Source organism: Roseibium sp. TrichSKD4, from assembly GCF_000148725.1.
GTDB lineage: Bacteria > Pseudomonadota > Alphaproteobacteria > Rhizobiales > Stappiaceae > Roseibium.
Window position 1 is genome coordinate 565,528 of sequence record NZ_GL476319.1, and the last position, 57,671, is coordinate 623,198.

The 57,671-nt window shown below is 53.7% G+C and carries 51 protein-coding genes and 1 riboswitch (2 of these 52 only partly in view); of the genes, 26 read left to right on the forward strand and 25 right to left on the reverse strand.

The window, feature by feature from the left end; genetic code table 11:
• Window positions 1-1,792: the 3' portion of a M10 family metallopeptidase C-terminal domain-containing protein gene (locus TRICHSKD4_RS29570; protein ID WP_009468545.1), read on the forward strand. 1,064 nt of this gene lie to the left of the window's left edge; 1,792 of the gene's 2,856 nt are visible here — the last part of the coding sequence; its start codon lies off the left edge, out of view; it ends in the stop codon at window positions 1,790-1,792.
• Here the strand turns inward: TRICHSKD4_RS29570 and TRICHSKD4_RS19005 are convergent.
• The 4 genes from TRICHSKD4_RS19005 to TRICHSKD4_RS19020 all read right to left on the reverse strand — a co-directional run bounded on the left by TRICHSKD4_RS19005 (window position 1,764) and on the right by TRICHSKD4_RS19020 (window position 4,781).
• The gene (locus tag TRICHSKD4_RS19005; protein WP_009468546.1) at window positions 1,764-2,195 is read right to left on the reverse strand and encodes a hypothetical protein; all 432 of its coding nucleotides are present in this window, start codon (window positions 2,193-2,195) and stop codon (window positions 1,764-1,766) included. The genes TRICHSKD4_RS29570 and TRICHSKD4_RS19005 overlap by 29 nt on opposite strands.
• Before the next feature lie 107 nt (window positions 2,196-2,302).
• A complete protein-coding gene (gene rpsD, locus TRICHSKD4_RS19010) occupies window positions 2,303-2,920 on the reverse strand; it encodes a 30S ribosomal protein S4 (protein WP_009468547.1) in 618 nt (205 codons plus the stop codon).
• Window positions 2,921-3,163: 243 nt separating this feature from the next.
• The gene (gene murI, locus TRICHSKD4_RS19015) at window positions 3,164-3,967 is read right to left on the reverse strand and encodes a glutamate racemase (RefSeq protein ID WP_009468548.1); all 804 of its coding nucleotides are present in this window, start codon (window positions 3,965-3,967) and stop codon (window positions 3,164-3,166) included.
• 4 nt (window positions 3,968-3,971) lie between these two features.
• Window positions 3,972-4,781, reverse strand: a complete 810-nt coding sequence (locus tag TRICHSKD4_RS19020; RefSeq protein WP_040617110.1) for an RNA methyltransferase — start codon at window positions 4,779-4,781, stop codon at window positions 3,972-3,974.
• A 171-nt stretch (window positions 4,782-4,952) separates the two neighbouring features.
• On the opposite strand from TRICHSKD4_RS19020, the gene TRICHSKD4_RS19025 reads away from it, so the two are divergent.
• The 5 genes from TRICHSKD4_RS19025 to TRICHSKD4_RS19045 all read left to right on the forward strand — a co-directional run bounded on the left by TRICHSKD4_RS19025 (window position 4,953) and on the right by TRICHSKD4_RS19045 (window position 9,239).
• The gene (locus TRICHSKD4_RS19025; protein ID WP_009468550.1) at window positions 4,953-5,519 is read left to right on the forward strand and encodes an HdeD family acid-resistance protein; all 567 of its coding nucleotides are present in this window, start codon (window positions 4,953-4,955) and stop codon (window positions 5,517-5,519) included.
• Window positions 5,520-5,767: 248 nt separating this feature from the next.
• Complete coding sequence (locus tag TRICHSKD4_RS19030; RefSeq protein WP_009468552.1) at window positions 5,768-6,901, forward strand: TauD/TfdA family dioxygenase; 1,134 nt, start codon at window positions 5,768-5,770, stop codon at window positions 6,899-6,901.
• Between the two features lie 165 nt (window positions 6,902-7,066).
• A complete protein-coding gene (locus TRICHSKD4_RS19035; RefSeq protein ID WP_009468553.1) occupies window positions 7,067-7,588 on the forward strand; it encodes an SRPBCC family protein in 522 nt (173 codons plus the stop codon).
• A 26-nt stretch (window positions 7,589-7,614) separates the two neighbouring features.
• The gene (locus TRICHSKD4_RS19040; RefSeq protein WP_009468554.1) at window positions 7,615-7,986 is read left to right on the forward strand and encodes a YciI family protein; all 372 of its coding nucleotides are present in this window, start codon (window positions 7,615-7,617) and stop codon (window positions 7,984-7,986) included.
• Window positions 7,983-9,239 (forward strand): RNA polymerase sigma factor, encoded by a 1,257-nt coding sequence (locus tag TRICHSKD4_RS19045; RefSeq protein ID WP_009468555.1) that lies wholly within the window; start codon window positions 7,983-7,985, stop codon window positions 9,237-9,239. Before TRICHSKD4_RS19040 ends, TRICHSKD4_RS19045 begins: the two co-directional genes overlap by 4 nt.
• A gap of 169 nt (window positions 9,240-9,408) precedes the next feature.
• On the opposite strand, the gene TRICHSKD4_RS19050 is transcribed toward TRICHSKD4_RS19045, so the two are convergent.
• Window positions 9,409-10,743, reverse strand: a complete 1,335-nt coding sequence (locus TRICHSKD4_RS19050; protein ID WP_009468556.1) for an ImmA/IrrE family metallo-endopeptidase — start codon at window positions 10,741-10,743, stop codon at window positions 9,409-9,411.
• Window positions 10,744-10,999: 256 nt separating this feature from the next.
• Here TRICHSKD4_RS19050 and TRICHSKD4_RS19055 point away from each other — a divergent pair, with 256 nt between their 5' ends.
• Window positions 11,000-13,231 (forward strand): NADP-dependent isocitrate dehydrogenase, encoded by a 2,232-nt coding sequence (locus TRICHSKD4_RS19055; RefSeq protein ID WP_009468557.1) that lies wholly within the window; start codon window positions 11,000-11,002, stop codon window positions 13,229-13,231.
• Window positions 13,232-13,318: 87 nt separating this feature from the next.
• Here the strand turns inward: TRICHSKD4_RS19055 and TRICHSKD4_RS19060 are convergent, their stop codons facing one another.
• Window positions 13,319-14,188: a LysR family transcriptional regulator gene (locus tag TRICHSKD4_RS19060; protein WP_009468558.1), complete on the reverse strand. Its 870-nt coding sequence runs from the start codon at window positions 14,186-14,188 to the stop codon at window positions 13,319-13,321.
• Between TRICHSKD4_RS19060 and TRICHSKD4_RS19065 the strand changes: the two genes are divergently transcribed.
• Window positions 14,176-14,895 (forward strand): LysE family translocator, encoded by a 720-nt coding sequence (locus tag TRICHSKD4_RS19065; protein WP_247642834.1) that lies wholly within the window; start codon window positions 14,176-14,178, stop codon window positions 14,893-14,895. The genes TRICHSKD4_RS19060 and TRICHSKD4_RS19065 overlap by 13 nt on opposite strands.
• A gap of 148 nt (window positions 14,896-15,043) precedes the next feature.
• A complete protein-coding gene (locus TRICHSKD4_RS28410; RefSeq protein WP_139052203.1) occupies window positions 15,044-15,814 on the forward strand; it encodes an N-acetyltransferase in 771 nt (256 codons plus the stop codon).
• A 69-nt stretch (window positions 15,815-15,883) separates the two neighbouring features.
• On the opposite strand, the gene TRICHSKD4_RS19075 is transcribed toward TRICHSKD4_RS28410, so the two are convergent.
• Both TRICHSKD4_RS19075 and TRICHSKD4_RS19080 read right to left on the reverse strand, forming a co-directional pair.
• The gene (locus TRICHSKD4_RS19075; RefSeq protein WP_009468562.1) at window positions 15,884-16,567 is read right to left on the reverse strand and encodes an energy-coupling factor ABC transporter permease; all 684 of its coding nucleotides are present in this window, start codon (window positions 16,565-16,567) and stop codon (window positions 15,884-15,886) included.
• 55 nt (window positions 16,568-16,622) lie between these two features.
• Window positions 16,623-16,835, reverse strand: a riboswitch (cobalamin riboswitch).
• Between the two features lie 84 nt (window positions 16,836-16,919).
• Window positions 16,920-17,747 carry a class I SAM-dependent methyltransferase gene (locus TRICHSKD4_RS19080; protein ID WP_009468564.1) on the reverse strand — a complete coding sequence of 276 codons (828 nt, stop codon included), beginning with the start codon at window positions 17,745-17,747 and terminating at the stop codon, window positions 16,920-16,922.
• Window positions 17,748-18,040: 293 nt separating this feature from the next.
• On the opposite strand from TRICHSKD4_RS19080, the gene gltS reads away from it, so the two are divergent.
• Complete coding sequence (gltS, locus tag TRICHSKD4_RS19085) at window positions 18,041-19,243, forward strand: sodium/glutamate symporter (RefSeq protein ID WP_009468565.1); 1,203 nt, start codon at window positions 18,041-18,043, stop codon at window positions 19,241-19,243.
• 16 nt (window positions 19,244-19,259) lie between these two features.
• On the opposite strand, the gene cutA is transcribed toward gltS, so the two are convergent.
• Complete coding sequence (gene cutA / locus TRICHSKD4_RS19090; RefSeq protein ID WP_009468566.1) at window positions 19,260-19,577, reverse strand: divalent-cation tolerance protein CutA; 318 nt, start codon at window positions 19,575-19,577, stop codon at window positions 19,260-19,262.
• Between the two features lie 131 nt (window positions 19,578-19,708).
• Complete coding sequence (gene katG, locus TRICHSKD4_RS19095; RefSeq protein WP_009468567.1) at window positions 19,709-21,943, reverse strand: catalase/peroxidase HPI; 2,235 nt, start codon at window positions 21,941-21,943, stop codon at window positions 19,709-19,711.
• A 174-nt stretch (window positions 21,944-22,117) separates the two neighbouring features.
• Here katG and TRICHSKD4_RS19100 point away from each other — a divergent pair, with 174 nt between their 5' ends.
• A complete protein-coding gene (locus TRICHSKD4_RS19100) occupies window positions 22,118-23,035 on the forward strand; it encodes a hydrogen peroxide-inducible genes activator (RefSeq protein WP_009468568.1) in 918 nt (305 codons plus the stop codon).
• A 51-nt stretch (window positions 23,036-23,086) separates the two neighbouring features.
• Here the strand turns inward: TRICHSKD4_RS19100 and TRICHSKD4_RS19105 are convergent, their stop codons facing one another.
• Both TRICHSKD4_RS19105 and TRICHSKD4_RS19110 read right to left on the reverse strand, forming a co-directional pair.
• Window positions 23,087-25,192: a bifunctional diguanylate cyclase/phosphodiesterase gene (locus TRICHSKD4_RS19105; protein WP_009468569.1), complete on the reverse strand. Its 2,106-nt coding sequence runs from the start codon at window positions 25,190-25,192 to the stop codon at window positions 23,087-23,089.
• Between the two features lie 206 nt (window positions 25,193-25,398).
• Window positions 25,399-27,375, reverse strand: a complete 1,977-nt coding sequence (locus TRICHSKD4_RS19110) for a methyl-accepting chemotaxis protein (RefSeq protein ID WP_009468570.1) — start codon at window positions 27,373-27,375, stop codon at window positions 25,399-25,401.
• A 440-nt stretch (window positions 27,376-27,815) separates the two neighbouring features.
• Here TRICHSKD4_RS19110 and TRICHSKD4_RS19115 point away from each other — a divergent pair, with 440 nt between their 5' ends.
• The gene (locus tag TRICHSKD4_RS19115; RefSeq protein ID WP_009468571.1) at window positions 27,816-29,027 is read left to right on the forward strand and encodes an NADP-dependent isocitrate dehydrogenase; all 1,212 of its coding nucleotides are present in this window, start codon (window positions 27,816-27,818) and stop codon (window positions 29,025-29,027) included.
• 84 nt (window positions 29,028-29,111) lie between these two features.
• On the opposite strand, the gene TRICHSKD4_RS19120 is transcribed toward TRICHSKD4_RS19115, so the two are convergent.
• On the reverse strand, window positions 29,112-30,113 hold the full coding sequence (locus TRICHSKD4_RS19120) for a LacI family DNA-binding transcriptional regulator (protein WP_009468572.1): 1,002 nt from the start codon (window positions 30,111-30,113) through the stop codon (window positions 29,112-29,114).
• A 255-nt stretch (window positions 30,114-30,368) separates the two neighbouring features.
• Between TRICHSKD4_RS19120 and TRICHSKD4_RS19125 the strand changes: the two genes are divergently transcribed.
• The 3 genes from TRICHSKD4_RS19125 to TRICHSKD4_RS19135 all read left to right on the forward strand — a co-directional run bounded on the left by TRICHSKD4_RS19125 (window position 30,369) and on the right by TRICHSKD4_RS19135 (window position 32,355).
• On the forward strand, window positions 30,369-31,139 hold the full coding sequence (locus tag TRICHSKD4_RS19125) for a phytanoyl-CoA dioxygenase family protein (RefSeq protein ID WP_208993134.1): 771 nt from the start codon (window positions 30,369-30,371) through the stop codon (window positions 31,137-31,139).
• Between the two features lie 100 nt (window positions 31,140-31,239).
• Complete coding sequence (locus TRICHSKD4_RS19130; protein WP_009468574.1) at window positions 31,240-31,638, forward strand: DUF2306 domain-containing protein; 399 nt, start codon at window positions 31,240-31,242, stop codon at window positions 31,636-31,638.
• Between the two features lie 102 nt (window positions 31,639-31,740).
• Complete coding sequence (locus TRICHSKD4_RS19135; RefSeq protein WP_009468575.1) at window positions 31,741-32,355, forward strand: glutathione S-transferase family protein; 615 nt, start codon at window positions 31,741-31,743, stop codon at window positions 32,353-32,355.
• A 7-nt stretch (window positions 32,356-32,362) separates the two neighbouring features.
• Here TRICHSKD4_RS19135 and TRICHSKD4_RS32115 read toward each other — a convergent pair whose 3' ends face one another.
• From TRICHSKD4_RS32115 to recA, 3 genes are all read right to left on the reverse strand, one after another.
• Window positions 32,363-33,637, reverse strand: a complete 1,275-nt coding sequence (locus tag TRICHSKD4_RS32115) for a cyclic nucleotide-gated ion channel (RefSeq protein ID WP_208993135.1) — start codon at window positions 33,635-33,637, stop codon at window positions 32,363-32,365.
• Between the two features lie 389 nt (window positions 33,638-34,026).
• A complete protein-coding gene (gene alaS, locus TRICHSKD4_RS19145; RefSeq protein ID WP_009468578.1) occupies window positions 34,027-36,693 on the reverse strand; it encodes an alanine--tRNA ligase in 2,667 nt (888 codons plus the stop codon).
• 219 nt (window positions 36,694-36,912) lie between these two features.
• A complete protein-coding gene (gene recA, locus TRICHSKD4_RS19150; protein ID WP_009468579.1) occupies window positions 36,913-37,980 on the reverse strand; it encodes a recombinase RecA in 1,068 nt (355 codons plus the stop codon).
• A gap of 279 nt (window positions 37,981-38,259) precedes the next feature.
• Here recA and TRICHSKD4_RS19155 point away from each other — a divergent pair, with 279 nt between their 5' ends.
• The 10 genes from TRICHSKD4_RS19155 to TRICHSKD4_RS19200 all read left to right on the forward strand — a co-directional run bounded on the left by TRICHSKD4_RS19155 (window position 38,260) and on the right by TRICHSKD4_RS19200 (window position 47,671).
• On the forward strand, window positions 38,260-39,195 hold the full coding sequence (locus tag TRICHSKD4_RS19155) for a PfkB family carbohydrate kinase (protein ID WP_009468580.1): 936 nt from the start codon (window positions 38,260-38,262) through the stop codon (window positions 39,193-39,195).
• A gap of 70 nt (window positions 39,196-39,265) precedes the next feature.
• A complete protein-coding gene (locus TRICHSKD4_RS19160; RefSeq protein WP_009468581.1) occupies window positions 39,266-40,219 on the forward strand; it encodes a pseudouridine-5'-phosphate glycosidase in 954 nt (317 codons plus the stop codon).
• Window positions 40,220-40,371: 152 nt separating this feature from the next.
• Window positions 40,372-41,583, forward strand: a complete 1,212-nt coding sequence (locus tag TRICHSKD4_RS19165) for a hypothetical protein (protein ID WP_009468582.1) — start codon at window positions 40,372-40,374, stop codon at window positions 41,581-41,583.
• A 172-nt stretch (window positions 41,584-41,755) separates the two neighbouring features.
• Entirely contained in the window at window positions 41,756-42,685 is a 930-nt protein-coding gene (locus tag TRICHSKD4_RS19170) for a DUF6384 family protein (RefSeq protein ID WP_009468584.1), read from the forward strand.
• A gap of 37 nt (window positions 42,686-42,722) precedes the next feature.
• Window positions 42,723-44,156: a hypothetical protein gene (locus TRICHSKD4_RS19175; protein WP_009468585.1), complete on the forward strand. Its 1,434-nt coding sequence runs from the start codon at window positions 42,723-42,725 to the stop codon at window positions 44,154-44,156.
• A gap of 98 nt (window positions 44,157-44,254) precedes the next feature.
• Window positions 44,255-44,746, forward strand: a complete 492-nt coding sequence (locus TRICHSKD4_RS19180; protein ID WP_040617112.1) for a hypothetical protein — start codon at window positions 44,255-44,257, stop codon at window positions 44,744-44,746.
• Window positions 44,747-45,046: 300 nt separating this feature from the next.
• Complete coding sequence (locus TRICHSKD4_RS31290) at window positions 45,047-45,337, forward strand: hypothetical protein (RefSeq protein ID WP_009468587.1); 291 nt, start codon at window positions 45,047-45,049, stop codon at window positions 45,335-45,337.
• Window positions 45,338-45,495: 158 nt separating this feature from the next.
• A complete protein-coding gene (locus TRICHSKD4_RS19190; RefSeq protein ID WP_009468588.1) occupies window positions 45,496-46,113 on the forward strand; it encodes a CDP-alcohol phosphatidyltransferase family protein in 618 nt (205 codons plus the stop codon).
• The gene (locus TRICHSKD4_RS19195) at window positions 46,110-47,030 is read left to right on the forward strand and encodes a phosphatidate cytidylyltransferase (protein ID WP_009468589.1); all 921 of its coding nucleotides are present in this window, start codon (window positions 46,110-46,112) and stop codon (window positions 47,028-47,030) included. The genes TRICHSKD4_RS19190 and TRICHSKD4_RS19195 overlap by 4 nt, the downstream gene beginning before the upstream one ends.
• Before the next feature lie 11 nt (window positions 47,031-47,041).
• Window positions 47,042-47,671 carry a lysophospholipid acyltransferase family protein gene (locus TRICHSKD4_RS19200; protein WP_009468590.1) on the forward strand — a complete coding sequence of 210 codons (630 nt, stop codon included), beginning with the start codon at window positions 47,042-47,044 and terminating at the stop codon, window positions 47,669-47,671.
• Window positions 47,672-47,692: 21 nt separating this feature from the next.
• On the opposite strand, the gene chrA is transcribed toward TRICHSKD4_RS19200, so the two are convergent.
• The 9 genes from chrA to flgB all read right to left on the reverse strand — a co-directional run bounded on the left by chrA (window position 47,693) and on the right by flgB (window position 56,046).
• Window positions 47,693-49,012, reverse strand: a complete 1,320-nt coding sequence (gene chrA, locus TRICHSKD4_RS19205) for a chromate efflux transporter (RefSeq protein ID WP_009468591.1) — start codon at window positions 49,010-49,012, stop codon at window positions 47,693-47,695.
• On the reverse strand, window positions 49,013-49,831 hold the full coding sequence (locus tag TRICHSKD4_RS19210) for a sulfurtransferase/chromate resistance protein (RefSeq protein ID WP_009468592.1): 819 nt from the start codon (window positions 49,829-49,831) through the stop codon (window positions 49,013-49,015).
• A 143-nt stretch (window positions 49,832-49,974) separates the two neighbouring features.
• Window positions 49,975-52,527: a cell cycle histidine kinase CckA gene (gene cckA / locus TRICHSKD4_RS19215; RefSeq protein ID WP_009468593.1), complete on the reverse strand. Its 2,553-nt coding sequence runs from the start codon at window positions 52,525-52,527 to the stop codon at window positions 49,975-49,977.
• Window positions 52,528-52,644: 117 nt separating this feature from the next.
• Window positions 52,645-53,724, reverse strand: a complete 1,080-nt coding sequence (gene flhB / locus TRICHSKD4_RS19220; RefSeq protein ID WP_009468594.1) for a flagellar biosynthesis protein FlhB — start codon at window positions 53,722-53,724, stop codon at window positions 52,645-52,647.
• 9 nt (window positions 53,725-53,733) lie between these two features.
• Window positions 53,734-54,507, reverse strand: coding sequence for a flagellar biosynthetic protein FliR (gene fliR, locus TRICHSKD4_RS19225; protein ID WP_009468595.1), 774 nt, complete (start codon window positions 54,505-54,507; stop codon window positions 53,734-53,736).
• A gap of 9 nt (window positions 54,508-54,516) precedes the next feature.
• Complete coding sequence (fliQ, locus tag TRICHSKD4_RS19230) at window positions 54,517-54,783, reverse strand: flagellar biosynthesis protein FliQ (protein WP_009468596.1); 267 nt, start codon at window positions 54,781-54,783, stop codon at window positions 54,517-54,519.
• Between the two features lie 37 nt (window positions 54,784-54,820).
• Window positions 54,821-55,153: a flagellar hook-basal body complex protein FliE gene (locus TRICHSKD4_RS19235; RefSeq protein ID WP_009468597.1), complete on the reverse strand. Its 333-nt coding sequence runs from the start codon at window positions 55,151-55,153 to the stop codon at window positions 54,821-54,823.
• 39 nt (window positions 55,154-55,192) lie between these two features.
• Complete coding sequence (gene flgC, locus TRICHSKD4_RS19240) at window positions 55,193-55,603, reverse strand: flagellar basal body rod protein FlgC (protein WP_009468598.1); 411 nt, start codon at window positions 55,601-55,603, stop codon at window positions 55,193-55,195.
• A gap of 38 nt (window positions 55,604-55,641) precedes the next feature.
• Window positions 55,642-56,046, reverse strand: a complete 405-nt coding sequence (gene flgB / locus TRICHSKD4_RS19245; protein WP_040617249.1) for a flagellar basal body rod protein FlgB — start codon at window positions 56,044-56,046, stop codon at window positions 55,642-55,644.
• A gap of 296 nt (window positions 56,047-56,342) precedes the next feature.
• Between flgB and TRICHSKD4_RS28415 the strand changes: the two genes are divergently transcribed.
• Window positions 56,343-57,671 carry the 5' portion of a flagellar biosynthetic protein FliO gene (locus TRICHSKD4_RS28415; protein ID WP_009468601.1) on the forward strand. It continues 465 nt past the right edge of the window, so 1,329 of the gene's 1,794 nt are visible here — the first part of the coding sequence; its start codon is at window positions 56,343-56,345; the stop codon falls past the right edge of the window.

Sequence of the window (57,671 nt, forward strand, 5' to 3'; positions counted from 1 at the left end):
CGGCAATCTGGTAGCGAGTGATGACGATGGCGGAGCGGGACGAAACTCGCTCCTTAGCCTGGCGGTCGAAAGCGGTGGGACCTATTACATCAGCGCGGGCTCCTATCGTGACCGTGGCACCGGCGGATACGAAGTAAATGTCACCAGTCAGCCTTTGCCATCCGGTCTAGTTGAAACGCTGGATGCAGCTGCGGATACCAGCACTTATTATTCCATGTCTGAAGGCGAAGTCTTCTCCGGATCGCTTGATGGACGCCGCGACAATGACTGGATCTCAATTGATCTGGATGCTGGCGAACTCTATGACATTGGCTTGTCAGGAGCCGGTGGCAATGCGGTTCGAGACACATATTTGCGGATATACGATGCCGATGGCAACTTGATCGCCAGCAATGACGATGGCGGCGAAGGCCTCTACTCCCTGCTCGCCGGTTTCTCAGTCGACAGCGACGGGACTTACTATATTAGCGCTGGCTCTTATCGTGATCGTGGGCGCGGTGATTATGAGGTCTCGGTTTCGAACGTGGCACCTCAGCCAGAGCCAGAGCCAGAGCCGGAACCTGAGCCCACTCCGGATCCCGACCCTGATCCAACTCCAGAGCCAGAACCAACTCCTGACCCAGGCCCGGCACCTGATCCGGTTACAAACCCGGAAAACGACACCCTCGCCTATCAGCTGACCAATGGATATTGGGAAAGCAACGGACGCACTGAACGGTCATTCAATGTGGCACCGGGCGCAGTCATTACTTACAATCACGATGGCCTCGCAAGCGGTGTTCGCCATCTGGCAACAACGGCGCTGGAGCTTTGGGGCGATGTCACCGGCCTGCAGTTCCAATATACGTCCGGATCTGCCCAGATCACATTTGACGATAATTACAGCGGAGCCTACGCCTATTCGTATTTGTCCGGCACCACAATCACCAGCTCGTACATCAATGTCTCGACGGCGTGGACGGATTATTACGGCACAGCGCTGAACAGCTATTCGTTCCAAACCTATATTCACGAAGTCGGGCATGCGCTGGGTCTCGGCCACGCTGGCAACTACAACGGCTCTGCCAGCTTTGATCCGAATGTTCATTTAGCAAATGACAGTTGGCAGGCATCACTGATGTCCTATTTCAGTCAGACGGAAAATACCAATGTCGATGCAAGCTGGGCGTTGGCGGTCACACCGCAGATGGCAGACGTTCTGGCAGTTCGAAATCTCTATGGTACGACCGGCACAACCCGAACTGACGACACGACCTATGGCGACAATGCGAGTTCCGGCGATACGTTTGCCTCGCTAACAGCCATGAACAGCTCCATCACCTACACAATCGTGGATGATGGCGGCATTGATACGCTGAACTTCAGCAACACATCCGCAAACCAACTGATTGACCTGAATGCAGAGGCGACCTCAAACGTTCGCGGATTGACCGGCAATGTCATCATCGCGCGCGGAACAGTCATAGAAAATGCCATTTCCGGAAACGGCAATGACACATTGATTGGCAACAGCGCCAACAACCATCTGGATGGTGGGCTCGGCGCTGACACCCTGACCGGGAATTACGGCTATGACACTTTCGTCTTCGCCGCAGGATCAGGCAATGACACAGTGACTGATTTCGAGAACGGAATCGACATGATCGAGTTCGGCCTCGGCATTAGCTCTCTCTCGGATCTGACCATCGGCATGAATGGCAGCGACACTGTCATTCAATTCACCAATGGATCCGTGACACTGGCGGGGATTGACCAATCCCTGATCACAAACGACGACTTCCAGTTCGTTTAAGTCGTATTTGTTCGTCAAAGACAATGAAGCCGCGGGCATTTGCCCGCGGTAATCTCATTTGTGATCGGTCAAATTTTTGAGCGATAGAAACAACCTCAGACATCTTTATGAACAAGACAGCAGATGTTTGCTTGCTAGTGTTGTCTTTCTTGAAGTTATACTGAGGACGCTGGGGTAGTTTCCCGTTGTTTATGTAATCGAAAAACTCCTGTCGAAACCGAGCGGCATCGCTGTTATTCCAACCGCCCTTAAACTCGATAGTTTCTCCGCTTGAAAGAAAAATCTGCCATGTTCTCTCGCCCGCACCACGGACATCGGTTGCAGGATCAGTATCATCATCTGCAAGGGCTAAGTTGCTGAAGCCTAGAAACAAAAGAACCAACATCGCATTAAAAAATCGCATCGAAACACCTCCAAACTATCTATTTCCAAACCACGCATATAACAAAACACAAAAAACCCCGCTGTTGCCAGCGGGGTTCTTCGAAATTTGTGTTCGGCGCTAAGGGATTAGCGCGAGTAGAACTCGACCACGAGATTCGGTTCCATCTGTACCGGATAAGGTACATCAGCGAAGCTTGGAACGCGGGAGTAAGTTGCGGTCATTTTTGCATGATCGGCGTCAACATAGTCCGGAACGTCACGCTCTGCAGACTGAACGGCCTCGAGAACCAGACCCATCTGCTTGGACTTTTCACGAACTTCAATCACATCGCCCGGGCGCACACGGTAGGACGGGATGTTAACCCGCTTGCCGTTGACCTTGATGTGGCCGTGGTTGATGAACTGACGAGCAGCAAAAACGGTTGGAACGAACTTGGCTCGGTAGATGATCGCGTCCAGACGACGCTCCAGCAGACCGATCAGGTTTTCAGACGTATCGCCCTTCATGCGGGACGCTTCGACATAAACCTTGTGGAACTGCTTTTCGGAAATGTTGCCGTAGTAGCCTTTCAGCTTCTGCTTTGCGCGGAGCTGGACACCGAAGTCAGACAGTTTGCCTTTGCGGCGCTGACCGTGCTGGCCTGGGCCATATTCACGCTTGTTGGCCGGGCTCTTCGGACGACCCCAGATGTTTTCGCCCATCCGGCGGTCGATTTTGTACTTAACGCTATGGCGCTTTGACATCGCGGTTTCCTTTGGTTAACGCGTTGTTTTTCTTCAAGGAAACGCGCCCTCCTTCTCCTTCAAAGACATTTGCATGCCTCGTCCGGTCGACAGAGCTTCAGCTGAACGGCGCCGGCTGAAAGGCTCACGGGTGCGTGCTCCGTTCAGGCCAAGACCCGAACAGATTGGCGGGTGATATTGAATGCGCTGCAAAATGTCAACCGAAGGAGCGGAAATTCGTCGGTTTTCCGGGAAAAATCAGATCTAATTTTTTGGGGCTGCAAGTGATAGCCCAAAACCCGCCAAAAGCCGTTTAAGAGATGCCGTGGACTGGCCAGAGGTAAAATGCGCTGTGTCCGGGACACTGACCGGCTCAAGATAAAGGTCATCCCCCAAAACCCGCACAACTTGGCGGGCAATTGCCCCGGCCGGATCGAGCCAATCGACCGGCCAGGGCGCAAGCTTTCGAAACCGGTTGGCCAGGAAGGGATAGTGCGTGCAGGCCAGCACGACAATATCCGTCCTCCGCCCGTCCTTTTCCAGAAAACAGGCGTCAATTTCCGCCTTCAAGGCTTCGTCGGATACCGGCTCACCTCTCAGCTCTTGCTCTGCATGGGCTGCCAGCGCATCAGAGCCAACAAGTCGTACGTGGCATTGAGTGGCGAAACTGTCGATCAGATTTTTGGTATAAGCGCGGCGTACGGTACCGGGCGTTGCCAAAACGGATACAAGACCGGACGCCGTGCGCTCTGCCGCCGGTTTGATCGCCGGAACCGTGCCAACAAAGGCATGGTCTGGTTGTGCAGCCCGCAGAGCTTCACCAGCAAGGGTGAAGGCTGTGTTGCACGCAATAACCGACGCCTTCGGCTGAAAACGCACCAACAACCCGTCAAACAATTGTAACAGGCGCTCTTTCAGCGGCGGCTCTTCCCAGTCGCCCAGCGGAAAACCGGCATCATCGGCCACATAGAGAATTGTCTCATAGGGGAGCAAGAGGCGCAGCTCGCGCAGAACCGTCAGGCCGCCAATTCCGGAATCAAAAATCAGAATTGGCTGCCGGTCTTGCATGGGTCTACGCCTCGTTGTCGTCTTTGTCTGACCTGCGCGGACGGGTTTCGCGCCGTTCCAGCGCCGCGATGACACCCCGCAGGGCCCGCACTTCCTGTTCGGTCAATTCTGCCTTTTGGAAAATATTGCGCAAGGTTCTGACCATATGAGGGCGGCGTTCTGGTGGGCGGAAAAAGGTTACCTCGTCCAGCGCGCTTTCCAGATGCTCAAACAAACGCACCACGTCTTCTTTGACGGCAGGAGGATGCAACTCTTCATCCAGGCGGAAGGGAAGAGCGCCAGCCGTTGCCGTTTTGCGCCATTCATAGGCACACACAAGAACAGCCTGAGCAATGTTCAGCGAGGCAAAGTCCGGATCGACCGGCAGGGTGACGATTTCATCGGCCAGCGCGACTTCCTCGTTGTTCAGCCCCCAGCGCTCTCGCCCAAAGATATAGCCTGTTGGAAGACCGGACACACCGCTTTGAACCACCTTTTGCGCCGCTTCATCCGGACTGCACACCGGCTTTGGCACTTCGCGAGAACGAGCTGTGGTGGCGAAAACAAAGGTCAAATCGGCGATCGCCGCTTCCAGGCTGTCGAATACCTGCACCTTGTCGATCACATGATCGGCCCGGCTGGCGGCGGCTCGCGCCTTTTCACTCGGCCATCCGTCGCGCGGATTGACAATCCGAAGGTCCACCCAGCCAAAATTAGCCATGGCCCGTGCCGCGGTACCGATGTTTTCGCCAAGCTGCGGCTCACACAAGATGACCGCGGGTGGCACGATGTCGGATAGACGGGCGGCGTCGTTGATTTTTGCATTCTTGCTCATGGGCCGGGATTTAGCGGATGCATCGACCGCTGAAAAGAGGTTTCCGGCCCCCTGACATCGCAATTCACGCAAACGAAACAGCTTTCCCTTGCACTCCCGACAAAAAAGGAGTTGTAAAAAGGCACAATACCTCACGCATTCCAATTTCAGCCATTTCACTGGAGGTCCGTTATGTCCGAAGCAGCACCCAGTCTCGAAGATTTCAAAGCCAAGGTTCAGGAAAACTGGATGTGGTTTCTACTCCTCGGCCTCGCACTTGTTCTGGGCGGTGTCATTCTGATCGCCGCGCCGCTGGCCTCGTCCATCGCCGTAACACTGCTGATCGCAGCGGTCTTTTTTGTTGGAGGCCTGTTCCAAGTCTATCACGCGTTCAAAACCAAGGCCTGGTCCGGCTTCCTGTGGAACCTAATCACGGGCATTGTCGCGCTGATCGGCGGCATCGTGATCTATGTGAACCCGCTGGCCGGCACCTTCGCCCTTACCGTCGTGATTGCCGCGATATTTGTTGCCCAAGGCGTCACCCAGCTGTTTCTGGCCTTCAAAATCAAGCCGCATGAGGGCTGGCATTGGGTGGCGATTGCTGGAGCTGTGTCGCTGATCGCAGGCGCCCTGATCTGGTTTGACCTTCCCGGCTCCGCTGTATGGGCATTGGGCCTGATCGCCGGTATTTCTGTTCTCACCAATGGCTGGAGCTATATCGTCCTTGCTCTGGCAGCTCGGGCCAGCAAAACGGCCTGAACCAGCTCTAAAACCGACATCCATGTCGTAATTTGGCCCTGCTGGATGCTTTCGGCAGGGCCTTTCTTGTTGTAAGCTTTTTCAAGACACGTTGCAGGAACGCCTTGCAAACTCAATGGGCCACGCATGACCGCAGTTGTTGGAAGAAATCAGGGATTGCCCCATGCGAAGGCCCACTGGTGGTGGCCACCGCCCCGTTTTGTGTGACGTTAGAACTCTGCTCTAATACACAAAACGGATCATATCTCATGACAAACCTTACCCTGCGCGATGATGCGCGGGCGCTTCACATCACCTTTGATACAGGTGAAAGCGCCACCTTCCCTGCCCTTTTTCTGCGCGACAACTGCCCGTCCGGGTTTCATCCACAAACGCTGGAACGCGAGTTCGATCTCACCAGCGTTGAGCCTGACATTGCAATCACCGAGGCAAGATTGGACGGCGCAGATGTGCTCCTCAGCTGGTCCAGTGGCGATGCGACAAGCTGTTTTTCGCTAACTTGGCTCAGCGCCAATGCCCCGGGTCGAGCTTTCGCCGATGCGGCCGCTGTTGCGCCAACGCTCTGGCATGGCGACATGACCAAGGAACAGCTCCCCACGGCCGCTGCCAGCAATCTGTTGTCCAGCGACGCGGCTTTACAGTCCTTTTTGACGGAAACAAAACGCACTGGTCTTGCCATCGTCAACGGCATGGCAGACGACGCGGACGCTGGAATGACGGTGGCCCGGCGCATCGGGTTTTTGAGAGAAACAAACTTCGGCATCACCTTTGAGGTCATGTCGAAGCCGGACCCGAACAACCTCGCCTACACGTCGCACGCCCTGCCCCTGCACACGGACCTTCCCAATCAGGAGCTTGCGCCGGGGTTTCAGTTTCTGCACTGCCTTGCCAATGAGGCCGAGGGCGGCGGCTCCACCTTTGCCGACGGCTTTGCCATTGCCGCCGGGTTGAAGGAACACGATCCGGAAGCCTTCGATCTCTTGGCGAGCGAACCCATCCCGTTCCGCTTTCAAGATGGCGACTATGACATTCGCAAACACCACACGGTGATCCAACTGGACCACACGGGCACTGTCTCGGAACTGCGGTTTAATGCACACATTGCGTCTGTATTCGACATGGATGCGAGCAAGATGGACGCCTATTACCGCGCTTATCGCAACTTGATGCAGATGACCCGTGATCCGAAATACGTCATGACCATGAAACTAAATGGCGGCGAAATGGTGATCTTCGACAATCGCCGTGCGCTGCATGGGCGGGCCGCTTTCGACCCCTCCACCGGCTTCCGCCACTTACGCGGCTGCTATGTGGACCGCGGCGAATTCGACAGCCGCATCCGCGTCCTCTCCCGCGGCCAAACTGCGGCCCAAGCGGCTTGATAATACAAGGTGTGAAGAACATCGTCGGCCCCGAAATGCCGGGGCCGAATTTATTTTCGCAAAAATTTTTAAAAAAAATCGCAGCACTGTCGATTGGGCCAGATGCCGATCGTCATGAACGTGAAAGGCACCTCTTTCACACACAACTCATGACGGAGAAAAGCAATGAATATTTATCTGACAGCCGCCAGCGTTCTGGTCGCCGGACTGGTGATAATCCCTTATCTGCTACCCTCGTCCAAGACAGTAACGCGCCAGGCCGTAATCGATGCGCCCTCGGACACCGTCTATGCCCTTGTATCCTCCAACGAAGGCTATCAGACCTTCAATCCCTACAAGGCGAAAGACCCGGACCTGAAGATCACATTGTCCGGCCCGGAGCACGGTGTTGGCTCCAGCTTTGCGTTTGATGGTAAGGAAGGCAAAGGCTCGCAGACCATTACCAGCCTGACTGAAAACAAGTCCGTTACCATGCAGATTGACCTAGGAGCCATGGGGCAGCCGATCTGCACGTTTGATCTAGAAGCAATTGGCGCTAATCAAACCCGTGTCACCTGGAGCACGCGCTCAGATTTTGGAATGACCCCAATTGGCCGCGTCTTTGGTCTCTTTCTGGATGGCATGCTTGGACCAGACTATGAACTGGGCTTGAAATTGCTGGGTAAAGCCGCAACAACAAACAGCTGAATATAAAGAATTTTTGGAGAAAAATCATGCGTTACACACTTTTCCTTTACAGCGACGAAACCGCCTTTGCAGACGCAACACCGGAAGACATGGATCAGGCCCTGCGTGTCTTTGGGGACTACATCAACCAGTTGAAAGAGGCGGGCGTCTTTGTCGACACGGAATGGCTTCAGCCATCTGCAACGGCCACTACAATCACCAAGGTTGGCGGGGAGCGGAAAATTCAGGACGGCCCTTATGCCGACACCAAGGAACAGCTCGGCGGCACATTCGTGATTGATGTTCCGGATTTGGATGCAGCCATGGCCTGGGCCGAAAAATGTCCAAACGTCCACTACGGGATTGTCGAAGTGCGCGCTACGGCCATGCCGGAAGGTGGCAACCCTTACGCAGGATGACACCCGTCAATCAACCAGAAGATCCGCGGGCAAAGGCGGCGCTTATTGCCCGCGAATCCTATGGACGACTGGTCGCCATTTTGGCCAGTCGCACCAGCGATATTGCGGCCGCTGAAGATGTTCTGGCCGATGCCTTTGCAAAGGCCATGGAAAAATGGCCGGTGGAAGGAATTCCCCAAAATCCCGAAGGCTGGTTAATCACGGTTGCCACAAACCGAGTGAAGGATATCGCCAAAAGCAGCCACTCTCGAACCTATGCCGGTTCACTGGAGGATGTGGATATGCCCCCTTCCGACAGCTCCGGACTGAACAATCTCAACCCGGACGAAATACCCGACGAACGCTTGCGCCTGATGTTCGCCTGTGCCCACCCGGCGCTGACTTCTTCCATCCACACGCCTTTAATGATGCAAACCGTACTTGGCTTTGAAGCAGCAGACATCGCGTCCGCTTATTTGATGCCGTCCGCCACGCTGGCCCAGCGCCTCGTCCGTGCCAAACGCAAGATCAAGGACGCAGGCATTCCCTTCACCCTGCCTGAGCGGGCAGACATGACACCCCGCCTCACCGCGGTTCTGGAGGCCGTCTACGGAGCCTATGCGCTGAACTGGGATCAGCAGGAACTCGACCGGACCAAAGACATAGCAAGCGAAGCCACCTATCTGGCCTCCGTTATTGCTGATCTTTTGCCGGAGGAACCCGAAGCCCTTGGTCTTGCCGCCCTTCTCGCTTTTTCGCTTGCCCGACGAATTGCTCGGCAAGACCAAAACAGTGACTTTGTCCCTTTGGAAGAACAAGACACAGCAAGATGGGATCGGATGTTGATCCGGCGCGGCAATGTATTGTTGGAACGCGCTGTCAAACTGGGAAGCCCTGCTCGCTTTCAGCTGGAAGCGCTGATCCAGTCTCTCCATATGAGCCGCGCAACCACCGGACAAACAGACTGGGCGCAAATCGTTCAAGTCTATGATGCTCTGATACAAATCGCCCCAACCACCGGCGCAGCCATTGCCCGAGCAGCTGCGTTGGGAAAAGCTCACGGCCCCGAAGCCGGTCTAAGGGCGCTCGACATCGTTCATCAATTGGCAAACGACGCCGATCTCAACCGCATGCAACCCTATTGGGCCACGAAATCGCATCTTTTGAGACAGGCCGGCAAAGCCTCAGACGCGCGGGAGGCGTATGAAAAGGCCATTTCACTGACCACGGATAGCGCTGTGCGCAGCTGGCTGGAAAAGGAAATGGGGCGCTAAGATCATGACAGAATGCAGAATCCAATACGACCCGCCCATTATTAACCCTACTCCACTCGTCATGCCCGACTTGATCGGGCATCCATTGAATTCCAGAACCGGTGAACTGGGCGCAATACCGCCGCTGGAACGCTAGAAAGCACACAGTTTAGTGCAAAGCGGAATGGCCCTATGGTTCTGGCGTCAGACCACTGTCACGATGACAAAAAATGTCTCGACTTGACCGCCACCCGACTTTATCAAATCGCTGTTTTTCTAATGTGTTCCGTCTTTGATCATTAAGCCAACCGAAGTATTTAAATTTGATTTGAACTGCCAACTTAGAAACTCCAAAATACTCAGAAAGACCAGAAAGCAATTGATTAAAAACAAATAGATTACACCGCTGATCATCTACATAAATAAACCCAAACCCTTTATCCCTTATATCCAATTCAGTTCTCAGTTCTTTCGTTTTTTCTGCAAATTGAGCGTTGGGCATTAATAAATGAGATGCGAAACTATTTGCTTGAAACTCGAGACGCTCGAAATTGAAGCTCTTTCTCGAGGGTTGGCCAACAATTAAATCATTCTCTAATACAGTCTCCGACCTAATATACTGGTCATGCCTTAAATAAAAATGCCCAATTTCATGAGCCAGCGTAAATCTTTCTCTATTTTTATTTTCATACAAAAAAATTTGTTTTATCCGGCGATCGAAATTTGCTGTCCCCAAAACCGACGCTCTATCTTCGCCTTGGTTTGGACCATTTTGAAAATCAACCATCAAGGAAAGTCGAGCGCAAAGATCCACAAGGTTTACTTTTCCGCTGTCATAGTTGGCAACCTTTAACGCATCATCCGCTGCGTTCCTGATTTCACTGTCGGCTACATACGGAAGGCTGATCTCTTTCGGTATTTGTGTCTGCTTTACAGAAAATATGTTTTCTGAATCAATGTCGGAAAACATGCTCGAAAGTGATCCATAGTACTTCCGAAGGTAATAACCTGAGAATTTAAGCGGCTTCGTCGCCCCATTATTTCCAGAAAACTGGGCTTTAACCAGAGAGGGCTCAGCACAAGCAGAGCCTTTGCGATCCAGAACAGTTTCAAATCCATTCCGATCGTACTTAATTATTCCAATGTTGTTATCATCTGCGACGTTCTTTGCCCCAGACTGCAGACTAGAAGAAACAACAAAAACACCTTTCACAGCTTTTCCAAAAAGACGACCAATCTTTTCACTAAAGTCATTCACATAGATCTCAGCAATGTTTCCATCATGATTTTTACATTCAAAGACTATCCGAATATGAGGGTCTTTCCTGCCCTTTTTAAAAACTTCAATAACAACGTCCAGATTTACGTTTGCTTTTCGAGCATTACAGTAATAGTTTTTCTTTTTATAAATTTCACACAGTTCTGGAGGATACACTCCAAAAACAAGCTCACCAGAATCCTTTTGTTCCAAAAGATAATCATAAAAATTATCTTCCAGCTCATTTCCTTTTTGAACCGTATTCACATCGACTCTCAAACCAAAAAATTTAAAGATTCAGTACAAATACAACCTCAAATTTGATCCATCTCCGCCAACAACACAATACCCCATCCCCAATTCCCCTGATTGTCATTTTTGCCCGGTTTGATAGAAAGTCGCGGCCAGACAAAGGTTGACTGGAAAAAGATTGCGTACAGTCGTATACAGCTTCGCGATTATGTCGGACGGGCTCTCGAGACACCCGCTTCGACGCCGACTCTGAACAGGGAAATGATTAGACATGGCCGACACCGCACGTCCTGACATCATCTACACCAAGGTGGATGAAGCGCCGCAACTGGCAAGCGCCTCGCTGCTGCCGATCATCCGCGCCTTTACCAAGGCTGCCGGGATCACCGTTGGCACCAAGGACATTTCGCTGGCTGGCCGCATTATCTCCCAGTTTCGGGAAATTTTGACCGACGCGCAGAAGCAGTCTGACGATTTGGCTGAGCTTGGCCAACTGGTGAAAGAGCCGGACGCCAATGTCATCAAGTTGCCAAACATTTCCGCCTCCCAGCCGCAGTTGAATGCCGCGATCAAGGAACTGCAAGAGCAAGGCTACAAGTTGCCAGATTATCCGGTGAATGCGACCACGGACGAGGAAAAGTCCATCAAGGCGCGCTACGACGCGATCAAGGGCTCGGCTGTGAACCCTGTCTTGCGCGAAGGCAACTCCGACCGCCGCGCACCGAAGGCCGTGAAGGAATACGCCAAGAAGAACCCGCATTCGATGGGTGAATGGCTCTCCACTTCCAAGACCCATGTTGCCACCATGGGCGAGAATGACTTCCGCTCCAACGAAAAGTCCGTCACCGTTTCTGCCGCTTCTGCTGGCACAGCCAAGATCGAGTTCGTTGGCAAGGATGGCGCAGCAACCGTTCTGAAAGGCGACTGGCCGCTGGAAGATGGTGACGTCATCGACGCCACCTACATGAGCGCCAAGGCCCTCTCCGCCTTTTTGGAAAAGGAAATCGCCAGCGCCAAGGAAGAAGGCATCCTCTTCTCCCTGCACATGAAGGCAACAATGATGAAGGTCTCCGACCCGATCATCTTCGGCCATTGCGTGAAAGCCTTCCTGACGGACGTCTTCGCCAAGCATGAGGCAACTTTCGCAGAGCTCGGCGTCAACCCGGATCTCGGCATTGGCGATCTGGAAGCCAAGGTCGCAACACTGCCTGCCGACAAGGCCGCGGAAATCACCGCCGACATCAAGGCCGCGCTCGATAACGGTCCGGCCATGTACATGGTGAACTCCGACAAGGGCATCACCAACCTGCATGTCTCCTCCGACGTCATCATCGACGCCTCCATGCCCGCCCTCATCCGCGCAGGCGGCAAGGGCTGGGGCCCGGACGGCAAGGAAGGCGACACCAAGTGCGTGATCCCGGATTCATCCTATGCCGGCGTTTATTCCGCTGTCATCGACCACTGCAAGGCCAACGGCGCACTGGACCCGTCCAAAATGGGCACCGTGCCGAATGTTGGCCTGATGGCGCAAAAGGCTGAGGAATACGGCTCGCACCCACAGACCTTCAAGGCCCCTGCTGATGGCACCATCCGCATTGTCGATGCCGCTGGCACAACCTTGATCGAGCATTCCGTTGAAGGTGGCGACATCTGGCGCGCCTGCCGCACCAAGGATGCCCCGATCCGCGACTGGGTGAAGCTGGGTGTAACCCGTGCCCGCCTCTCCGGCATGCCGGGGGTCTTCTGGCTGGACAAGTCCCGCGCCCATGATGCGGAGCTGATCAAGAAAGTTGAAGCCTATCTGCCGGAGCATGACACGTCCGGTCTCGACCTGCAGATCATGGCCCCGACGGAAGCGGCCAAGCACTCTACGGCGCGGATCGCACAGGGTCTCGACACGATCTCCATCACCGGCAACGTGCTGCGCGACTATCTGACCGATCTGTACCCGATCCTGGAAGTTGGCACCTCAGCCAAGATGCTCTCCATCGTGCCGTTGATGAATGGCGGCGGGCTGTTTGAAACCGGTGCCGGTGGCTCTGCCCCGAAACACGTTCAGCAGCTGATGGAAGAAAACTATCTGCGGTGGGATTCGCTGGGCGAGTTCTGCGCGCTCGGTGCGTCGCTGGAGCATCTGGCCAACGTCAAGGACAACGCCAAGGCGTCCGTTCTGGCCGAAACGCTGGATGCGGCGATTGAAAAACTGCTGGACGAAAACAAATCCCCAAGCCGCCGCGTTGGTGGTCTGGATAACCGTGGCAGCCACTTCTACATCGCGCTTTACTGGGCCCAAAATCTGGCTGCTCAGGACAAGGATGGCGATCTGAAGGCCCATTTTGCACCCATCGCCGAAACCCTCACCACCAACGAAGACAAGATCGTTGGTGAGTTGAACGGTGTTCAAGGTGCAGCTGTGGATCTGGCCGGTTACTACCGCACAGACGACGCAAAAACTGCAACAGCCATGCGCCCAAGCGCAACGCTGAACGAAGTCATCGGCTGATCATCAGGCAGCTGGTACGAATTGAAAGGGCGGCCCACATGGCCGCCTTTTCTAAATGGTTCTGAGCCCCAGTTCTGATCGCTTCACTTAAACGACGCTCATGAGCCAATCACGAACTTTGGCTTGCGCACTTCCAGATTCAATTCGATCTATGGACAAAAGAACATATTCAGACCCGTCTTTCACAAAACCAAGCGGGGCCGAAAGCAGGCCGTTGTTAATATCATCCTGCACTTGCCGTTTTGGACCAAGAGCAACGCCCAGCCCTGCGAAAGCTGCTTGCAAGCTGAAATAAAAATGTTCAAACACCTGCCCGTGCTGACACGAAACTGGATTACCTGTCATCCCGCTCCAGGTCGCCCAAGCATCTGACCGGGATTTGGTATGAAGACGCGGCGCATCTGATCGCACCTGGCCCCTTTCAAAAAATCGATCCACCAAATCAGAACGACAAACTGGAGCCACTTCTTCGGAAAACAGCGGAACCTGATTCAGCTTATCTGGGATTGCGAAGTCATTGCGCCGTATAGCGAGGTCAATTCCTTGTCCCAAGTTCACAGGCCCACCGCCCGCCACCAGCTGCAAATCAAAACCGGGGCATAGCCCTGAAAATGCAGAAACTCGCGGTATCAACCAACGCATCAATAAAGTCGGTTCGCAGGAAAGTACGACACGAGAAGTCGGTAAACGAGATCTGATATTGGCAATAGCTTGATCAATCCGCCCAAATCCTTCCTCAACCGCATTTAACAACTCTCGTCCATCATCTGTTAGAAAAACACGCCGGCTACGCCGTTCGAAAAGAGCAACGCCCAGATCTTCCTCCAACAGCCGAACTGACCGGCTGATCGCTCCGTGCGTAAGGCTTAGAGCGTCTGCAGCCTTACTGAAGCTCTCCAGCGAAGCTGCTGCACGAAAACAATTCAAAGACGGCAAGGAGGTGATTGGCTGACGCATATGTCAGTTTTAATCACATGTTCTGTCAAAAGTCATCGTTAGTGGATCAATTCATGAACGGTTATGTAACCCTAGAAAATGAGGGACATAACAATATGACCGAATGGCTAGCAGTCGTTACAATTACAATCTTCGCCGTTATCAGCCCCGGACCTGACTTTGCAATGGTTTCCCGCAACGCGCTTTTGGTGGAAAGGCGCGTGGGGCTTTTGACTGCGCTCGGGATTTCACAAGGTGTGTTTGTCCATGTTGGATACACCTTGCTCGGTATCGGGCTGCTGATCAAACAATCTCCCGCCCTTTACGAGATATTGAAACTCGTAGGGGCGGCTTATCTCATTTGGCTCGGCGTGCGGATGCTCCAATCAAGCCCGTACCCATCCCATTTAGAGGAAGACAAGCCAGTTTATAAAAACTGGAAAGCGCTGCGAATAGGCTTCCTGACCAACGCATTAAATCCGAAGACGACCATCTTTGTGGTCAGCTTGTTTTTGCAAGTGGTGAATCCCAAAACACCTTTGACAATGCAGATCGCTTACGGTGCCTTCATAGCTGGAGCCCATTTGGTCTGGTTTGCACTTGTTGCACTTTTCTTTTCTCATCCAAAAATCCAGCAAAACCTTCTGGCAAGCCGCAAGTGGATCGATCGGGCCTTTGGCATTGCGCTAATAGGCTTTGGCATAGGTCTGGCGTTTGCCAATAAATAGCCAAAAGCCACCTTCTCACTATTCCCAGTGTTGGAGAGATCACACACCAAACCTTCACAGCCGATCCCGTTTTCGTGAAGCCTGATGTAATTTGCCGCAGCGTGACTTATCTCCCGATCTCTTCACAAACATCTTTGGGGTTTTTGAAATGCAATTCGGCATTCTAGGTCATGTTGCACCGGAGCTGGGCCTCTCCGATTGGATTGATGGAAATGGCAAAACGAAGCCTTTCAGCTTGTCTGATCATGAGGGCAAGGTGCGCATCCTCTATTTCTTTCAAGCTTGGTGCCCCAGCTGTCACAGCAACGGCTTCCCGGTTTTGAAAGAGCTTTTGGAGCATTATCAAGGTAACCCCGATGTGGTTTTTGCTTCCGTTCAGAGCGTCTTTGAAGGTTTTGGGGCCAATGGTCCGGAACGGCGACAGGAGATGCTGGAGGACTACGATATCGATTTGCCGATTGCGCAGGACGAAGGACAGCGTCCGGACACGATCAAATCCTATCGTACCGGCGGAACGCCTTGGTTCGTGGTGATCTCACGTGATGGGCGCGTTGCTCACAATGACTATCGGCTCGGTGTCAGAGCCGGGGTAAAATTGATCGACAGCCTGCTGGATGGCTCAGCATCCGTTCCCTCCCCGCGCGATGATCGCGTGTTGCATGACGAAAAACGTCAAACTTACCATGTCGAGTTTGCAGGTGGTGGAACCGGACGCATTGAGTATCGCCGCGATGGCCATATCCTGCACCTGCTCCACTCCGAAGTCCCTGCCTCAATGCGTGGCAAAGGCTTGGGCGGACGCTTGATGGAACGCGTCTTGGAACAAGTGGAGGCAGACAAACGTAAAGTCCGTCCGGTGTGTTCCTATACAGCCGCTTATTTGAACAGATACAAGCGATGGGCACATCTATTGGCCTGACATGTGCGGACATCAAAACCAAAAGGGCGGCCAATCGGCCGCCCTTTCTCAATTCAAAAAGTGCTCTACTCAAGCTGCAGCGCGGTGCAGGCGGTTGGTAAAGAGCGGGCTGTCCGCCAAGGGTGCAAGGGTCTTCGCACCGGCCAGGACAGCAAGGTCCAGAAGCGGCTCGCCCAGAACAACCAGCATATAGGCTGCACCAAAAGTGCTGACCGACACCATGTTCTCCGCACCGAACCCCTGGCCGTAGAACGCCCAGAAAGCAACCCAGGCCACAATACCGCCCTGATAGGTGGTCGAAAGCGCCAGAGCCTGTGCGTAGGATAAGTCCTTGTAGGCTGTCTTGGTCGGGATGATCTTGTTCGCCAGCAGGCTGACCGCATAGAGCGGAACAATAAGTGTGGTGAGGTTGATGCCATATTGCGGCAGATCGAACGGAGCCACAACCACCCCTTGCAGCAGAAGCCCGAGCGCAAGTCCGACAGCTGCCGGGCCCGCGCCCAAAACAAGAAACAGCGTCGAGCCGAGAATGAAGTGAACTTCCGAGACACCCACCGGATAGTGCGGCAGTAGTTCAAAGAACGAAAAGACCAGCGCCGTCGCAATCACACTGCGCGCTGTCAGACCAACAATACCACCATCCTGGCGGAAGGTGTCGAGAAACATTTTGCCAATCAAGCCAGCAGAAACAGCCGCTGTTCCGTAAGACAGCGCCATCTTTGCACCATCGACGATACCCGGTTCAATATGCATTTTATTACTCCTTAGCGCACCCACCGTGCGCGAAGTCATTTCAGATTGCCTTCAGAGAAAAGGCGTCGTGTACGGCAGGTCTCCTGGCTCACGGGTCTTTGCTTTGTCCGCCTTCCCGACCAGATGGTCAGTGGCATGAAGGGCATTGCTTTCCGCTGACAGTTGCGGGGGCAGCCACGGATTTGGTCCCTTTTGGGTACGCCTCACCGTGTTCCCATTTAATCCGCCGACACGTTTGCTTGGCGGAACCGTAGCGTGATCCTTGCAAGTTTTTAAAACTGCTTGCAAGGCAGAATCTGCAAAGCTGTATGCTGGCCTTCTTTCAATTGCCTACAATAGTACAGCTACCGTTCTAACTGATCACGAGGTCGACGTGATGGGGCAAAATCGCACGAGCGCCATCACGGATCATCTGGTTTTCAATCACCCGTCGATATCTCCGCAAACGGTCCTCGGGAAGAGACCGGCTGTCGGCATGCAGGAAGAAATCGAGAAAACGATAACTCCCCTCACTCTCCGGGTTTTCCTGATATGCGGTGAGATCGATTTCGGCCTTGAGGGTGCCAACTGTATACTCTTGCCCCAGTTCCGACAGCAGTTGGCGGTACTCCGCCGACATGACCGGATCAAAGCCGCGCTCCGGACGAGTTGTATCCTTGAAAAGCTCGTTCTGCGGTGTGTTAGACGACACCATTGTCATCAATTTCCCTTCAGGCGCCAACATCTCCATAGCCTTGGAAATCATCGGCCTGACATCTGAAGAATAGTAAGTGACGTGAACTGCTATTATGACATCAAAGGTTCCGGCATATTCCGGGCCGAGATCTTCAAATATCCCCTCGCGTAGTTCATAGTTTTCAATACCAGCAGCTGAAAATCGCCTGCGCGCCATGTCCAGTTCAAATTTGTTGGGATCAACGCCCAGATACTCAACTTCGACATGCTCTTGAAGCAATGCAACAAGCGGTGCATCGAGGATACCGGTCCCCGGCCCTATACTGGCGAGCCGCAACCGCTTTAGATCGCAGCAGCGAACTTCCAAAAGGATCATTTCAACCAGGGCCCTTTCCATCAAATGCCCCTGATCTGTGATGTGACGTCGGAAGTTGAGATGGACATCCATGTAATGTTGGCTCTGGAAATCCAGTGTGATTGATCGCTCACAAATATCGGTGTTCACAGCCTTTTAGGCTCCGGACCAAGTTATCCCGAAGCTCCTTTGTTCATGACATTTTGATTGAGCGCGCGTCCCGTTCGGACGGAAAACTGGCAGTTTGAAGGAGAATTAAGAAATCGGTTCTGTAGATAATTTTGATAGGCTCAGATGATCACACAGAACTCCTGCCCATAACTCTCGAACTTGGGTACACAGCCTATAGTTTTCCGATTGCGAGCCATCACAACCTTGAATCCAAATTAAAATGCGGTCAGGTTGCCGACGCTTGGTTTTCTGACAGATTTGCGGATTTTGTAATGCCCATTGAGATCGATGCTTTTGCCGCCCTGACAATTGGAATTGTCGTCTACCTGTTTGGAATGCACCTCAATCAACGGGTTGCATTTCTTCGGGAGTTCTCCATTCCCGAACCTGTCAGTAGTGGCCTGCTCACCGCATTCATCATCTTGTGCATCGTTCTCATCACTGGCAGGCAGGTGTCCTTTGACTTGGCAGCCCGTGACGTTCTGCTCGTCTACTTTTTCACGACAGTCGGCCTCAACGCTCGCTTTGCCGATCTCGTCAAGGGAGGGCCTCTTCTTGGTATTTTGCTGGTCCTCACCCTTTTGTGCATGGGCCTGCAAAACCTCGTTGGTATGGTCAACGCGCTGCTCTGGGGGCTACCTGCTGAAGCCGGAGTAATGCTGGGCACCGCTTCCCTGATCGGCGGACACGGAACAGCCATTGCCTGGGGCCCGGTGCTTGAGAACGAATACGGAGTGGTTGGCGCAGCAGAATTGGGCATTGCCACAGCCACGATGGGCTTGATTATCGCCAGTTTGCTGGGTGGGCCAATTGCTCGCTTTCTCATTGAACGCAAGAATTTAAGCCCGGACGACGACAAGACCGCCGATGAAAAGCCGAGCGAAACAGTCAAAACGGCACAAGACCCGATCACCAACCCCGGCGTTCTCCGCTCGATCCTCTGGATTCATATCGCCATCGCGATTGGCTACACCGTGCATGGGATTATTCAGGAAGCTGGCATATTGTTGCCCTTGTTCGTGCCATGCCTGTTGGCCGGAATAGTTCTTTCCAACACACTGCCGAGCATCCTCTCCGGTGTTGAGTGGCCGGCGCGGTCAGCCTCAATGGCACTTATTCAGGAGTTCAGCCTCAGTGTGTTCCTGGCAATGTCCCTCATGAGCATGCAGCTCTGGACACTTGCCTCCAGCGCAGGGGTGCTCACCACAACAATCCTGTCACAAGCCTTTGTCGCAACGTTCTTCATTGTTTTCATCGTGTTCCGACTGATGGGCAGCAACTATTTTGCAGGGGCCCTGTCAGCTGGCTTTGCGGGTTTTGCCCTTGGCGCCACTCCAACGGCTATTGCCAACATGACAGCCGTCACCCAGCGCTACGGCCCCTCTCCGCTGGCGTTTATCGTCCTGCCACTGGTCTCTGCGTTCTTCGTCGACCTTGCCAATGCAGCAATGATTCAGTGGTTCTTGAGCCTTTAAGGCTCCTTCGGATCACTCAACGTTTGCCGCTTGAGTGATCCCGAACCCATTGCAGATAGCTGTCGCTGCCATTGGGAATCGGCAAGACATAAATCGCGGGTTCATCGTAGCCGTGGTGGGTCTGGATGATCTTCTCGACTTGATCATAAGACTCATCTGTCGTTTTGAGCATTAGCCGGATCTCGCACTCTTCCTGAACGCTTCCGTCCCAAAAGAAACAGCTTTCGATTTCATCCAAATGCGCGCAGGCCACCACTCCAGCCTCGACACAAGCTCGCGCAATAGCCTTGGCTTCCTCGCGGGTTTCGGTTGTGGTGCATACGCTTATGATCATTCCTTCAAGTTCCCCTGTGATCCTGGCAACGTTTTTCTATCTCAGCCATAAACTGTCAAACCAAGTCTCAAAAACAAAAACAGCGCCCCAACTTAGCCGGGACGCTGTAATATTAGGACAAGCCTTAAAGCTTAGTCGACCAGATCAAACCGGTCTGCATTCATGACCTTGGCCCAAGCAGCCACGAAATCATTGACGAACTTGTCGCCCGCATCGTCGCTTGCATAGACTTCAGACAAAGCCCGCAGTTCAGAGTTGGAGCCGAAGACCAGATCAACACGTGTACCGGTCCACTTGATTTCACCAGATGCACGATCACGGCCTTCAAAGACATCTTCGCCTTCGGACACTGGCTTCCATTCGGTCGCCATGTCCAGCAGATTGACAAAGAAGTCATTGGTCAGCTGGCCCGGACGGTTCGTCAAAACGCCGTGCTTGGAGCCGTCCCAGTTCGCGTCAAGGACGCGCATGCCACCGACCAAAGCCGTCATTTCCGGTGCAGTCAGTGTCAGCAGATGTGCCTTGTCGACGAGCAGCTCTTCAGCCCGCAGGGTGTACTTGGTCTTCTCGTAGTTCCGGAAACCATCAGCTTGTGGCTCCAGAACGTCGAAGGACTCAGCGTCCGTCTGCTCGGCAGTCGCATCACCACGACCCGCAGAGAACGGAACAGTCACGTCATGACCGGCGTCCTTTGCAGCCTTTTCAATCGCGGCGTTCCCGCCGAGAACAATCAGGTCAGCCAGCGAGACCTGCTTGCCGCCGGACTGAGCGCCGTTGAAGTCGGACTGAATGCCTTCCAGAACACCGAGCACTTTGGCCAGCTGGGCCGGATTATTGACCTGCCAATCCTTCTGCGGAGCAAGACGAACACGTGCGCCATTGGCACCACCACGCATGTCGGAACCACGATAGGTAGAGGCAGACGCCCAAGCAGTCAAAACCAGTTCCTGAACGGAAAGACCAGATGCAAGGATCTTGGCTTTCAGGTCTGCGGCATCCTGATCATTGACCAGCTCATGATTGGCTTCCGGGATCGGGTCCTGCCAGATCAGGTCTTCACTTGGAACCAGAGAGCCAAGATAGCGAGACTTCGGCCCCATATCACGGTGGGTCAGCTTGAACCATGCCCGCGCAAAAGCTTCCTGGAACTCAGCCGGGTTGGCATGGAACCGACGGGAGATCTTCTCATAGGCAGGGTCCATGCGCATGGCCATATCGGCCGTGGTCATCATGATCTTTACCTTGCCATTGCCGTCGGCAGCCGGGGCGTGATCCTCATCCTTCAGGTCTTTTGGCTCCCACTGCCATGCGCCAGCCGGGCTCTTTGTCAGTTCCCACTCATAGCCGAAGAGAACGTCAAAATAGCCGTTGTCCCAGGCAATCGGGTTCGGGGTCCAAGCGCCTTCGATACCGCTGGTGATGGCATCAATGCCCTTGCCGCTCTTATGCGTGCTAAGCCATCCCAAGCCTTGTGCTTCGAGCGGCGCACCTTCAGGTTCCACGCCAACTTGAGACGCATCGCCAGCACCGTGTGCTTTGCCGAAGGTGTGACCGCCAGCAGTCAGCGCAACGGTTTCTTCGTCATTCATCGCCATACGAGCGAAGGTTTCACGAATATCACGGCCAGAGGCGACCGGATCCGGCTTTCCGTCCGGGCCTTCCGGGTTCACGTAAATGAGACCCATCTGCACGGCGGCCAGCGGGTTTTCCAGTTTGGTAGCGCCGAAGTCACCACCCTCAAGATCGCGAGCACCTTCATAGCGGCTATTCGGGTTGTCACTGCCGATCAACCACTCGGTTTCAGAACCCCAGTAGATGTCTTCTTCCGGCTCCCATATGTCCGCGCGGCCGCCTGCAAACCCGAACGTTTTACCGCCCATGGATTCAATGGCGGCATTCCCGGCCAAGATCATAAGATCGGCCCAGGAGAGCTTACGGCCATATTTCTTCTTGATCGGCCACAAAAGACGACGCGCCTTGTCGAGGTTGCCGTTGTCCGGCCAGCTGTTGAGCGGGGCAAACCGCTGGCTGCCCGTACCGCCGCCGCCACGGCCATCTGCGGTCCGATAAGTTCCGGCGCTGTGCCAGGCCATACGGATGAACAACCCGCCATAGTGACCATAATCTGCCGGCCACCAATCCTGCGAATCTGTCATCAGCGCGTAAAGGTCCTTCCGGACAGCTTCCAGATCGAGAGATTTGAACTCTTCACGATAATTGAAGCTGGCTTCCATCGGATCCACCAGCGCTGAGTTCTGGCGCAAGATGCGCAGATTCAGCTGTTTCGGCCACCAGTCACGGTTGGTTACCTGAATTTTGCCACCAAACGGGCAAACACCACCTTTTTCGCTGCTCGGCGCGTCCATTACACTCTCCCAATAAGAACTAAAGCAGGTCGAAACTGACCTTATACGAAACTGTTTTCCCGATAGCGGGTCACTGATCCTAGCGCCACTAACTACCGGTTACACGTGACACCCTAGCAACGGAGTTTCATCAGGTAAATTTTGTTTTTCTGATCTATGTGATAAGAAAAACCAATGACCCCACTCACCATTCGCCAACTGCACTATTTCGACGCGCTTGCTCGCACAGGCCATTTCGGACAAGCCGCAGAAGCCTGCGCGATTTCGCAACCCGCCCTCTCCATGCAAATCAAGGAACTGGAGAGCCTTCTCGGCGCGCCAATCTTTGAACGAAGCGTAAAAAAACTGCGCCTCACGCCGTTTGGGGAAGAAGCCGTCGAACGCGCCCGCCAGATTCTGAAGTCAATTGACGAGTTGGAAGACCTCGCCCGCGCCTCTTCAGAGCGCCTTGTTGGCCGTTTGAGAATCGGTGTGATTCCCACCATTGCCCCTTACCTGCTGCCTGCTGTGATCCAGAGGTTGCAAAAAGACCATCCTGGCCTCGACATCCATATTCGAGAAACAATCACGCCCACACTTCTGGAAGAGTTGAACAACGGCAAGTTGGATGCAGCCATCGTGGCCCTCCCCGTCTCGGAAGCGGGCATCAACGAAGTCCCGCTCATTGACGAAAATTTCGTGCTTGTCAGACCGGAAGCGGACGCCAACAAACCTATCCCCAATCCGGATGCTTTGCGCGAAATGCGCCTTCTGCTCCTTGAAGAGGGCCACTGCTTTCGCGACCAAGCCCTCGCCTTTTGTAACTTTCGGCCCGGCACATCACGCGAAGTGCTGGACGCCAATTCTCTTGCCACTCTGGTTCAAATGGTCAGTGCCGGTCTTGGTGTCACTCTCATTCCCGAAATGGCCGTGCCGATTGAAACCCAATCCGCCAAAGTGACAGTAACAAGCTTCAAACAACCGAAACCAACCCGCACGATTGGCATGGTCTGGCGAAATTCAACTCCGCTGGCGCGTCAGTTGGAAGACATTTGCAATGCCACACGAGAAACGATTGAACTCAAAATGAAGGAGTTGATTCAAGGCAAGTAAACCGGCGGAATTCCTTGCGGGCATCAATCAACTTCAATTCGCCCAAATGGTTTAGTGCAAAGGAGAAATTGGTTTCTTCTCCATCGAATTAAACAGGTTGCCATTTGCTAGCAACAGCCGAAAATCTTCGATTGGAACTGGCTTGCTCCAGAGGAACCCTTGCGCATAGCGCCCACCCCAAGCCTGAATACACTCGGCTTGCAATTCGGTTTCAATCCCCTCTGACACGGTCTCCATATGCAATTGGTTCGCCATGAGAAGGATCAACTCAACAATTCTCCGCCGCCCCTCGCTGTTTGCCAGATCAGATATAAACGACCTATCGATCTTCAAAGTATTGAACGGCATGCCAGCAAGACTGTTCAGGCAGGAATACCCCGTACCGAAGTCATCAATTGCAAAACTCACCCCCTCATCCTTGATCGGAATAATCTTGTTCATGATGTTCTGGCTGTAATCAACAAGACTCGATTCCGTCACTTCCAGTTCCAAACGGTCAGTCGGGAACCCGCTTTCACCAATGACCCCTAACACCCGGTCGGTGAAACTGGGGCTGTAGAGTTGCTGGGGTGAGATGTTGACGGCAACCGAAAGATCATATCCAAGCTCACGCACCTGCCCTATGTCCTCAAGCGCCCTTTTCATTACAAACTCACCGATTTGAAAAATGAGGCCAGTTTCTTCGGCAATCGGAACAAAGTGCACGGGTGATACTGATCCGAGCTCAGGATCTTGCCATCTCACAAGAGCTTCAGCACCGACAATCCGATGTTCGACCATGTCGACCTTGGGTTGATAGTGCACAGAAAGGGCCCCTATCTCTAACGCCTGCCGCAAGCGCGTTTCCATGAACTCGCGCTGGACAATTTCGTCACGGAGTTGGCTCGAATAGCATACAAATCGCGCGCGACCGGAGCTTTTCGCTTTGTGCATGGCGAGATTGCCATTTTGTAGCGTGTCAGAAAACGGTTCGCCTTTTCCTTCAGAGCGAACGCATCCTACGCTCATTGAAATCGAAAAAAGAAGCTGTTCCACACGAACTGAACGGCCCATACGATCTACGAGTTCCTGAGCAAACGCTTCAATATCTTCGTCGGTGAACTGACCGGGAATGAAGGCCACGAATTCGTCGCCAGCAAATCGTGCCACAAAAGGGGCAGTCGTTTTGTAGTAGTTTGACAGCTCTTCAATTGCGACCTTGAAACGGCGTGCCAACTGCTTGAGAACAGCGTCGCCCACTCGGTATCCATGCATATCGTTGATGAGTTTGAATTTATCCAAGCCCGCGAAAAGCAGTAACCCGTCAGCATTGTCCTTTTGGCTGGTATATTCTCCGGCGAACTTTTCAAGCCACGTCCGGTTCGGAAGCCCGGTGATCCCATCTGAATAGACAAGCCGCTGGATCTCTTGCAGACCTTCTCGCATGTTGGAAATCATTTTGCGGAAAACAGTCTGTAACTGCCCCACCTCGCCGCGCGGTTCAGCCGAAAGAAGCCCCTCCACGTTCAAATGTCCATCAGCTGCCGTTTTGGCAGCCAAAGTTATTTCACTGATACCAGCTGTCGCGCGATGCATGAGGCCCGCGATGATTGGAACGAAGAGCGCAAAAACCAATATGAGGGTGACAATGACTTGATCCCTCACATCTTTCTGCAAGGTGAGGAAATCACTTCTGGAGATTCGAACCAGAACGCTTCCAACAATTCGACTTTTTACCCTCGCCGGGACGATATAGTCTAAAAAACTCTCTGAAACTCTCGTTTGAACATCCCCACTTGAAGCAGCCAGTGCTGCATCCGGATTGATGACAATTCTTGCAAGCGGGCTGGACGATTTCTTATCACTGGCAAACTCCCGACCCGACAGGGTGTAGGCTTTCGCTGCTATGACCAGGTCGTCAGATACCGCGTTCAAAAGCAGTTCGACATCGTCAGATCGACGCGCATGGATATCCACCGCAGCGACACGCGCCACGCTTTCAGCCTTCTGCTCTGCAAATCGCTCAAAGCGCTCTTTGATCTTGGAAGCTTGGGAGGTGTAGTTGATGCCGATTAGAGCGAGTGTGAACACCAACATTCCGAAGACAGAAAAGACGGTCGCGCGCACAAATACGCGGTCAAGTGCTCCCCTCAATGTCTTGCCCAGTTGCGTTCGCATTAACGCCTGCCTCACGCATAAAACACTTATTGCGGGTATTTCTAGAATAATCTCCTTAAAGTTATATTGAGGGGATTACGCTGCGAAATGCAAATTGGACCAACTGAGCCGGTCGTCGCGAAATCGATATTCAGGAAAATATGATGAGAGAAAGCCAGACCAAGAGAGCCTAACTTCCTCTTTATCCGAACCGTTGCAGTTCTAACTCAAGCTGCCCGAACCGCCGCTAAGAAGTCTTCTACCTGGTATCTCAGTTTTGCTGATTTCTGACTTAATCCACCCGCAACCCCAGTCAGCGCGGCAGCAGTATCCTTGGATTGTTCGGCAACTCGGTTCACTTCCCTGATATTGAATGACACTTGCTGCGTTCCAGAAGATGCCTGTTCGATATTTTGGGCGATCTCAGACGTTGCAAGAGATTGCTGTTCTACAGCTTCGGAAATTCCAGACGAGATTTCATTGATTTGTGAAATAGTCGAAGCGATAGATTTGATCGCTTCAACCGCCTCATTCGTCTCAGACTGAATGTTGGCAATTTGACCGCTGATATCTTCAGTTGCTCGGCCCGTTTGGTTGGCAAGGTCCTTTACTTCAGCGGCTACAACAGCAAAACCTTTACCGGCGTCACCTGCACGCGCAGCCTCAATTGTGGCATTCAAGGCCAAAAGGTTCGTTTGCTCGGCAATGTCGGAAATCAGCTTTACAACCTCGCCGATTTTGTCCGATGCGAACGCAAGTCCACGCACCTGGTTATCGGTGTCACTTGCCTGCCCAACTGCCCTTTGAGCAATCGCAGATGATTGCTCAACCTGCCTCATGATTTCGCCAATAGAACTGGAAAGTTCTTCTGTCGCGCCAGCAACGGTTTGAACATTGGAAGACGCTTCATCTGCCGCGTTGGCAACCGTCACTCCGCGTTGGCTTGTCTCATTTGCAATACCAGACATTGATGTCGCAGTTGAATCCATTTCGCCGGAAGCTTCAGACATGGCCTCAAGGAGTTCGGATACATTTTCATCGAAGTCTCGGGTCAACTTATCCAGTGCTTCAGCACGAGCTACTTGTTTCCTTGCTGCCTCAGCCTCACGCACAGACATTTCATCTGCTCTGATCATACTCTGACGGAAGACTTCAACAGCTGAAGACATCTCCCCAATCTCATGGCCGTGATCGCGGCCTGGTATTTCGATTGCCTTGTTGCCGTCCGCCAGTGCCTTCATCGCACTGGTAATGCTCTTGATTGGGCTCGATATTCCCCGACCAATTGCTAGAGCGAATGGGGCTCCAAGTATTATACTGATACTAGCGACAACCAGTGTAATCACCAAAGAGTCCTGCGACGCTTTGCGAACCTCTACGCCAAGTTCTTCCTGTTGCTGTTTGATGGCTTTTTTCAGCCGCTCCATCTGAGAAGCGACAGCGGGGCCAGCCTGATCTAGTGTATTTTCGACAATGAAGTTTCTGGCGCGAACGGTATCTCGTACAGACTTGAATGCATCAAAATACTGCTTGTGCATCGTGCGGACTTGTGCAGCCGAGGCTATGTGTTTGGGGTCAGTCAGATTGCGCAACAATTCTTCATGACTATCATGAAGTGCTCGATACTCACGCCGAGCGCGAAAAAAAGTCTCTTTTTCATATTGCAACAGATATTTCGTGGCGAAGAGACGCACCAAAGCCAAGTCGCGTTGCACCACCCCTGCAAGGTAGGCAACTTTTTGATCACGATGATCAAATGCGTCTTGCATAATTGTCGTAATGGATTGCTCCATCTTGGGGCCGATGACATCTAGCTTTTCGCTGATCATCTTATCCCGTTCAGTCTGAAACTTGTTCACATACTCAAACGCTTGCCCGTAGGACGAAACTTGCTTCCCAGCCTCCCGTGCAATGGACTGCAGCTTGGGATACTCACTTGTTAAAACGAGTAATTTCTCAATAAGCGCAAGCGTGCTGTCGGCATGGTCCCGCACGATGGCGTTACTGTTTTCGGACCTTTGAATAATGAAGTTTTTGACGGCCAGCTGCGTCGCCAGAAGTTTGGCTTGAACACGGCCTGCTTGATCAGTCTTTTCTGCTGAGGACAGATTGAGATACCCGTTACCGGCCATCACAAGAAGCAAGAGCAAAATTGTCAAGAAACCACCAAAAACCTTGACTGAAATCGACAACTTATTCAGCACGATCATTCTCCATTATAGCCGATTGAGCGACCAGTGCAGCACATCGGCGTTCGCGACCACCCGAAGCCAGTCGCCACAATGAAGAAATTGATCAATATATCTTTCTGATAATTAAGTACAAATGTAAATTAATTCAATTAATTACTATATTACATAAATAATACATAGGGAATAATTACCATAAATCTGACTTTCATAGAAACAAATTTTAAATGCAGCAGTAAATATAACAACCAAGAACAGAAGTCGTCCCTTCGACGATCTCATCCCAAAAACCTGGCATCATCACTGTGTAAGAACCACAATCTTCCGCCTGTCGAATTGCTCTGTTAAAACCTTACGAGACAAAGTTGCGCTGCATATCTTGATTTTGTATACAACTGCGCACAATCAATTCATTTCGTTCCAATTCACCTTCCGAAACGAGGTCCCAAGACACTATGTCGAAGATCAAAGTCGATAATCCGATCGTTGAACTTGATGGCGATGAGATGACGCGGATCATCTGGCAGTTCATCAAGGACAAGCTGATCCACCCGTATCTCGACCTGCCGCTGGAATATTATGACCTTGGTATGGAAGAGCGGGATCGTACCGACGATCAAATCACCGTCGATGCTGCCAATGCGATCAAAAAGCATGGCGTTGGCGTCAAGTGTGCGACAATTACGCCGGATGAAGCCCGCGTAGAGGAGTTTGGTCTGAAACGGATGTACCGGTCTCCAAACGGTACAATCCGCAACATCCTCGGCGGCGTGATCTTCCGAGAGCCAATCATCATGAAAAACGTCCCGCGTCTGGTTCCGGGATGGACGCAGCCGATCATCGTTGGCCGTCACGCCTTTGGTGACCAATATCGCGCGACTGACTTCAAGTTCCCGGGCAAGGGCAAGCTGTCCATCAAGTTCGTTGGCGAAGACGGGCAGGAAATCGAACGCGAAGTTTTCGACGCCCCGTCGGCTGGCGTTGCCATGGCCATGTACAATCTCGATGACAGCATCCGCGACTTCGCCCGCGCTTCCATGAACTATGCGCTGGGTCGAAAGGTGCCCTGTTACCTGTCCACCAAGAACACGATCCTCAAAGCTTATGACGGACGCTTCAAGGACCTGTTTGAAGAAATCTATGAAGCGGAGTTCAAGGAAAAGTTCGCAGATGCAGGCATCTGGTACGAGCACCGCCTGATCGACGATATGGTCGCCTCGGCCCTGAAATGGTCTGGTGGCTACGTTTGGGCCTGTAAGAACTACGATGGCGACGTTCAGTCCGACACAGTGGCCCAAGGCTTCGGTTCCCTCGGCTTGATGACCTCTGTCCTCATGACGCCGGATGGAAAAACCGTTGAGGCAGAAGCTGCCCACGGCACCGTGACACGTCACTATCGCCAGCACCAACAGGGCGAAAGCACGTCCACAAACTCCATCGCCTCAATCTTTGCATGGACCCGTGGTCTGGCTCACCGCGCCAAGCTGGACGGCAACGGCAAGCTCGCTCGCTTTGCCAAGACGCTGGAAACAGTCTGCATCGACACCGTCGAAAGCGGCTACATGACCAAGGATCTTGCGCTTCTGGTAGGCCCTGAGCAAAACTGGCTGACCACCACAGGCTTCCTCGACAAGATCGATGAAAACCTCCGGAAGGCAATGAGCTAAAGCACCAGTCTTTGAGTCTTTCGATTTCAATCAAATCCGGCGACAACGCCGGGTTTTTTCGTGGATCCTTGAGCAGCCTTTCTCCTATGTTGTTCCGCGCTCAACCAATTTGTAACCGACGTCAATAACCTTTTGGGCTCTGGCCGCTTCAGGATCGAGAAGTGCTCTGGCCGAAGCAACACCAATTTCGTATCCCGGCACCGCAATTGTGGTTAGGTCAAATCCCGATGGCGCTGAAACTTCAAAACCGCCAAATCCTGATACAGACATGTCGTTAGGGACATCCACATCACGTCTGCTGGCTTCGCAAAGAACTCCGACCGCCACCTGATCGCTCACGCACATTACAGCGTCTACATGCGGATTTACGTTCAAACACTTTTCGAAACTTGCAGCTCCGAGTTCAATCCCGGTTAGTGCTGCCTGATCTTCATTAGGCCACATGACCGGTGCCAAGCCAGCAGACTTTAAGGCGTCCTTGTATCCTTCTCGCCGACGAAGCCCACGCACGTCGCGCGCACAACCTCCGCCAATAAATGCAATGTTTTCGCAGCCGCTGTTGATCAAATGACGAGCCATGTCATATCCGGCCTGATAATTGGAAAAGCCAACAGCGATGTCCAAGGGTTCAGATGGCAGCTGCCAAACTTCGACGACCGGAATACTGACGGCGTCAAGAAGTTTTGTGACCCCGATGGAGTGAGATGTACTCGTCAGGACAATTCCGTCCGGCCGACGGGCAAGAAGCGCACGTAATGCCTCTTCTTCCACCTCAGGATTGTAGTTGGTACTTGTCAAAAGCAGTTCATATCCGGCGGCCCGAAGGGTGCTCGAAAGGCCGTCAAGAGTTTGTGCGAACACCGAGTCATTTACCGTAGATACTATTGCTCCAAACACACGGCTCTTGCTGGATGACAGCGCCCCAGCGGTATTGTCGGGAACATATCCCAATTCTTCAATCGCTTTTTCAACCCGTTGACGCTTTGCTTCCGAGACTTTTTCCGGAGTTCGCAAGACCCGAGAAACAGTGATAGTTCCCACATTGGCAAGATCGGCTACATCCTTCATTGTGACCCACTTGCCCATACCCAAGGCGTGCCTCCTGCGCTGATTACCCGGTGAGAATTGACGAGCTAAATAAACGCGGGTATCGATACCAAATCAACCGTGGTATCGATACCAAGCCTGACGTAGGCACAGAAAGGAACCATGATGCTGACCCATGAACAGATCGAGTTCTACTTTGAGAACGGTTATCTTCTTGTCGAAGACGTTGTGTCTGCAGAATAGCTACACCAGATGCAGTCCATTACTCACGATTTCATTGATCGGTCGAGACGAGTGACTGAAAGCAATGACGTCTATGATCTGGATGAAGGCCATAGTTTCGAGACCCCGAAGCTGACTCGGATCAAACTCCCCCACAAGCAGCATCCGTTTTTTTGGGACGTTCTGAAAAATTCTGGGATCACCGAGGTTTTGCGACAATTAATCGGACCGAATGCCGTATTGCAAACATCAAAACTGAATGCAAAGGCACCCGGCGGCGGAGCTGCGGTCGAGTGGCATCAGGACTGGGCATTCTATCCCCACACGAACGACGACATGTTGGCTTTCGGTGTTTTTTTGGAAGATGTCACGGAGGAAAATGGCCCGCTTCAGGTTATCCCAGGGTCTCACAAGGGCCCAATTTTGAACCATAACAGCTCAGATAACATTTTTTGCGGCGCGGTCGATCCGTCCAATCCGGAATTCCAGATTGAGAAGGCAGTGACAATAACCGGAAAGGCCGGAAGCATGTCGGTTCACCATGCCCGGACCCTGCATGGTTCTGCCCCCAATGTCTCTGATCGCGCCAGACTGATGTTGTTCTACGAATGCTGTGCTGCAGATGCATGGCCGCTTATGGGTGGTTCTGCCTACATTCAACGCTTGTCACAACAAGAGCAATGGGACGACCTTTTGGACAGAATGATCATTGGAAATCCGGTTCTGCAACCTCGCATGAAAGAAGTTCCGGTCCGGCTTCCCTACCCTCCGGCTGCGGACATCAGCTCGATCTTCCAAGTGCAAAAAACCGGCGGCGCCAAAAGCGCTTTTTCCCGAGTCTGACATCAAACCAAGGGTATATTCAAGACATACTACCATTGGGTTGGGATGCTAGATGGTATTAAACCTGCAGAGTGTCCCAATACCAATTGGAGCTTATGTTATGTCTTTAGCCCCTTTGATGAATGCCAGCTTTCCAGTGCCTTTGCATGCCTTGGCCGCCATTGCAGCCTTTGTGCTGGGAGGTATTCAACTGCTTCTGGCAAAAGGCACACGAGCCCACCGGATGTTGGGTTGGGTCTGGATCGGCCTTATGCTGATCACCGCAATCAGCGCCGCCTTCATTTATGGCTTCAGAATGATCGGCCCCTTTTCTCCGATCCACCTCCTGATACCACTGACGCTTTACACGCTATGGCAGAGCATTCGCGCCATTGGACAGGGCAATATAAAGGCCCATCGGAGCAATATGATCGGACTTTATATCTATGCTCTTGTGTTGGCGGGTATTTTCACCTTTTGGCCGGGGCGGACAATGTATCAAGTCGTGTTTGGAACGTAAGAAGTCAGGCGCGCCGGCCCCTTAAATATCGTCTTGACGCTGAGTGATTAAATGTGCTCACTAAGAAAGAACATTTCAGGAACAATTTGATTGGATTACAGTATGAGTGACCTTGTGCTTTACACAAACCCGATGTCCCGTGGCCGGATTGCAAGATGGATGCTGGAAGAGATCGAAGTTCCTTATGAAACAAAGATATTGGACTATGGCGAAAGTCTGAAATCGGATGAATTCCTCGCGATCAATCCCTTGGGAAAGGTGCCGACCATCACCCATAAGGGCAAAGTGATCACCGAAGCGGCTGCTATTTGCGCGTATCTGGCAGATGCTTTTCCAGAAAACAACTTAGCCCCGGCTTTGGATCAGCGAGCAGACTATTACAGATGGCTCTTTTTTGCCGCTGGGCCACTGGAATCCTGTCTGGTTGGCAGAGCTCTCGGATTTGACGTTCCCCAGGAAAAGCAACGCATGGCAGGCTACGGCAATTACACTGATATGCTCGCCACTCTCGAACTGGCACTTAAAAACACCCCATACATTGCGGGAGATAACTTCTCCGCAGCGGATGTTTATGTTGGGGCGCAGGTCATTTGGGGGCTGCACTTTGAAACGATCGAGCAACGGCCGGTTTTCGAAAACTACGCAAAGCGTGTCGCAGAGCGCCCAGCCTATGTTCGCGCCAACGAAATCGATGACGCCCTGATGGCAGAGAGCTAGGGGCAGCTTAACTGTCTTTGTGTTTTGGGCCCTTGAATAAGTCAGGCTCAACCGCATCAGCTTCCTCATCAAGAGGGGAGATATCGGCCAAAGCGAGTTCGGACTCAGCCAAATCCCCAAAGGATTGCAGGTTGGCGGCTATGCGGATCTCTGCTTCCTTCAGGATTTTGTGGGTCAGATTTGCATTGTCATCCATCAGCTTCTGCAGTGCTTGTGCCGATAGAACCAGTAGTTCGCAGTCGCGCACTGCTCGAACTGTCGCTGCCCGGGGCCGCTGCTGGATCAGAGCCAACTCGCCAAAGAAATCGCCATCATCAAGATAAATCACTTTATCCAGAACGCGAATTTCGGCGGCCCCTTCAGCGATAAAATACATCTTGTCCGCCATTTCGCCCTTTTCAGCGATGACAGTCCCTGCCCTAACCCTTTGCGCTTCCAACAACTTGGAAACCTCGGCGATTTCCGCCGCGCTCAAGTCTTCAAACAATGGCACGCGGGCCACCATCGACCACGTGACAACAAAATCTCGACTATGGATCTCGCGCGCAAAGGCGGAGGCGATGATGCCCACTGGCAATGCGATCAACCCGTAGCCTAACAACATCACAAACCCGGCGATCAAACGTCCCAAGTCAGTAACAGGCACCACATCACCGTAGCCTACTGTCGTGATGGTGGTGACAGCCCACCAGATCGCCCGGGGTATACTTGCCAGCGCTTCCGGCTGATCATCATGTTCCACCAGATAAAGCAAAGTGGCCGACAACAAGATGACACCACAGATAATAACCGTTGAACCAATGAGTGCGTGGCGCTCAGAGCCAATGGCAGTCAGGAGTGACCGGAGAGCTGGAGAATACCGGGCCAGCTTCAAAAACCGCAGGAGCCGGAGGATCACTACAACAGTCACCGCCGTATTTGGCAGGAAGAAAATCAGAAGCAACGGCAGAGCAGCAAGGAAATCTATGATCGCATCAGGGTGCACCCCATAGCGAACACGCGCCCAAAACGGTCCATATTTGCGCAAAGGCGGGTGCAGATCGGCAACATAAAGCCGGGCAATATACTCCAGAACAAAAATAAAACCGGACAGCATTTGCAATCGGGTCAACAAGCCGCCTTGCGTATCCCGAATTTCCGGCACCGTCTCAATGATGGCGAAGAAAAGATTCGCGACAATCAAAGCGATTAGGAAGTGGCGAACTATTCGCGCGGCAAACCGCTGCTGGCCTGTGTCTTCCAGTACATCGTAGAGCAGTTTCTTGAACGGCACTTGAGACACCTTCAAAGCCTCTTGGGAATCATAGCCGGAGAAAAGCTAGCAGGAACAGCACGCTCCCGCACCCATCCCTTCTTCTTCCCCCTCACGCTTCGGTGAACGAGAGTGAAAGATGGGATCTTGTAATTCGTGATCCAACATCCATCTTAAGAAAGCAAGCAGAGAAAAGGAGAATACAATGTCCTTTGATGTAAACCGCACGGATACCGCTACTGTCTCCCCGCAAGATAGCGACCTTTTGATGTTGGTTACATCCGCGTTTACTGCGAGCATACTGATGGCGTTCGTTGCTTTTTCCCTCTGACCTCCCCTAAACGGGAAACTCAACGAAACCTCAAAAAAGGCGGGCACTTGGCCCGCCTTTTTGATTCTGTTTCTGGCAACTGACCAGATCAGGCAACACCTTCCAAATGCCCCTCAATCGCCTTGATCGCATCTTCAGCCTTGGAACCATCGGGACCTCCGGCCTGAGCCATGTCCGGACGGCCGCCACCACCGCGCCCACCAAGGGCTTCCGAGCCAAGACGAACCAGATCAACAGCGCTCACCTTCTCAACCAGATCCTTGGTGACGCCGGTCACAATGGAGGCTTTCCCGCCTTCACCTGTTGAAATGAGAACCACAACGCCAGACCCAATTTGGGTCTTGGCTTCATCCACCATGCCCTTCAGATCCTTCGCATTGATGCCTTCCACAACGCGGCCCATCAGCTGTACTGACCCAATGGTTTTGACAGCTCCTCCCGCATCGCCGCCAGCACCACCGCCCATGGCCAGCTTCTTCTTGGCCTCTTGCAGTTCTTTTTCAAGTTTCCGGCGATCTTCAACCAGCTGCGCAACGCGCGCAGGCACGTCCGCCATACCGCTTTTCAAAATCGCGGCCACTTCCTTCACACGCTTGTCCTGCGCATCAAGATAGGCACGCGCTTCCGAGCCAGTCAGCGCTTCGACACGGCGCACGCCCGCAGCCACTGCAGCCTCAGAAACCAACGTCACAAGGCCTATATCGCCCGTGCGTTTGACGTGCGTTCCACCACAAAGCTCAAGCGAATAAGGCTTGCCTTCCTTTTCGCCATGAAGGGCTGTTCCCATGGAAACCACGCGAACCTCGTCTCCATATTTTTCACCAAACAGCGCCATAGCTCCGGCTTCGATGGCATCATCAACCGCCATCAACCGTGTTTCGACCGGTGCATTTTGAAGCACAATCTCATTGGCAAACTTTTCGGTGACAGCCAGCTCTTCATCCGACAGCGGCTTTGGATGGGAGAAGTCGAACCGCAACCGCTCCGGGCTCACCATTGAGCCTTTTTGCGCAACATGTGTTCCAAGCACTTCGCGCAGCGCTTCGTGAACAAGGTGCGTGGCTGAGTGGTTAGAGCGAATAGCTGTGCGACGTGCGTGATCGACTTTGAGTTCCAACGGTTGGTCGAGAGTGAGTGTCCCATCCTCAACCTTGACTGCATGAACAAACAGGCCATCGGCTTTCTTTTGAACGTCGCTGACAGTGACCCGAACACCCTCACCGATCATCAACCCGGCATCACCAACCTGACCACCAGACTCGCCATAAAACGGTGTCTGGTTTAGGACAACAAAGCCCTCTTGCCCGGAATTCAGCTTGTCGACTTGCGCATCATCCGCCACTAGGCCTTTGACCACACCTTCAGCTGTTTCCGTTTCATAGCCGAGGAAATCCGTCGCACCGACTTTGTCTTTCAGCGCAAACCAGATCGTTTCTGTCACGGCCCCACCTGAGCCTGACCACGCTGCCCGGGCTTCAGCCTTTTGGCGCTCCATCGCGCTGTCAAAACCGTCCGTATCGACGGAAATCCCGCGGGTCCGCAATGCATCCTGCGTAAGGTCCAGCGGGAAACCGTAAGTGTCATAGAGTTTGAAAGCCGTTTCTCCGTCGAGTTGGCCGCCCTCAAACAGATCGCCACTTGCTGTATCCAGCAATCCGAGACCACGTTCCAACGTTTTGCGGAAGCGAGTTTCTTCCAGCTTGAGCGTTTCGGATATCAAGGCTTCTGCCCGGCCAAGCTCTGGATAAGCACGCCCCATTTCCCGGATCAGGGACGGCACCAGCTTATGCATTAGCGGATCACGGGCACCCAGAAGATGCGCATGACGCATGCCCCGGCGCATGATCCGGCGCAGCACATACCCACGTCCTTCATTGGACGGCAGAACGCCGTCAGCAATCAGAAAACTGGTAGAGCGCAAGTGGTCTGCAATCACGCGGTGGCTGCTTAGCGCATCGCCGGATGCTTCAACTCCTGTCTCATGTTCAGACGCCGAAATCAGGGCCTTGAAGAGATCAATATCGTAGTTGTTATGAACACCCTGAAGAATGGTCGCAAGACGCTCAATCCCCATGCCGGTATCGATGGACGGGCGCGGCAGATCTACACGCTTATCAGCAAGCTGTTCGAACTGCATGAAGACAAGGTTCCAGATCTCGATGAACCGGTCGCCGTCTTCTTCCGGTGAGCCTGGAGGGCCACCCCAAATATGGTCGCCATGGTCATAGAAGATCTCCGAGCACGGACCACACGGGCCAGTGTCCCCCATGGACCAGAAATTGTCAGACGTCGCGATCCGAATGATCTTGTCGTCGCTCAGCCCTGCGATCTTTTTCCAAAGGACGGCTGCCTCGTCGTCCTCGGCAAAAACAGTGACCAGAAGGCGGTCTGCCGGAAGACCGAATTCCTTGGTAATCAGGTTCCAGGCAAGCTCGATTGCACGATCCTTGAAATAGTCGCCGAAGGAGAAATTCCCCAGCATTTCAAAGAACGTATGGTGCCGCGCAGTGTAGCCAACGTTATCGAGGTCGTTATGCTTTCCGCCAGCGCGCACGCATTTTTGCGATGTCACAGCACGAGAGCACTCACGCTTTTCCAAACCGGTAAAAATGTTTTTGAACTGGTTCATGCCCGCGTTTGCGAACATCAAGGTCGGATCATTTCGGGGAACCAAAGGTCCGGATTCAACAACCTCGTGGCTGTTCTTGGAAAAGTAATCCAGAAACGTCGATCTGATGTCATTAACGCCGGTCATACGCGGGGTCTCGCCTTGATCTGCAAAACGCTTTTGGCCAAAAGCGCGATGGGAATTGGTGGGCCAAACCGATACCTGACCGGTTAGCCGGAAATGCCTTTTAACTTTCAAGGCAAACCCTGTCCAGAAGCCTCTACAATAGTGGGTCTGCAAGGCCAAAAAACAAGAGGCACCGAACGCTGTCCGATGCCTCTAAACGTCTACCGGTTGTTGACGAACTCAGCTGTCGTCGTCTTCACCGCCTGTCGGGTCAATGATCGCTTCAGCGATCAATCCGGCATTCTGACGAACAGCCAGTTCGATCTCTTCCGCTATTTCCGGATTGTCGCGCAAGAACTGCTTGGCGTTTTCGCGCCCTTGCCCCAACCGCTGACTGTTGTAGGAGAACCAGGCTCCTGATTTCTCAACAATTCCGCCTTTAACACCAAGGTCGATCAATTCACCCATCTTGGAGACACCCTCTCCGTAGATGATATCGAACTCAACCTGACGGAATGGCGGAGCCAGCTTGTTTTTAACGACCTTCACGCGGGTCTGATTGCCAACCACCTCATCGCGGTCCTTGATCGCACCAATCCGACGGATATCGAGGCGGACAGAAGCGTAAAATTTCAGCGCATTGCCGCCCGTTGTCGTTTCAGGCGAGCCGAACATCACACCGATCTTCATGCGGATCTGGTTGATGAAGATCACCATGCAGTTCGACTTGGAAATGGAGGCGGTCAGCTTGCGGAGGGCCTGGCTCATCAGACGCGCTTGCATGCCTGGCAGGCTGTCGCCCATTTCACCTTCCAGCTCTGCTTTTGGCGTCAGAGCTGCAACGGAATCGATGACCAGAACATCAATCGCACCAGAGCGAACCAAGGTATCTGCAATCTCCAACGCCTGCTCACCCGCATCTGGCTGAGAAATCAGCAGATCATCAATATTGACGCCGAGCTTGCGTGCATAAATCGGGTCCAACGCGTGTTCGGCATCCACGAACGCGCAAATACCACCAGTTTTCTGCGCTTCTGCAACAGTGTGCAACGCAAGGGTCGTTTTACCAGAAGATTCAGGGCCATAGATCTCGACGATCCGCCCCTTCGGCAGACCACCAATTCCAAGCGCAATATCTAGGCCGAGTGATCCGGTGGAGACGGATTGAACCTCAACGGCCTGCCCCTGCCCCATCCGCATGATGGAGCCTTTTCCGAAGGCTCGTTCAATTTGCGAGAGCGCTGCATCAAGCGCTTTAGTCTTGTCCATCTGGCTGCTTTCTACGAGACGAAGTGTGCTTTGCGACATGCTTTCCGCTCCTTATTCCACGACGGGCAAGCCGTTTCAAACTGATGAATATGTACCTATTTTGTTCTCATTTGACAATGAATTTTAAGTTAATGAAAAAACGAATGAAATTATGCTTTGTTCTCAATGTGTTCACATGGGGACATATCGAAACTTACGCTACGGTAATTTTTCACCTCGTTAGAATGAACATGATGGAATCACTCTGCACTTGAGGCGGCAGGCGACACCTGATAGGCACAGGTCCACGATCTTCTTTCAAGAAGGAGCGCGCACAAGATGCGCCCTGAGCCATCCGCAGGCAATTCCAAACCCGTTTGGTGTTTTGGTGCTGTTCATCTCGACACAATCGTCCATGCAGATGTCGAACTGCAGCAGGACACCTCGACACCAGCCCGGTTTCACGAAAGCCTGGGCGGTGTGGCCACGAACGTAGCTGTGGGTTTGGCCAAACTCGGGGTTTGCACCGAACTTCACGGCGCGGTGGGCCAAGATGATGCCGCTGCGCGGATCATGTCCAGATTACAAGAGACCAGTGTTGTTCCGCATTTAATAGAACGAACAAAAGAAGCCACAGGCAGATACTGCGCCTTTCATCAGCCAGACGGTCAGATGGCGATGGCCTGCGTTGAAGGAAGAATACTGGAGACTGCACCGTCAACACTCTTTGAAAACGCTGTTCGCTGCGCTCAAGATCAAACGGATATGATCTGGTTTGCCGATGCCAACCTCCCTGTCCCCGTCTTGCAAGGCATTGCGAGCGCCAAGCAAGACAGGTTTTTGGCACTTGATGCCGTATCAGTCACGAAAGCGGGACGCTTGGAAGCGGTCTTGCCGGCCTGTGATCTGCTCTTCATCAACCGTGCGGAAGCTGCAGCACTACTGGAAGGCACGCGCCCAACCACATCACAGGACACAGTCACAGCGCTGCAACACATGGGCGCAGGCTCCGTTATTCTAACTGCGGGGGCAGACGGACTTTATTGGGCCGTGGAACGATCAACTCCGCAGCACCTGCCCGCACTTGAGGTCTCCGCGAAGGATGTTACTGGCGCCGGAGATGCGTTGATTGCCGGAACCCTTGCTGCGCTTTCTCGAGAACTTGGTCTTGAAACAGCCATTCAGTACGGACGAGCGGCAGCGACCCGCACATTGACCAGCAACGGTGCAACTGCTGCGAAATATTCTTGGGATGACCTATCCCAATCCCTTTAGAACACCACTTGAGACCACGAGTTCCCACCGGTCCAAAACCCATAAAGCCAAATCACATGAAGGTTGTAACGTGCAGATTTCTTCCCTTTTGAGCCTGAGCAGCGAAGTGCGCGATGCCAAGGAAAACGGCAAGCCTGTTGTTGCGCTGGAATCCACTATCATCACCCATGGCATGCCCTTTCCAAAAAACGTAGAAACAGCGCGCATGGTGGAACAGGATATCCGGGATGCTGGAGCCGTTCCGGCCACTATTGCAGTTCTCGACAAGCGACTACGCATTGGCCTGGAACCCGAAGACCTCGACCGTCTTGCACAGGCAGAAAATGTCCTAAAGTGCTCCCGCGCTGATCTTGCCCTCGCCCTCACCACGGGGCAGCCCGGCGCAACCACCGTTGCTGCCACAATGATGGCAGCTCATGCGGCAGAGATTTCTGTTTTTGCCACCGGTGGCATTGGCGGCGTTCACAAAGGCGCAGAAAAAACGTTCGACATTTCCGCAGACCTTGAAGAACTCGGCCGGACACCCGTTTGTGTTGTGGCAGCTGGCGCAAAGGCGCTGCTCGACATTCCAAAGACACTCGAAGTTTTGGAAACCAAGGGCGTCCCCGTAGTTGGATATGGCACAAACGATTTGCCAGCCTTCTGGTCCCGACAAAGCGGACTTGCTGCGCCCTACCGAATGGATACACCGGAAGAAATTGCGGCCTTTATCGCGACCCGCGCCCTGTTTGAAGATCATGGCGGGGTTCTGGTCACCAATCCTGTGCCGTCTGAGGCCGAAATCTCCCAAGAAGACATGGCTGAACATATTGACGCTGCAATTCGGGCAGCAGAAGCTGACGCCATTACGGGTAAGGACGTGACACCATTTGTCTTGGCGAAAATCTTTGAGCTGACAGGTGGGCGCAGTCTCGAGACGAATATTGCCCTTGTACGCAACAACGCGCGACTGGCGGCTCAAATCGCTGTTGCTCAGGTTGCGTGGCCGGGTCGAAGCACCGATATCACCAACATCACCGAATAAAGTGTCACGGATCGGTAACACCGCCTTATCCTTGTCATAACCATGCGGCAAGAGCGTTGACACTGTTAACAATGGCTGGCCTTACTAAGCCCGCCGCATGATGGAAAATGAGCCCGAGACAACACAGCGGGCACGAATGCGAGGAGGTTTTTATGGTGGACACAACAACCGCACCAGAGAATGTACCGGCAACTCAATCATGGAGCGGTTTGTCTCCACTGCAGTATCTGGACAACGCTCTGACCAAACTTCGCGACCTCGGTATTGCCGTGGAAAGCGAAGCCAATGCGCCGATCAACGCTCTGCTTGAGCAGATTTCCGACCTTTCTCCGGACAAGGTTGCCGTGATTACACGCACACTGGGCCAAGCATCCAACTTCAATGAAGTTGTGCGAACTCAAGTCCAGCAAATGGATATCAGCGAGCGCTACGAGACAATTACCGAAAGCTTCAACTCCATTCGTGATGATGCCAAATCCCTCGTCGACCAGCTGGCGGACGGCAAAATCTCCATGATGGAGAACCTCTCCAACAAGTGGCGTGACATTACCCGCGGCACGATTTCTGATCGTTTCGACGACATTCGCACCACCTACAAGGATGTTGCGGCGGCCACCAAGGATCAGATCGAACGGGAACAGACCATTCTGGAGGCTTACCGCGATTTCCGCGGCGCGCTGAAACAGGCTGAGGTTACTGCGTTTGAACTGCTCAACACCGCGACAGCCAAGCTGGACCAGACCAAGGCAAACCTGGAAAACGCGTCCAACGAAGTTGCGGCTTACACCGGCGATGACCAGGCTCAAAAAGCACGTCTGGAGCTTGCCCGCGACGAGCGCCTGCGTGAAATGCAGGATGAGGAGAAGCGCTATCAGATCGCCAAGGACCTCTCCGACAACCTGACCATTGGCTACAACACGTCGGAAATCATCATGGCGCGGTTGATGCAGACCACCAACGCCAAGGAGCGGGTCTATGCGCAGTCGGTCAGCTTTTTCTCGACCAACGAATCTGTTCTGACAGCCCTCAATGCGTCCTTCACAGGCCTGCAAGGTCTGCACGAATCCACCGAAACGCTGAATGCGATGAAGGACGGTGTGAACAAGAGCCTTGAGACCCTCGCCGAAATTGGTGATGCGGTTCAAAAGGAGGCTCTGAAAGCCGGTTACGGTCCGACAGTTCAAGCCGCATCTGTTAAGAAGCTGGTCGATTCTGTTGTGAACTTTCAGGTGTCTTCACGCGAAATCATCAATGAGATGCGTGAGATGTCGACTAAAAACTCCGAAGAAATCCGCACTGCAGTTGAAGACGGCAAACGCCGCCTCGCCAAACTGGCAGCTGAAGGCAATGCCTTGATGAGCTGACCTTGCCCCACTTCGGCAGGCCCGATTTCGGTGGGCCAGATTTCACTACCGAAATCAGAAGCAACAACGAAGAGGCAGGCGAAACTTGTCTCTTCGCATTTTTTGATATTGAAAACCGATCGGCATCAAAGGGCCTTGCCGGGACCTGATGCGGACCAGGAGAATGAGACAGATGGCAGACAAGACTCAGGCACCTTTGGATGACCTGATGATGGCCATGGACGTGGTGGACACACTGCGTCACGAACGGGCGGTTGTAGAAAAGGAAATCGCGGCAGACGACCGGGACGCTTACATGCTCAACCGGCTGCGCCAAATCTACAAGTCGCAAGGCATAGATGTTCCTGATCACATCCTGAAAGCCGGTGTTGAGGACCTGAAGGCGGATCGCTTCGTCTACAAGCCGAAAGGCAGCGGGTTTTCCCGCATGCTGGCGACGGTTTACGTCACACGTGCCACTTGGTCGAAATGGGCAGGTGGGGCGCTGGCTGCACTCGTGCTTGCCGTGTTGGCCTGGCAATTTCTTGTCGTTGCCCCAAGAGAACGGGCGGCAATTGCGCTTCAACAGGAACTGACCGAAACCATCCCGCAATCCATCACGTCCCTGTCTGAGCGCGTTAAATCGCTCACCAATGACCCGGAAATCTTTGCAGAAGCTGACCGGCTTGCGACGACCGGCAAGCTCGCTGCCGAAGACGGAAACATCGAAACAGCCCGCAAGGCAGCCGACGACCTTCGCGATATCGCAACAGCACTCAATCAGGTTTTTGAAGTCCGCATTGTTTCTCGCCCCGGCACCATGACCGGCGTGGAACGTGTACCGGACGTCAATCGCACACAGGCCAACTACTACATTGTTGTGGAAGCGATTGGACCCGACGGCAACGCCCTGACCCGAAAGATTGTTTCGGAAGAAAATAACGAAACGCAAGAGGTCTCCAGCTGGGCCCAGCGCGTCACGCCAGCGCTTTATCGCAAAGTTCGTGATGACAAGGTGCAGGACGGCATTGTTCAGGACAGCCTACTTGGCACAAAAAAGCAGGGTGTTCTGGATATCGAGTGGGCCCGGGGTGTGAAGGACGGAGCAATCACCAAATGGTAAGGCAACCTTCTGCAAAACAAAAAAATGAGGTGGAGCCATGCTGACCGGACGCCAAACCCTTGCCTCCATTGATGCAGCTCTGAATGATCTTCGCCGCGAAGAAGCAGAGCTGGGCACCCGCATTGAACGGGCCACACGCTCATTTGCCGATTTCCAGACCCGCAAGGGTGAAGCCTACAAGGATCTGGCGCGGTTCCGGCTGGACACGCAATCCATTGAAACTCTGGACATCCGTCTGGATTCCGCGGCACGCGAAGCACGGCGCCTGTTGGACAAGCGCAGTGCTGACTTGAAGGTTTTGACCGAAACACTTCGCGAGCGGGAAACAGAGCGTGCGCAACTGGACGCGGAACGCGAAGCAATCATCACTGCACAGACGGATGCCGAAGACCGGGTCGACAGCCTGTTGGAAGCTGTTGATGACGCGCTTGATGGGGACACGGCATTCCTTGCGCAGCGTGACATCGCCCTCAACGCTCAAAAGACCGCGGAAGCAACAGCTTCAAAGGCGCAAACTGCAATTCAGGATCAGGCAGAGAAGGGCAAGGCCTATGAGGATGACGCTCTTTTTGTGTATCTGTGGCAGCGGGGCTTTGGCACTCCGGATTACAACCACCTTGGCTTGACCCGTGCGCTGGACCGCTGGGTAGCCGGTATAATTGATTTCCATGATGCCCGCGCTAACTACGCGATGCTCACCAGTTTACCGGAACGCCTCCAGAGCCATGCCGAACGCTGTGCAGAGCAGGCAGAAGAAGAAGCTGCTCGCCTTGATGCACTCAGCCGTTCTGCCATGGAGACTGCAGCAGGCGAGGACCTGATCGGGAAAATCGAGACCTATAACGCGCAGGTGGCTGACTACGACTCCCGCGTTGACGCTCTCGACAAGGCCATCGAAACAGTCGCTCAAGCGATCAAGGACTTCAGCACCGGGGATGATGCTGACTACCAGAAAGCCGAAGAACATCTGGCCACATCATTGAGAGGAGATGATCTGGATGAACTCTGGCGCGAAGCACTCGCTACGCCTTCACCAGAAGACGAGAAAATCGTCCGGCAGATCGAGGATCTGAGCGGGCGGATGGAGGCCCTCACCCGCGAAATTCGTCAGGACCGGGAACTACAACGCGATATTTCTGCTCGGCGCAGTCAGTTGGCTGATGTCAGTACGCGTTTCCGCTCAAAAGGATATGACCGCTGGGAATCGACTTTCTCCGACAACAGTCTGGCAACCGTTCTTCTTGGCGAACTGGTCAAAGGCGGTCTGGATGCCGCCGAATATTGGGCCCGCGCCGAACGCTCACATAAATGGCGCAAGCCGCGTGGAGGACGGGTCGGTTTCCCGAAAGGCTCTGGCCTGCCCACAAGTATGGGCGGACGCTCTCGTTCGAGTGGCGGCTTTGGAGGTGGCGGTTTCAGTTCCGGAGGTGGGTTTGGCGGTGGAGGCTTCACCACAGGCGGTGGATTTTAATTCCGACTGCACACCATTGCCAACAGCCTCAATGCATTTATAAGTATTTCGCCCTAGACTTGCCGTTAAGTGACGTTGAAAAATCTGCCGAGAGTGCCATGCTGAAACGATATGCCTCTGTTGTTCTTGCTCTGTTGCTGGCCGCATGCCAGTCCAGCACAAAGCCGACCACTCCGGAGACGACACAACCTACCTTGACCGTTCCGCAGGGAGCGCAGAGCGTAAATATCGCGGCTGATCCGCAGACAGTTCGCACTGCCCTCGTTACGAGTGCCAACGAGCGGGGAACCAAGGTTGTGCAGAATAGCGCCAACATGGTGGTCATGGAGCGTGTCATGGCGGGCGATAACCCGGCGCTCGATCAAGAGTTTGGGCCGTCTAACAATGGAAACCGCGTTATCCGTATTCGCGTACGGTTCACTGGAGCCGCCTGCAACACTTTTGCGGTGCAGGAGCTGGCCGTCATAAACAATGCCAGCACCGCACTTGAACAAAGCTTTGTCCTGCCGGGTAACGCCAACACGCAGGACAGCCTCAATGGCCTGAAATCCCGCGCTGAACAATCCAGCAGCTGTCCGAGGATTGGTTAGGGACATTTACCCCCTTGGGAAAATCCACAATTTATCGGGCTGCCGCCAGCAAAACCACTTGGGTTTGAATATCAAGCACTTCACAACCTTCGGAAGAAAACGGAGGTTCATTTGAAGTATCTCGTCTTACCTGTCGCATTGCTCTTAAATGGCTGCCAATCTGATGGCTCGGGTCCGGCACCTGAACCGAAATTGAATCCGGAAGAACTCGTCTGCAAGAATAGCGGTTTAACGCAAGGAACAGCAGATTTTAGTCGGTGCGTTTCTATCACTCGCATCGCCGAGGGATTTGTCGGGATTATGGAAACCGACAAAAACCGAGGCACGTCCCAGGCAGAGCAGGCCCGGAAGGAACGCGACACAATCGGCAACGGTTTAGCGACCCAAATCTGCGACAAGTATGCTCGGGAAAGCACTCGATATCCGATCAAACGGCTCCAGAATTCCAAAGTGACTGGAGACTATGAGAAAACGGTCACCATCAGTTATTCGATCGACCGGACAGCTGAAGATCCGAATGTGATCTATTCGGTATTGGAAGCCGAATGCAAACTTAGAGGCAGGCAGATCGTAGACTATAACGAGCGGTAACGCCTGTTGCAGACCTGAAACGCAATTCCGCTGGAGCAGCGTGGGGCAGCGCCAGAATGAACGATGGGAAACATCCCAGGCTGCTTAATGAATGAGAAAAGTTGAATTGCAGACAGAGGTGACGCATGGTGAGCAAAATTGACCAGTAAAGCTCTTCCATGCCCACCGTTTATCAGCTGAAGTCCCGATTTCAGAACATTCTCCGCCCTCTCTGCAACAGACTTGCCAGTGCTGGCATCACTGCCAATCAGGTGACCATCGGCGCTCTTGCCCTGTCTGTTGTGGAAGGCCTCGCCATCTACACCTTCCCGGCCAGCATCTGGCCCTTTGTCCTTTTACCCGTAATCCTGTTCGTCCGCATGGGCCTGAACGCCATCGACGGCATGCTGGCCCGCGAACACGACCAGAAATCAAGTCTTGGCGCGATTCTCAATGAGCTGGGCGATGTGGTATCGGATGTCGCGCTTTACCTGCCCTTTGCAGCCCTTCCCTTCATTCGACCGGACCTTGCCGTTGGTCTGGTGGTGCTGGCGATCATCGTGGAGATGACTGGCATCATCGGCGTCCAGATTGGAGCGAGCCGACGCTATGACGGCCCCTTTGGCAAAAGCGACCGGGCTGTTCTTTATGGAACCTGTGGCGCCTTGACCGCCATCGGCGTGACGAGCCCGCTGCTTTTCACCATCGTGTTTACCCTCGCGTGCGGCCTGTCTCTTTGGACCATCTGGAATCGTGCCCGCAACGCCCTTCGTGAACTGGAGCAATCCCGACCATGACATCCTTTCATTGGGCGATTGCCGGTATCTGGGGGCTTTTGATCGTAGCCAGCATCATCGTATTCACTATCTCGAAGCGCTCTGCAAAGGATGTCAGCGAACTGGTTCAACGAACCCAAAGCTGGTGGGTCATGATCGGGATCTTCACGGTCGCCTTCCTCGTCAACCCAGTTATCTCGATCATCGTGTTCGGCCTCATCAGCTTTCTGGCGCTAAAAGAGTATTTCTCAATGATCCCGACACGACGGGCCGACCGACGGGTGCTGCTCTGGGCCTATCTTTCAATCCCTATCCAGTATTTCTGGGTCTATGACAGCTATTACGGCATGTTTGCGGTCTTCATTCCGGTCTACATGTTCCTGTTCCTGCCTTTTGCCAGCCTGATCTCCCAGCAGACGGACGGGTTCCTTAAGTCGGTCGGAACGCTGAATTGGGGCCTGATGCTGTGCGTGTTCTCGATCAGCCATGCGGCCTTTCTCATCACCTTGCCGCCGGTGACCGATGGCGGCGCGGGCGGCCCCGGACTGTTGCTGTTCCTTGTGTTTCTGACCCAGTTCAATGACGTTGCCCAATACACCTGGGGCAAGATGTTCGGACGCCACAAGATCATTCCCGGTGTCAGTCCGAACAAGACCTGGGAAGGTTTTCTCGGCGGAGTTGGCACCACGTTCGTGCTTGCCGTTCTCACTGCACCCCTAGTTACGCCGTTTTCCTTGGCTCATGCGGCGGCAATCGGTCTTATCATCCCGGTCGCCGGCTTTGTGGGAGACGTCACGGTTTCAGCCCTGAAGCGGGACCTCGGGGTCAAGGACACAGGCAGCCTCATTCCCGGTCATGGCGGCATTCTCGACCGGATCGACAGCCTGACCTTCACCGCGGCGATCTTCTTCCATTTCACCCGTTTCTTCTTCTACTAGGCCGCAAACGCATGCTGCAGAAGGTCTTCTATATCTTCATCAAGATAGCAGTGCTCTTTCTGCTGGGGCTGAATGTTCGGCGCAAGGAACTCCTGCCGGACACAGGTCCGGCCATCATTGTCGCCAACCACAACAGCCATCTCGACACGATGGTCTTGATGGCCCTGATGCCTCTGGACCGCCTGAAAGACATCAAGCCGGTCGCAGCGGCCGATTATTTCTTTTCAACCCCGAAGATGGAGTGGATTTCCGAACATGTGCTCGGCATCATTCCGGTTGAGCGCAGCGGTGCAAAGAAATCCGTCGATCCTCTTCAAGGCTGTTATGGCGCCCTTGAACAGAACAAGGTTCTGATCCTCTTTCCCGAAGGCTCGCGCGGCGAACCGGAGAAGATGATAGACTTAAAGAAAGGCGTGTCCTATATCGCCGAGCGCTTCCCCGATGTGCCGGTCGTTCCCGTGTTCACCCATGGTCTTGGCAAGGCGCTACCGAGGGGCTCTTGGCTATTGGTTCCCTTCTTCTGCGACATCTTTGTCGGCGACGCGTTCAATTGGACCGGTGATCGCGCCAGCTTCATGATCACCCTGCAGGAGCGGTTTCAAACCCTCTCAAAGGAAAAGAACTTTGCTTCGTGGGAATAGCCCCCACGAAGCGAAACCTCATTACACCTGTGACAGCCCCCACCCCAGAGCAGCTGCGACCCCGAGGACCAGAAACAGGATCTTATGCCAGCGCAGCAGGAGAAGGCCGCAGATGAGCGTGATGACGGGCACGCGCCAATCGAGACTGGAAAGGTTCGGAATCCAAAGTGTCAGAGGCCCGTGCCTGCGTGCGCTCACCTCACCAAAGAGCACATGCAGCGCGAACCAGACCGACAGGTTGAGCACCACGCCAACGACTGCGGCAATAATCGCCGTCAGAGCCCCCTTCAAACGCGGTTGGGCCGATATCCATTCAATGTAAGGTGCACCTGCAAAGATCCAGAGGAAACATGGCGCAAAGGTTGCCCAAAGCGCCACCATGCCCCCTGCTAGGGCCAACCCCACTCCCCCTTCCTTGAAAGCGGCCAGAAAGGCCACGAACTGGGTGACGAGAATGAGTGGTCCCGGCGTTGTTTCGGCCAAGCCGAGCCCGTCCATCATTTCCCCGGCGGTCAGCCACCCGTTCTGCGTCACCACATCCTGCGCCATATAAGCCAGAACCGCGTAGGCTCCGCCAAAGGTGACGACTGCGAGCTTTGAAAAGAACAGGCCAATTTCGCTGAGGATCGGCACGCCCGACAAGGCCCCAACGGCTACGAGAGGGGCGAACCAGACAACAAGTCCGATCAGAACCGTTGCAAGTGTGCGCTTGGTAGAGACCGTTACCGCAACCTCCGCGCCCTCCCCCGCGTCTTCACGGTAGGCAACAGCTCCGTACCCGGCCGCCAGCAATACGATCAACGGAAACGGCACAGCCAGAAAGAAGATCGCGAAGAAAGACAAGCCTGCGAGAACCCATTGCGAAGGATTGGTCAGGGCGCGCCGCGACAGCTTCAAGAGCGCTTCAAAGACAATGACAAGGACGGCAGCCTTGATGCCGAGAAAAGCCTGACCAAGCACGGAAACTTGCCCATAAAGGGCATAAATCGTCCCGAGCAGGAAAATGACCGCCGCACCGGGCAGGACAAACAACAGGCCTGCAAGCAATCCGCCTGCAACGCCTTTCAGCCGCCAGCCGGCATAGGTCGCCAGCTGCATCGCCTCCGGACCCGGCAACAACATGCAAAAGCCCAGAGCATTGGTGAAGCTGCGCTCCGACAACCATCTGGTCTCGTCAACCAGCTTGCGATGCATGAGGGCAATTTGTGCTGCCGGCCCGCCAAAGGACAAAAGCCCGATATTGAGAAACACGCGCAAAAGCGCTCGCCACCCCGGAGAGCCGTGATCTGAGGGCGAATTTTCCATCGCCCGCGTGGTCATTTCTGATCGCTGATCCACCACTCACCCCCGCTTCGCCGCTGCCGGCCAATCATGACCTTCATCGCTCGCATCCCGAGCCCAGCGATAGAACGCATCATATAGGCCAAGTCCAGCCTCAAGTTGCTGAAGATCATTCATGAACATGCGCGACAACCCGACAGAGACAGCAAGCAGACCTGCGGCTTGTGGCGCAAGATCATGCCGGTTTGTATCGGCTGCCCGCACGACAAGGGCAAGGCGCTCCAGCGCCTCACTCTTAAGGCCGAATTCTTCAACCATTGTGTCAAACGTGCAGGTATCTCCCCTGTGGCTCCAGAAAACGTCCTCCACATCAAAAGGAACAGCGCCAAAACGATCGGCGACACCTTGAACCTGCGAGGGAGAAACAGACAGGAACCGGGCCTTTGGATCGATAATCCGCCGGATAAGCCATGGACAGGCAATCCGGTCGATCTTGGGGCGGTGCCGCGTCACCCAGATTTGCTCGCCGGGCACATTGCCAGAAGCAACGGATGTAGCTGGAATGCGAACAAAACCGGCGGCATTCCAGCCCTCCGCCCCACCGTCCAGATATTCGGCAGAAATACCATGAAGTCTCAAAAGCGCAGCTGTCCCTTCGCTCAGCTTCAAACCACCATGGCAGACCACCACCACCTTGCGACCGGCAAGGTCAGGAACAAGGTTCTCAATGGTTCGGTGAGAGTGCCTGAAGGCGGTCGGGATAAACGTCGGATTTGCCTCAAAATCCTCATTAATGCGCACATCAATGATAACCGGGCAGTCCGGTGTTCCGATAAGACGGTTCAGTTGGGAAGCGGTAATGGCATTTGGTGACGGCATGATGCGCCCTTCCATGTTTCAGGATTAAAAGGACGCGAATTTGGGCCATCGCCTCACGGGGTATTCGCAAACCCCATGAGATACAAACTAATCAGATCCAACCTAAAGTCAAATCACTTGAAAAGAGCCGGGGTTCTTCCCCCTCAGCTTTCCAAGACCTCTTTCACTTTTGTCGCCAACTGCTTGAGGGTGAACGGTTTTGGCAGGAAGTCGAACTGCTCGTTTTCGGGCAGGTTTTCTTCAAAGGCATCTTCTGCGTAGCCCGAGACAAAGATGATTTTCAGGTCAGGCCGTGTCTTGCGCAGCTCAACAAGCAAGGATGGACCGTCCATCTCCGGCATCACGACGTCTGAAACCACAAGATCAACTGCGCCGTCATTTTCGTCCATGACTTCGAGCGCCTCGGTTCCCGATCCCGCCTCATAGACTGTGTAACCGCGAGACGCCAAGGCACGAGCTGCAAACGCCCGTACGGCTTCTTCATCCTCGACCAGCAAGATGGATGCAGACCCCGTGAGGTCAGCGGTTTTCTCGCTCTCGGCTTCTTGGGCAACAGGTTTTGCTTCTTCTACGATGTCCGGAATATGGCGCGGCAGGAACAAACGGAAGGTTGTGCCAATGTCCACCTCGCTGGTGCAGAAGACGAACCCGCCAGTTTGTTTGACGATCCCGTAAACCGTTGAAAGACCTAGGCCCGTACCCTTGCCCACTTCTTTTGTAGAGAAGAACGGATCAAAGATCTTTTGCATGACATCGGCCGGAATGCCGTGACCGGTGTCTTCGACTTCGACAAGCGCGTATTCGCCCGGAGGCATGCCGCGCGTGTTTTCAAATTTGGTCGATTCTTCGGCTGACACATTGGTTGTGCGGATTGTCAGCTTGCCGCCATCGGCCATTGCATCGCCAGCGTTGACAGCAAGGTTCACAATCACCTGTTCCAGCTGGTTGAGGTCAGCCATAACCGGCCACAGGTCCCGGCCATGGATCACCTGCAGCTCGACCTTCTCGCCCAAAAGGCGGTCCAGAAGAATGGAAAGATCAGCCAGAACATCATTGAGAGCGAGTTGTTGCGGGCGCAGCGTTTGACGACGGGAGAACGCAAGCAACTGACGGACAAGTCCAGCTGCGCGGTTGGCGTTCTGCTTGATATTCATGATGTCCTGGAAGGACGGATCTGTTGGACGATGGCTTGCCAAAAGCAGGTCCGAGAAGCCAATGATCGCTGTCAGGACGTTGTTGAAGTCGTGCGCGACGCCGCCGGCCAGCTGACCAATCGCCTGCATCTTCTGACTTTGGGCAAACTGCGCTTCCAACGTGCGCTGCTGGGTGGTTTCAAGCGCATAGACGATGGTCGTCTCCCCGTCCCCTTCCCCATCCTGAACAGCTGAAACGTAGAACGTAGCCGAGCGCGGATCATGTCCTTCGCTCAGCGGAATATCAATTGGTGCAATCTCGCCAATGCCTTGGGAAGCCGCGCTAAGCGCTTTGCCAAGGTGGTCTCGGCCACTCTCGGCAACATAAGCCTCAAGTTTTGGCGCACCCTCATCCATATCCACCGCACCGAGCAACTTCAGGAACGGTGCATTGGTGCGAAGTACGCGGCCCTCTTTGTCGAGAGAGGCGATGGCAATCGGCGTATTGTTAAAGAAGCGGGCAAAACGCACTTCTGCCGCCCGCAGCGCCTCGGATGCCTCTTCACCCCGCGAACGGTTCAAAACAAGCGTGCGGCTGTCCCCAGCAACACCATTTTCCCCAAACGGCACACGGTGCAGCAACCGAACAGGCAGACCGCGGCCAGACCGCGTCACAAGATCAAGGTCAAACGTGTCGCTCTTGACCTCTCCCGCGTGGCCCTTGACGGACCGGATCAGCTCCGCCCCATCACCGCGTACAATATCGATCAGGGAGAGATCTCCCACCTCGAACTGGGCCAGATCATAGCCGAGCCAGTCGGCAAGCGTCGCGTTGAGATAAACGACCTGACCGGATGCATCGCAGGACAGGAAACCGGCTGGGGCGTGATCGAGGAAGTTGATAACCCGCTGCAGTTCCTGAAACGAATTTTCCTGCTCGGCCCGATCGCGGGTAATGTCTGAGAGCTGCCACACGGTCAGGCGGCGTGCCGACCGGCCTTTGGCTGACACATCTACAGGGCGGACCAGCACCCGATACCAACGCGGGCCACCCTCCGTGCGCCCGAGCGGCGATACCATGCGAACTTCTTCCTGCGCCCGGCGTCCATCACGCATAGCCTGAGAAAGGCGATAGATGGCATCAGCAGCATCGGGATCGCTGGAAAACACCCGTTCGATTACACGAACATCTGAAGCCCCTTCCGCGCCGGTCAGATCAGCATAGGCCTGATTGGCATAGACGAGACGTCCATCCTGATCCGTGACCAAAGCGCCGTCTTCCAGGGTGGCTAGAAAGGCTGCGGCGATTGGGCTGGATTCATTTGTGCGGGAGGCAAGGCGCAAGAACCCGATGGCTCCTGCAAAAAGACAGAAAACCCCAATGACGGCGAGGATGCCCAACATACCCAAGACGAAGGGTTGAGCCTGAGCCCGATCCATGAGCGCAAAGCTTGCAGCAGCTCCGACAAGAACCAGCGCCAGCAAAATCAGCAACCACAAACTGCCAGCCCGTTCAGGCCGGTCAATCAGGGGCTCATTCGCCGCACCGTCAAATTCACTCATCGTCGTGTAACTCCTCAGCCCGAATCGGTTTCAGGCTTTCTTCCAGCATTCTGCGAACAGCAACCAAATTCAACCAAACCACCGCTTGGTCGTGTGGATGAATAGCGCCAGATCTCATTATCCTGATCGCCAGCTGGACTTGTTCCGCATGCGATAAACGAAGCCGATGACTTCCGCCACTGCTTTATAATGTTCTTCGGGCACTTCCTGCTCAATCTCAACGCTTGCATAGAGCGCACGGGCCAAAGGTGGGTTCTCCACCACAGGAATCTTCTTTTCCTTGGCCAATTCACGGATTTTCAATGCGACAGCATCGGTTCCCTTGGCAAGACACAGTGGGGCTCCCATGCCCTCTTCATATTTTAGCGCCACCGCAAAGTGAGTCGGGTTGGTCACAACCACTGTTGCATCCGGCACAGCTGCCATCATGCGCTTGCGGGAACGTTCCATGCGGAGTTGCCGGATTTTGCCTTTAACGTGCGGGTCGCCTTCTGTTTGCTTGTACTCATCCTTGACGTCACGAAGGGACATCTTCTGCTTATTGAACCATTTGTTCTTCTGATAAGCATAGTCAGCAGCTGCGACCACCGTCATGAATGCCATCACAGCACCAAGCAACTGAAGGATCAAAAACCGCGCTTCTTCCAGCAAAATGACCGGATCTGCGAAGATCATGATGTCCGCCTCGTCCCGGTGTGGCCACAGGACGAGAACCATCAGGGCTCCCACTACAAAGATCTTCGCCAACCCTTTGGCGAAATTGACCAAACTGTCTTTGGAAAAAAGCCGCTTGAACCCAGACAGCGGCGACACCTTGGAGAGTTTTGGCTTCATGGTTTCAGCGGTAAAGACCAGTTGGTGCTGAACCATGTTTCCAGCAATCGCCATGACCACCAAAGCCATGAGCGGCAGACCGACGATCAAGGCGATGGACTGGCCGGTGTCCCGCCAAAGAGCTTTCAGCGCAAATCCGTCAACCGGAATGTCATGGGCATGTTCCATAAAGCCCTTCAGGTGATTGCCAACAGCCGCGCCAATCGTGGGTGCAAACAGGGCAATAAGCAGCGTTGTCCCGGCAAGCGTGAACCAGGTACTGACTTCCTGCGATTTGGCAACATCCCCCTTGTCTAACGCATCCTTCAAGCGTTTCTGTGTGGGGTCCTCAGTCTTTTCTGCATCATCTTGATCATCAGCCATGACGCTCTCCTACCCCGCGATAAACTTGCCCAAAGCGCCTTCGAAATGGTCCAGATAGAAGGCCATCAAAGTGCTGAGCAGTACCATGAGGAGGAAGAACCCGATCGCAATATTGACCGGCATGGCGATGAAGAAGATCTGCATTTGGGGCATCAGCTTGTTCAAAAGGCCGAGCCCGAAATAGAAGACAAGTCCCATCACGATAAAGGGGGCGCTCATGCGAAGCGCTATGGAAAATACTTCTGCAACGGTGTTCGTCGCATTGGTCACAAAATCCCCGACAGGCACCAACTCACCTGGAGGAAAAAGAGTAAAGCTGTCATGCAAGGCTGCAATGACCAGATAGTGGCTGTCCGTGGCAAAAACCATCGCAATGCCAACCATGGACAGATAGTTGCCGAACAGGGTGCCCTGCTGGCCACCATTGGCAAGGTCTGCGCCGAACGCAAAGGCCAAACCGGACTGGTTGGCCATGATCACGCCCGCAGTTTGAAGTGTGGTTGTGAAAAGCCTTATGCAGAGGCCCACCGCAAATCCGATAATCATTTCACCACCCATGAAAACCAGCAGGCGGGCCGGATTATCTGTCAGGCCTGCCGGATATGAGCCGGAAATGACGGGATAGAGAACCAGTGTAATGCCCAACGCAATTGTCAGACGTATGCGCGTTGGGATTGATGTTTCACCCAAGGCGGGCATCAACATGATCAGCGTGCCAATCCGCGCGAACATCAACAAGAAGATCGCTGTGATTTGCGGCAGAAAGTCGAGCTGAACAGTCATCGGCCGCCGTCAGGACGTTTGCAGGATCATCTCAGCGATCCGCGCCGTGAAGGAAGCCAAAAGTTGCCCCATGAAAGGCAGAGACAACAGCAGAGTTACAAAAATGGCGAGGATCTTCGGAACGAAGACCAACGTCATTTCCTGAATTTGCGTCAGCGCCTGAAACAAGGCGATAACCACGCCAACAAGCAGACCGATAATCATCACGGGCGCGGAGATGAAGATCATCGTCCACACACCTTCTCGAGCCAAATCGAGCACTTCACCACCGGTCATCGCAAGCCTCCACTTCTCTCAGGAGCCGGAAACCGGATCAGATTGGCATCCGCTTGATTTCTTCGTAAGCCGAAATCACCCGGTCGCAAACTGAAACCATCATTTCAAGCGCTACTTCGGCTTCGGCAATTGCGGTCACCACGTCAACCACGTCAGTCTTGCCTTCCACAAGACCCATCGCCTTCTGGTCAGCATCGCGTCCTTGTTGGACGATATTTGATACCGCCTCTTGCACCATTTGCCCAAAATCAACGTCTGGCGTTTTGACCTTGGCTTCGTTTTGAGCAACCTTGGCTTCGTTTTGAGCAATTTGCTGCGCCATACGAGCAGCAGACTGATACGCATTGTTGGCGATCAACGAACTGGACATGGTCCCGAACTCCTAACTCTACAAAGGGACTGAACGGGGTCAGCCCTTCAGGATATCGATGGTTCGCTGAAGCATGCGACGGGAAGACTGGATCACGTTCAAATTGGCCTCGTAAGACCGTTGAGCTTCACGCATATCCGCCGTTTCAATCAGCGTATTGACGTTGGGCTCCAGAACATATCCTTGTTCATTTGCCGCCGGGTGGCCGGGTTGGTAGCGCTCTTTGAATGCTGACTTGTCTTCGGCTACTTTTCCAAGCTCGACAACTTCTGCGTTGAGTTCCTTGGAAAAATGAGATTGGAACGTTGGAACTCGGCGGCGATAGGGTTCCCCGTCCGGGGTCTTTGCCGTCGAATTCGCATTGGCAATGTTTTCCGCGATCACCCGCATCCGACCATTTTGCGCCTTCAGACCAGACGCTGCGACGAACAGGGATTTGATCAGATCCATTTCAGGTCTCCTGATGCCAATTCAAGGCACCGCTTGTATCAGCCGCCTCTTGAAAGCGCGGTCCGAATGAGGCCCAAGCCTCGCGAATAGAGCGTTGTGGCGGCTTGATAGTCCATCTGGTTCTGAGTGACTTTCATCATCTGCTCTTCAAGAACCACGTTGTTGCCGCTCGGCGTCACCTCAAACATGTCACGCTCTTCAGCTTTACTGGCGACACCTGGCGCAGCTGATCCAGAGATATGCCCGACTTTTGTCACCGAAGTAGACAGGCCCGATTGCGCAAGCCCCACATGGTCAGCGAAACTGAATGCCGTGACTTCTCTGGCGCTGTAACGGGGGGTGTCAGCATTGGCGACGTTTTCCGACAAGACTCCTTGCCGAACCTGATGCCATTGCATCTTGGACTTGAGCGCTTGAAAAAGCGGAATGTCAGAAATCGCCATTTCGGCCACCATTGGTTAACAAACTAGGCAAACATTGCCGCCCAGAAGGTTAATGAAAGGTTAACAAATCATAACCCTGCACCCGCAGACCACCGGTTTCCGGGGCATTGACGCGAATTTCCTTTGCATTTTGCAAGATTTTCCATGGCTTTGGCAGGCAGTTTTTGCCCACCTCTGTTAACCTGTGAACAGTGCAAGATTCGTTTTTGGCTTTCCGGCTCTGGTAGCACTTCTACCGACCCGTCGAATCCGGATCAGCAAGGTGTTCAGTCAAAGTTAGCGATCAAGAGGACCCAATGTACGAGTGGATAGAACAAACGCTGGGTGTTGGAGACGGAATAGCCCGGATTCTCGCCTTTAGCGTCTCCCTGATCGTCGTTCTGGCCCTCTTCGGACTGTTCGTGGTGATCTTGAAACGGTTGATGGGGTCTTCCATGCCCGGTCAGCGGAATCGCCAACCTCGTATCCAGATCATGGATGCGGCAAGCCTTGATCCAAGACGCCGCCTTGTTCTCGTTCGCCGGGATAATGTGGAGCACCTTATTCTGATCGGCGGCACCAACGATGTGGTTGTGGAACAGTCCATCGTCCGCAATGCTCCACTTGGTGCCCACAATTCCCGGCAGATTGGACTGGCAGCAGGCCCCGGCCCTCTCCCTGAACCCAAAGTGCCGGAAATCACAGACGAACTGCCCGCACCGAAGATTGCAGCAGAAGGTGAGCCTGCAGAGCACCCGGCCAAGGCGAAACTGGAAGCAGCCATTGAGCGAAAGCGGGCAGAAAAATCTGTGGAAGCGGAGAAAACAAAACAGCTCCCAACGGCGGATCAACTGGCAACAGCTCGATCCCGCCCCTCCTCCAATCGCTCGGCATCTGACAACAAAATTGCGACCATCGAAAAACCAGCATCGTCCAAAGCCGCCGCAAGTTTGGTCCGTGCTGCCGCCAACAGCATGCTGAATTCGCGTCGGGACAAAACCGATCCGATCACCAAACCAGAGACAGAGAAGAAAGACCAACACCTCTCTTTGGTCAGCCCGTTGGATGCACCTCTAGGTACAGACGCCAAGTCAGCCGACGCAAAAGCAAAAGCAGCACCAGATGTAAAGCCCGATATTAAGGTAGAACAGAACGCCACTGAAACGGAGGCTGCTGCATCACCACTTGACGCCGAATTGTTCGAGCCGGAAAAGTCCGAGGCTCCAGAAACAGACAAATCGGCAGCCACCCCTAATCGGTTTTCCGCTTTCGCCAGTCGCAGGGCAACCGATTGGCGGCAAAATGAGAGCCGTCCTGCGCCAAAAATCACTCCCCCCGCATCCGGGCCAGCGGCACGGGCACGAACAGCATTTTTGAACACAGGCACGAATAGTCTTTCCGATGCTTCGACAACGGAAAAAGACAATACCGGCTCGTCCAACCCTGCGAATGATCAAACCTTGTCGTCTTCATTGGATAAAGAAGAGACCAATGCAGCATCCGAAGCTACCAAGCCAACGAACACCCCTGCAATCTCTCGTCCAACTTTCGGCAAACTGACGACGCCTTCCAACCCAGAAACAAAGACACCCGGCGATGATGGAGCGTCTAAGGAAGAACAAGCCGCCCAGCCCGAAAGAGCCATG

What these genes read in the sequence shown, in the direction of transcription:
- TRICHSKD4_RS19100 (WP_009468568.1), top strand. Translation starts at nt 22,118, where the DNA reads ATGACCCCACTCACCATTCGCCAACTGCACTATTTCGACGCGCTTGCT.
- recA (WP_009468579.1), bottom strand. Translation starts at nt 37,980, where the DNA reads ATGTCGCAAAGCACACTTCGTCTCGTAGAAAGCAGCCAGATGGACAAG.
- TRICHSKD4_RS19155 (WP_009468580.1), top strand. Translation starts at nt 38,260, where the DNA reads ATGCGCCCTGAGCCATCCGCAGGCAATTCCAAACCCGTTTGGTGTTTT.
- alaS (WP_009468578.1), bottom strand. Translation starts at nt 36,693, where the DNA reads ATGACCGGCGTTAATGACATCAGATCGACGTTTCTGGATTACTTTTCC.
- TRICHSKD4_RS19055 (WP_009468557.1), top strand. Translation starts at nt 11,000, where the DNA reads ATGGCCGACACCGCACGTCCTGACATCATCTACACCAAGGTGGATGAA.
- rpsD (WP_009468547.1), bottom strand. Translation starts at nt 2,920, where the DNA reads ATGTCAAAGCGCCATAGCGTTAAGTACAAAATCGACCGCCGGATGGGC.
- TRICHSKD4_RS19005 (WP_009468546.1), bottom strand. Translation starts at nt 2,195, where the DNA reads ATGCGATTTTTTAATGCGATGTTGGTTCTTTTGTTTCTAGGCTTCAGC.
- cutA (WP_009468566.1), bottom strand. Translation starts at nt 19,577, where the DNA reads ATGATCATAAGCGTATGCACCACAACCGAAACCCGCGAGGAAGCCAAG.
- flgB (WP_040617249.1), bottom strand. Translation starts at nt 56,046, where the DNA reads ATGGCGATTTCTGACATTCCGCTTTTTCAAGCGCTCAAGTCCAAGATG.
- TRICHSKD4_RS19235 (WP_009468597.1), bottom strand. Translation starts at nt 55,153, where the DNA reads ATGTCCAGTTCGTTGATCGCCAACAATGCGTATCAGTCTGCTGCTCGT.
- cckA (WP_009468593.1), bottom strand. Translation starts at nt 52,527, where the DNA reads ATGAGTGAATTTGACGGTGCGGCGAATGAGCCCCTGATTGACCGGCCT.
- TRICHSKD4_RS19210 (WP_009468592.1), bottom strand. Translation starts at nt 49,831, where the DNA reads ATGCCGTCACCAAATGCCATTACCGCTTCCCAACTGAACCGTCTTATC.
- TRICHSKD4_RS19130 (WP_009468574.1), top strand. Translation starts at nt 31,240, where the DNA reads ATGTCTTTAGCCCCTTTGATGAATGCCAGCTTTCCAGTGCCTTTGCAT.
- murI (WP_009468548.1), bottom strand. Translation starts at nt 3,967, where the DNA reads ATGCAAGACCGGCAGCCAATTCTGATTTTTGATTCCGGAATTGGCGGC.
- TRICHSKD4_RS19020 (WP_040617110.1), bottom strand. Translation starts at nt 4,781, where the DNA reads ATGAGCAAGAATGCAAAAATCAACGACGCCGCCCGTCTATCCGACATC.
- TRICHSKD4_RS19075 (WP_009468562.1), bottom strand. Translation starts at nt 16,567, where the DNA reads ATGCATATTGAACCGGGTATCGTCGATGGTGCAAAGATGGCGCTGTCT.
- TRICHSKD4_RS19180 (WP_040617112.1), top strand. Translation starts at nt 44,255, where the DNA reads ATGCTGAAACGATATGCCTCTGTTGTTCTTGCTCTGTTGCTGGCCGCA.
- TRICHSKD4_RS19170 (WP_009468584.1), top strand. Translation starts at nt 41,756, where the DNA reads ATGGCAGACAAGACTCAGGCACCTTTGGATGACCTGATGATGGCCATG.
- flhB (WP_009468594.1), bottom strand. Translation starts at nt 53,724, where the DNA reads ATGGCTGATGATCAAGATGATGCAGAAAAGACTGAGGACCCCACACAG.
- TRICHSKD4_RS19035 (WP_009468553.1), top strand. Translation starts at nt 7,067, where the DNA reads ATGAATATTTATCTGACAGCCGCCAGCGTTCTGGTCGCCGGACTGGTG.
- TRICHSKD4_RS19030 (WP_009468552.1), top strand. Translation starts at nt 5,768, where the DNA reads ATGACAAACCTTACCCTGCGCGATGATGCGCGGGCGCTTCACATCACC.
- gltS (WP_009468565.1), top strand. Translation starts at nt 18,041, where the DNA reads ATGCCCATTGAGATCGATGCTTTTGCCGCCCTGACAATTGGAATTGTC.
- flgC (WP_009468598.1), bottom strand. Translation starts at nt 55,603, where the DNA reads ATGGATCTGATCAAATCCCTGTTCGTCGCAGCGTCTGGTCTGAAGGCG.
- TRICHSKD4_RS19120 (WP_009468572.1), bottom strand. Translation starts at nt 30,113, where the DNA reads ATGGGCAAGTGGGTCACAATGAAGGATGTAGCCGATCTTGCCAATGTG.
- katG (WP_009468567.1), bottom strand. Translation starts at nt 21,943, where the DNA reads ATGGACGCGCCGAGCAGCGAAAAAGGTGGTGTTTGCCCGTTTGGTGGC.
- TRICHSKD4_RS19115 (WP_009468571.1), top strand. Translation starts at nt 27,816, where the DNA reads ATGTCGAAGATCAAAGTCGATAATCCGATCGTTGAACTTGATGGCGAT.
- TRICHSKD4_RS31290 (WP_009468587.1), top strand. Translation starts at nt 45,047, where the DNA reads ATGGAAACCGACAAAAACCGAGGCACGTCCCAGGCAGAGCAGGCCCGG.
- TRICHSKD4_RS19195 (WP_009468589.1), top strand. Translation starts at nt 46,110, where the DNA reads ATGACATCCTTTCATTGGGCGATTGCCGGTATCTGGGGGCTTTTGATC.
- fliR (WP_009468595.1), bottom strand. Translation starts at nt 54,507, where the DNA reads ATGACTGTTCAGCTCGACTTTCTGCCGCAAATCACAGCGATCTTCTTG.
- fliQ (WP_009468596.1), bottom strand. Translation starts at nt 54,783, where the DNA reads ATGACCGGTGGTGAAGTGCTCGATTTGGCTCGAGAAGGTGTGTGGACG.
- TRICHSKD4_RS19165 (WP_009468582.1), top strand. Translation starts at nt 40,372, where the DNA reads ATGGTGGACACAACAACCGCACCAGAGAATGTACCGGCAACTCAATCA.
- TRICHSKD4_RS19060 (WP_009468558.1), bottom strand. Translation starts at nt 14,188, where the DNA reads ATGCGTCAGCCAATCACCTCCTTGCCGTCTTTGAATTGTTTTCGTGCA.
- TRICHSKD4_RS19025 (WP_009468550.1), top strand. Translation starts at nt 4,953, where the DNA reads ATGTCCGAAGCAGCACCCAGTCTCGAAGATTTCAAAGCCAAGGTTCAG.
- TRICHSKD4_RS19040 (WP_009468554.1), top strand. Translation starts at nt 7,615, where the DNA reads ATGCGTTACACACTTTTCCTTTACAGCGACGAAACCGCCTTTGCAGAC.
- TRICHSKD4_RS19045 (WP_009468555.1), top strand. Translation starts at nt 7,983, where the DNA reads ATGACACCCGTCAATCAACCAGAAGATCCGCGGGCAAAGGCGGCGCTT.
- TRICHSKD4_RS19190 (WP_009468588.1), top strand. Translation starts at nt 45,496, where the DNA reads ATGCCCACCGTTTATCAGCTGAAGTCCCGATTTCAGAACATTCTCCGC.
- TRICHSKD4_RS19135 (WP_009468575.1), top strand. Translation starts at nt 31,741, where the DNA reads ATGAGTGACCTTGTGCTTTACACAAACCCGATGTCCCGTGGCCGGATT.
- TRICHSKD4_RS19105 (WP_009468569.1), bottom strand. Translation starts at nt 25,192, where the DNA reads ATGCGAACGCAACTGGGCAAGACATTGAGGGGAGCACTTGACCGCGTA.
- TRICHSKD4_RS19200 (WP_009468590.1), top strand. Translation starts at nt 47,042, where the DNA reads ATGCTGCAGAAGGTCTTCTATATCTTCATCAAGATAGCAGTGCTCTTT.
- TRICHSKD4_RS19175 (WP_009468585.1), top strand. Translation starts at nt 42,723, where the DNA reads ATGCTGACCGGACGCCAAACCCTTGCCTCCATTGATGCAGCTCTGAAT.
- TRICHSKD4_RS28410 (WP_139052203.1), top strand. Translation starts at nt 15,044, where the DNA reads ATGCAATTCGGCATTCTAGGTCATGTTGCACCGGAGCTGGGCCTCTCC.